Source organism: Aliiruegeria haliotis, from assembly GCF_003003255.1.
Classification (GTDB): Bacteria; Pseudomonadota; Alphaproteobacteria; order Rhodobacterales; family Rhodobacteraceae; genus Tropicimonas; species Tropicimonas haliotis.
This window is the reverse complement of the sequence record NZ_PVTD01000001.1, coordinates 913,484-969,822: the sequence shown is the minus strand read 5'-3', so window position 1 is coordinate 969,822 and position 56,339 is coordinate 913,484. Positions and strand designations below refer to the sequence as shown.

Below are 56,339 nucleotides of genomic sequence, written 5' to 3'. Positions count from 1 at the left end.
CACCTGTGCCAAGACGGCTCCGCTGAAAAGCGCAACTGCCGACAGGGACGTCGCCAGCATCAGATATCTGTTCGACATGGCTTTCATGTGACCTTCCTCGCGATCTGGAAACCTTCCCGGGACCTTAGCAGAAACCTCGGATAAAGCGACAACAAGGTCTTGCGATACCAATGGGACCCCTGATCGAACCCTGGAAGGGCTTTGCAACGCCCGTCACGGGCGCTCTGGTCGCGTCTCGTGTGCCTTGCCGTGGTGATGAGTGGGAAGAGACGTTGCACTCGGGGCGAGTTTTGGAAGTGTGCGAACAGCTGCCGCTTGTGCGGCGCGCAGTATGGGTTGCCCGGGGCTCATCGCAGCCGATCTTTTCCATTCACCCTGAATGGCTGCTTCCGTTTCCGGCAGGATACTGAACGAGCGAGGCGCAACTGCAGTGCCAAGGGAAGCCTTGCGCAGATAGCGCTCCAAAAGAATGGCACCCTGCCAGGCTGACTTCACACGCGACCGCCTAGTTTTTTTGGGGGGGGGGTAACTGCATTTGGTCGGAGCTTTCATTTGGACAACCTGCCTCTCTCCGGGCACAATCTGGGTAGCCCGCAGCTGTCCGCAGGGTGCAGCGGTGCAACCGGGCACCCTTGGCACCCGCCAACCCAAAGATCCAATAGTGCAAGTTATGCTGGTCGCCTGTTGCAGTCACATGACCTTTGTCCAGGTAGGGCGCGGCAAACCGCCGTCATGACTTCACAAAACTCCAGAAGCCGTCCTTGTGACCTCTTGTGTTCCCGGGTTATCACTTTCCCGGGACGGAATTTTGAGTGTTCGTCCGGAGGCGGGGTGTTCCGCTTGGGGTTGATAGTCAATGACTTAGGGGGCGACAACGACGTGCCCAAGGTTTACCCAAGTATAAATTGGGCACAGGTCTTCTGGCTTGGGGAGGAAGAACGAACTCCATGGTTAACTCGATGACCGGCTTTGCCGCCGGAACCGGACAGGGGCTGGAACACTCCTGGAGCTGGGAATTGCGCAGCCTGAATTCCAAGGGGCTGGATCTGCGCCTGCGGGTGCCCGACTGGGTCGAGGGGCTGGAGGCGGCGCTGCGGGCGCGGCTGGCAAAGGTCGTGAAACGCGGCAGCATCGCGCTCAACCTGCGGCTGTCCCGGGACAGCGGAGAGGCGGCCGGCGAGATTGACGCGGCGATGCTGGACCGGGCGCTGGCACAGATCGCGGAGGTGAGCCGTGCCGCGGAGGGGCAGGGGGTTTCGCTCCGGCAGCCCAGCGCCGGCGAGGTGCTGGCGATGCGTGGCGTGCTTGCACAGGCGCAGCAGACCACCGATACCACGGCTTTGCGCTCCATGTTGCTCGCGGATTTCGAGGCCGTCCTGTCGGATTTTCTCGACACCCGGGTGAAGGAGGGGCATGCCTTGGCCGACGTGCTGCACCGGCAGGTCGACGAGATTGACCGGCTGACACTGGATGCCGAGACCCGGTTGCCCGAACGCGCCGAGAAAGCGCGCGCGGCGCTCCGCAATGCATTGGCACGGGTCGTCGAAAACACCGACGGCGCCGATCCTGACCGGGTGGCACAGGAGCTTGCCGTTCTCGCGGTGAAATCCGACGTGACCGAGGAGATCGACCGCCTGCGCACGCATGTCCGGGCCGCGCGGGACCTGTTGGGAGCCGAAGGGCCGATCGGGCGCAAGCTCGACTTCCTGACGCAGGAGTTCAATCGCGAGGCGAACACGCTCTGTTCCAAGTCGCAGGATGTCGCGCTGACCGGGATCGGACTTGACCTCAAGGCGAGCATCGACCAGATGCGCGAACAGGTCCAGAATGTGGAGTAAGCGCAATGCTGGCTGAACGCCGTGGCCTTCTGATCATCCTGTCCTCGCCGTCCGGTGCCGGTAAGTCGACGCTGGCGCATCGGTTGATGGACTGGGATGCGAGCCTGTCTTTCTCGGTCTCCGCCACCACGCGGGCACCGCGAGAGGGAGAGCAGGACGGGGTGGACTACCACTTCCTCCAGATTCCTGACTTCAAGGAAATGGTGACCGAGGGGCGGATGCTCGAACATGCCCACGTTTTCGGCAACTTCTACGGCTCGCCTCAGGGGCCCGTGGAAGAGGCCATCGAGTCCGGGCGCGATGTCCTCTTTGATGTCGACTGGCAGGGCGCGCAGCAGATCCGGAACTCCGACCTCGGCAAGCACACGCTTTCGATCTTCATTCTTCCCCCGTCGATCACGGAGCTGCGGCGGCGTCTGGTCAGTCGCGGCAAGGACGCCCCGGAGGTGATCGCCAAGCGGATGCAGAAAAGCTGGGACGAGATCAGCCATTGGGGCAGCTACGACTATGTCCTGATCAACGATGACCTCGACGCGACATTCGCCCGGTTGCAGACCATCGTGACGGCGGAGCGGATGCGCCGGCCGCAGCAACCGCGGTTGCAGGACCATGTTCGGGGGCTTCAGGCAGAGTTCGAGGAGAGCAACGAATGATCTATGCGCTGGATGGTATCGCACCCGAGATCGACGCAAGCGCCTGGGTGGCGCCGGATGCGAGCGTGATCGGCAAGATCGCAGTCGAGGCCGATGTCGGGATTTGGTTCGGGGCACAGCTTCGCGGCGACAACGAACTGATCCGCGTCGGTGTGGGCAGCAACGTGCAGGAAAATGCGGTGCTGCACACGGACATGGGCTTTCCGCTCACCATCGGTCGGAACTGTACCATCGGTCACAAGGCGATGCTGCATGGCTGCACGATTGGCGACCAGACCCTCATTGGCATGGGCGCGACGGTCCTGAACGGGGCGAAGATCGGCAACAATTGCCTGATCGGCGCCTGTGCGCTGATCACCGAGGGCAAGGAGATCCCGGACAATTCGCTGGTCATGGGGGCACCGGGCAAGGTGGTCCGTCAACTTGACGAGAAGGCGATCCAGGGGTTGCTCGCTTCGGCGTTGAACTACCAGGAGAATGCGCGGCGCTTCGCGGCCGGATTGCGCGAGGTGTAGGCCAGCCCGGGTGTTCCCGGGACCGACGCCCGGTCCCGATCTTGCATGACATGTGACACCCGGGGCGAGCCGCTGCCGGGCAGGGATGGAGACGCCGATGGCGGATCGACGAAATGACGCGGATGCGGAAATCGTTCGCAGGGTTGAATGGCCGGAGGGCGTGAGCCGTCCGGTGGCAACGCCGATGCAGCCGTCGGTCGTCTACGCGGCAGAAAGCCCGGACGCGCTTGATGCGCAATACGAAGGCCGCGCAGAGGGCTATACCTATGCGCGCGAGGGCCATCCGAACGCTGATGTGCTGGCACGGAAAATCGACCAGTTGGAGGGGCTTCCCGGTGGGCTGGTGACCGGGTCCGGTATGGCCGCCATCGGCGCAGTGTTCCTTGGGATGCTGAAAAGCGGCGACCATGTGACCGGCGGCGACCAGCTCTACGGCCGGTCGATGCGTTTGTTGCAGGACGACCTTCCGCGCCAGGGGATCGCGACCAGCTTTGTTGATTGCGGCGATGAGGATGCGGTCGCGGCGGCGCTGCGGCCAGAGACGCGGATGATCCTTCTGGAGGTCGTGTCCAATCCGACGCTGCGGGTGGCCGATATCGAGGGGATCGCGCGACTGGCACGGGCGCGCGGCGTGTGCCTGGTCATCGACAACACCTTCACCACCCCGAGGGGATTTCAGGCCTTTGACTGGGGCGCGGACATCGTCATCCACTCGGTGACAAAGCTGCTCGCGGGCCATTCCGACGCCACGCTTGGATATGTGAATGCGCGCGATGCCGCCACGCAGGAGGCGATCCGGGTGGCGGCCGCGACCTGGGGCTTCACGCCCAGCCCGTTCGATTGCTGGATCGCGGAGCGCGGGCTCTACACCTTTCCGTTGCGCTACGACAGGGCGGAGGCCACGGCGGCCGCACTGGCAGATCACCTCGCGTCCCTCGATGGCGTTCGGCGGGTGCTCTATCCCGGGCGGGCCGATCACCCCGATCAGGCCCGGGCGGCGACGCTGCTGCGGGGGCGGTTCGGCAATATGGTCAGCTTCGAGCTCGACGGGGGGCGCGCGGCGGCCAATGCGCTGGTGCGGGCAATGCCGGCGGTGCCCTTCGCGCCGACGCTCGGGGATATCGGCACCACACTCAGCCATCCCGCGACCTCGTCGCATCGTGCGCTCACACCCGAACAGCGGGCGGCGCTCGGGATGTCGGAGGGGTTCTTCCGGGTGTCGGTTGGGTGCGAGGAGCCGGAGAGGTTGCTGGCGGAGTTCTCTGCCGGGGTGGCTGCGGCCGCAGGGGCAGGGGGCTAGCGGGCGGACGAACGCCCGGGTCCCCACGGAGCTGAACCTTCGGGATCCGGGACTTGCACCGGGAAGATAACCCTGCACGATGGCCGCGACTCCAGACCGGACCCTTTCATGACTGTCGAGCCCACTTCCGCTTTGCTGGCTGCCGTGCCGATGCCCATCGTTCTGATCGGGTCGGACAAGCGTATCCATGCGCTAAATGCCGGCGCCGAGGAGCTTTTTGGCGCCTCGGCGATCGGACGGCACTACATCACCGTCCTGCGGCAGCCCGCGCTCCTGAATGCGATCGAGGAAGCCCACAGCCGCCGGGTGGACAGCCACGCCAGGTATCTCGACACCAACATGGTCCGCGAGGCGGTCTATCGTGTGCTGGCCCGGCCACTGGCCCCGGATCCGGACGGATCGGTCAAGGTGCTTGTGTCGTTTCAGGATGTGACAGATCTGGAACAGGCCGGACAGATGCGGCGCGACTTCGTGGCCAATGTCAGCCATGAGTTGAAGACACCGCTGACCGCGCTTTCGGGATTTATCGAAACGTTGCGCGGGGCGGCGCGGGACGACCCTGCAGCGCGGGAACGGTTCCTCGCGATCATGGAGCGGGAGGCGGGGCGGATGAACCGGCTGGTCAGCGACCTGCTGTCGCTCAGCCGTGTGGAATCGGCGGAACGGCAGCGCCCGACTGGTCAGGTCGACATGGCCGCGCTTGTCGACTCCACGCTCGTGACATTGCGGGCATTGTCGCAGGCGGACGTCATGGAGTTCGAGGTCGAGCGTATCAACGAAGGGCCCTTCGTCGTCTCGGGCGATGCCGACCAACTTCAGCAGGTCGTCACCAACCTCGTGGAGAATGCGATCAAATACGGGGCCGATGGCGGCAAGGTCGCGATCCGTCTGGAACACAAGACTCGCGAACTCGCCATCCGTGGGCCGGGGATCAAGCTGGAGATCGAAGACTACGGGGAGGGGTTCGATCCGATCCATATCCCGCGCCTCACCGAGCGGTTCTACCGGGTCGATGGCCACCGGTCGCGGGAGATGGGCGGAACGGGGCTGGGGCTGGCCATCGTCAAACACATCATCAACCGGCATCGCGGTCGATTGAAGATCGATTCGGAGCCGGGACAGGGCGCGCGTTTCACGGTTCTGCTTCCCGCCGCCGGGCCCTGAAGGTCCGCGTTCGGTTCGCTGCGCCAGCGGCTGGCGGCTGCCTTGCCGCAGAGCCTATTCCGTCGCGTCACGTACCGGATTCCGGGCGTCTCGGCAGTCCGTGTCATGGAACTGTTACACAGGTGTCACAAAAGGCAAACGTGAGAGGTCTATCACGCCCTCAAGGTCGTCGGAGAGCGGCGGCCCACAAAACCACTGCTTGGAGAAATCCTATGTCTCTCGTGAAGCTGACCGCCTCTGCCCTGGCGATCGCTGCCGTTTCGGCCACCGCCGCCGCCGCCCGCGATAACGTCCAGATCGCCGGCTCCTCGACCGTCCTTCCCTATGCTTCGATCGTCGCCGAAGCCTTCGGCGAGAACTTCGACTTCCCGACCCCGGTCGTTGAATCCGGCGGGTCCTCCGCTGGCCTGAAGCGCTTCTGCGAAGGTGTGGGTGAAAACACCATCGACATCGCCAACGCGTCGCGCGCCATCCGCGAGAAGGAAATCCAGGCCTGCGCCGAGGCCGGTGTGAAGGACATCATCGAGGTTCGGATCGGCTATGACGGGATCGTCTTTGCCTCCCAGCTTGACGGCCCGGCCTTCACCGCGCTGGAAGCCTCCGACGTCTTCAACGCCCTGAGCGACAAGGTCCTCAAGGACGGCGAGATCGTCGACAATCCCTACGCCAAGTGGTCTGATTTCAACGCCGATCTGCCGGATGTGGAGATCGTTGCCTTCCCTCCGGGCACCAAGCACGGAACCCGTGAAGTGTTCGAGGACAAGGTCGTTCTGGTCGGGTGCGAGCAGACCGGTGCTTTCGAAAAGTTCATGGAGGCCAACGGTGGCGACAAGAAAGCTGCCGAGAAGGCCTGCATCTCGCTGCGGACCGACGGCAAGGCGGTCGATATCGACGGCGACTACACCGAGACTCTCGCCCGTATCGACGCCAACCCGAACGGTGTCGGCATCTTCGGCCTGGCCTTCTACGAGAACAACACCGACAAGCTGAAGGTCGCCACGATGGGCGGTGTCGTTCCGACCACCGAATCGATCTCCACCGGCGAATACCCGGTGTCGCGCCCGCTGTACTTCTACATCAAGAAGGCCCACATCGGCGTCATCCCCGGCCTGAAGGAATATGCGTCCTTCTTCGTGGCCGACGAGATCGCCGGCCCGGACGGCCCGCTGGCCGCCTACGGCCTGGTGGCCGACCCGGAACTGGCCGCGACCCAGTCCGCTGTCGATGCCGAGGCGGTGATGGGCGGCATGTAATCTGCCCGGGCTCGCGCCTTTGGGGAGGGTGGCTTCGCGCTGCCCTCCCTTTCTGCCGAGAGGATTTTCGCGCCCCGCCTCGTCACCGGAAACGTGATGGTCGGGGCCGTCGCTGACAGGGCCACACCGGCCTGCCCAGCGAAAACACTTGATCGAAGAGGTTGCCCGATGCCGGTGCTCTGGATCGTCCTTGTCGTCCTCGGACTCGGACTGATCGGCTATTTTGCCGGGCGCATGCGCGCACTCGGCACCGCCGGAGGTGACACCCGTCGGCTCCATTCGCTCCCGTCCTACTACGGTTGGCATGCGCTCATGCTGACCGTCGTGCCATCGCTGCTGGTGCTTGCCGCCTGGCTGCTGGTGGCGCCGAACTGGATCGAGAACACCGTGTCCGCGACACTCCCGGAGGCGACGATTGCCGAAAGCGGCAGCCGTGGACTCGCGATGGCGGAGGTGCGTCGCGCCGCGGGCGCGCTCGACAGGGCGGTCAAGCAGGGAACGATGGACGAAGCCACGGTCGCAACGCTCCATTCCGGCGTGGCAGACCTCGCCGACGTGACCGCGCGCCTGAAGGAAACCGGTGCGATCATCACCAGCGACATCACTGTGTCGGTCCTGCGGGCTGCGCAGGAATACCGTTTGATGGCAAAGGCGTCCGGTGCATACATGACCTTCGCCGTGCTGCTTCTCGCCGCGGCGGGGCTGGTTCTCGCCCTGAAACGGACCAACAAGGACTTCCGGGCGCGAAACGTGGTCGAAAGCGGGATTCGCGTGATCCTGATCCTCGCCTCCACAATCGCGATCCTCACCACCATCGGCATCGTTCTGTCGATGCTGTTCGAAACCGGCAATTTCTTCGAAAGATACCCCTGGCAGAAGTTCTTCTTCGGGACCAAGTGGGCGCCGGACTTCCGCGGTGACAGCGAACTTGGCATGCTGCCACTGCTCTGGGGCACGCTCTACATCTCGGTCGTGGCGCTGCTGGTGGCGGTCCCGATCGGGCTGTTCGCCGCGATCTACCTGTCGGAATACGCCGGGCCGAAGCTGCGCGCGGTGGCCAAACCGATGATCGAGATCCTCGCCGGCATCCCTACAATCGTCTACGGCCTCTTCGCGCTGATGACTGTCGGGCCGATGGTCCGGGACTGGATTGCCCAGCCACTGGGGCTCGGGAACTCCACCAATTCCGTGATGACCGCCGGGTTGGTCATGGGGGTCATGCTGATCCCCTTCGTTTCGTCGCTGTCCGACGACATCATCAATGCCGTGCCGCAGTCGATGCGGGATGGCTCCTTCGGCCTTGGCGCCACGCAGTCGGAGACCGTCAAGCAGGTCGTCCTGCCCGCGGCCCTTCCGGGCATTGTCGGGGCCGTTTTGCTGGCCGCCTCGCGCGCCATCGGGGAAACCATGATCGTCGTCATGGGGGCAGGGGCCGCGGCCGCGCAATTCGCGGACGGGCCGGGGGCGGTAATCAACCCATTCGAGGCGATGACCACGGTCACCGTGAAGATCGTCTCGCAGTTGACCGGCGACACCGATTTCGCCAGCCCGGAGACCCTTGTCGCATTCGCCCTGGGTCTCACACTCTTTGTCATCACGCTGGGGCTCAACGTTCTGGCGCTCTTCATCGTGCGCAAGTATCGGGAGCAGTACGAATGACCGACGCCTCCGCAAACACACCGGCCACACCACGGCCGGGCAAGCATGCGGGTTCGCTGCTGGAGCAGAACGCCCGGACACTCCGCCGCAACGCCGCCGAACGCCGCTTTCGCGCCTATGGCCTCAGCGCAATCGTCATCGGCGTTACCGCGCTCGTGGTGTTGCTTGCCTCGATCCTGAGCCAAGGCCTGCCGGCCTTCCAGCAGACCTTCATCACGCTCGAAGTCCATCTCGACGAGGCGAAACTGGACAAGAATGGCAACCGCGATATCGAAGAGATAAAGAAGGTCTCCACGTTCGGCTATGCGCCGCTGATCAAGACCGCGCTTTCGACCCGGGCCGGGGAGCTCGGCATCTCGTCCGAGGACCTCGGTGTGTCTGACAAGGAAATCGCGGCGATGATCTCCAAGGAGGCGGCCGCAGAGCTGCGCCGGTTCGTGATCGCCAACCCCGACAGGATCGGCGAAACAGTGGAGTTCGAGTTCCTCGCCACGGGCCGGATCGACGGCTACTACAAGGGCCGGGTGACCATGGAGAGCGCGGAGAAAGACAGCAATATCAGCCCCGGCCAGCTTCAGTTCGCCGATGCGCTCAAGGAGGGCGGGGCGCTGAGCACCCATTTCAACTGGGGCTTCTTCACCATGGCCGACGGCTCGGAAAACCGCCCGGAAGCGGCGGGGATCGGCGTGGCCATGCTGGGCTCGCTCTACATGATGATCATCGTCCTCGTTCTGGCCTTGCCGATCGGAGTTGCGGCATCGATCTACCTTGAGGAGTTCGCCCCGAAGAACTGGTTCACGGACCTGATCGAGGTGAATATCTCCAACCTCGCCGCGGTGCCGTCCATCGTCTTCGGCATCCTCGGCCTCGCGATCTTCATCAACTACGCCGGGTTGCCGCAATCGGCGCCCATCGTCGGCGGGCTGGTGCTGACGCTGATGACCCTGCCGACAATCATCATCGCCACCCGCGCGTCGCTCAAATCCGTGCCGCCGAGCATTCGGGATGCCGCCCTCGGGGTCGGTGCCTCAAGGATGCAATCGGTTTTCCACCACGTTCTGCCGCTGGCGATGCCCGGGATCCTGACCGGGACCATCATCGGCCTTGCGCAGGCGCTCGGAGAAACCGCGCCGCTGATGCTGATCGGCATGGTGGCCTTTGTCCGCGAGTTTCCCGCCGCGCCGCCGGAAGGGTTCTTCGATCCTGCCTCCGCGTTGCCGGTGCAGGTCTACAACTGGACAACCCGCGCCGATCCTGCCTTCGTGGAGCGGGCCTCGGGTGCGATCATCGTGCTGCTGGCATTCCTGCTGTGCATGAACTTTCTCGCCATCATCCTTCGCCGCCGCTTCGAGCGTCGCTGGTAAGAAGAGGGAAGACCCAAATGAATGACATGCGACCCCTGGAGCGTATCGTGGACACAGACACCGTGAAGATCTCTGCCCGGAATGTTCAAGTCCACTACGGAGAGACCCACGCGATCAAGGATGTGGACGTCGATCTTGAAGCCAACACGGTGACGGCCTTCATCGGCCCGTCGGGCTGTGGCAAGTCCAGCTTCCTGCGCTGCCTGAACCGGATGAATGACACGATCGACATCTGCCGGGTGCAGGGTGACATCCTGCTCGACGGCGAGGATATCTATGACAAGCGCGTCGATCCGGTGCAATTGCGGGCAAAGGTCGGGATGGTGTTCCAGAAGCCGAACCCGTTCCCGAAGTCGATCTATGACAATATCGCCTATGGTCCGCGCATCCATGGCCTTGCGAGGAACAAGTCGGAACTGGATGAAATCGTGGAGAAATCACTGCGTCGCGGTGCGATCTGGGACGAGGTGAAAGACCGTCTCGACGCACCCGGCACCGGCCTGTCCGGTGGGCAGCAGCAACGCCTGTGCATCGCTCGCGCCGTGGCCACCGAGCCGGAAGTCCTGCTGATGGACGAGCCCTGTTCCGCGCTGGATCCCATTGCGACCGCCCAGGTCGAGGAGCTGATCGACGAGCTGCGCCAGAACTTCTCCGTCGTCATCGTCACGCATTCCATGCAGCAGGCCGCACGGGTCAGCCAGAAGACCGCATTTTTTCACCTTGGCCATCTCGTGGAACACGGGGAGACGGGCGAGATTTTCACCAATCCGAGGGACCCGCGCACCGAGAGCTACATCACGGGCCGGATCGGGTAAGGGAGAGCAGGCAATGCACCACGAAGAACAGCATATTTCCAAGGCGTTCGACCGCGATCTTGAAGCGATCCAGGCCCAGATCATGAAGATGGGCGGGCTGGTGGAGGCGGCAATCGTCGATGCCGCCGAAAGCCTGGCCATGCGCGACGAGGACCTGGCGAAGAAGGTGGTGGACGGTGACAAGGTCATCGACGAGCTGGATTTCACCGTCAACGAGGAGGCCGCCCGAACACTGGCGATCCGGCAGCCTTCGGCCTTCGACCTGCGGACGGTCCTGTCGGTGATCAAGATTTCCAACAACCTCGAACGGATTGGCGATTATTCAAAGAACATGGCCAAGCGGACGGGCGTATTGGTCCAGATGTCCCCGATCGAAGAGACCGGGCCCGCGATTCGCCGTATGGCCCGGGCGGTGGAAGTGATGCTCAAGGACGCGCTGGATGCCTATGTGCAGCGCGACCCGGAACTGGCAGAGGATGTGCGTCAGCGTGATCTCGAAGTCGACCAGATGTACAACTCGCTGTTCCGCAATTTCCTGACCTACATGATGGAAGATCCCCGCAATATCACCGCCTGCATGCATCTGCACTTCATCGCGAAGAACATCGAGCGGATGGGCGACCACGTGACGGCCATCGCGGAGCAGGTCATCTACCTGTCCACCGGGCACATCCCGGAAGATCCGCGTCCCAAGGGTGACCGCACCGCGTTCGAGACCACCGGAGGTCACTGATGGCATCCACTGACCAACCAAGCGTTCTGGTCGTCGAGGACGAACCGGCACAACGCGAGGTTCTGGCCTACAACCTTGAAGCCGAAGGGTTTCAGGTTCAACGGGCGGAAGACGGTGAGGAGGCGCTGCTGCTCGTGGAGGAGGGCGCCCCCGATGTGATCGTTCTCGACTGGATGCTGCCCAGCGTCTCCGGTATCGAAGTGTGCCGGCGGCTGAAGATGCGTCCGGACACGCGCAATGTGCCGATCATCATGCTCAGTGCACGATCAGAGGAAGTGGACCGTGTCAGGGGGCTTGAGACCGGGGCCGACGACTATGTGGTGAAACCCTATTCCGTGGTCGAGCTGATGGCCCGAATCCGTGCCCAGCTGCGCCGGACACGACCTTCAAGCGTCGGCGGGCGGTTGGAGTTCGACGACATCATCCTTGATGCGGAGACACACAAGGTGTTCCGCGATGACAAGCTCCTGAAACTCGGCCCGACGGAGTTCCGCTTGCTCACGACCTTCATGGAGAAACCTGGCCGGGTGTGGAGTCGCGAGCAGTTGCTCGACCGGGTCTGGGGCCGCGATATCTACGTCGATACGCGGACTGTCGACGTCCACATTGGACGGCTGCGGAAGGCCCTATGCCAGCACGGTGGGCCGGATCCGGTGAGGACCGTGCGCGGCGCGGGCTACGCACTCGGCTAGCCGCCGGGAGCGACGCCGTCACGGGGGAGCAGGGGTCGCCTTGCCCCTGTCGGCGCGAGTGGATGCTCTGCACGGGATATTCCCTGACGCCTCCGGCCTGTAGCCGCAATCCCACTGGCGACCAGATCCTGGTGCGCCCAGCGAAGCCCGGGCACGATTCCCGCCCGATACACTGGCCGTCCGGCCTGCATGCGTCTAATGTCGGTTGGAAACGATCCATTCGGAGCACTCCATGAGCGGCGATCCCTATGAAGCGCTTGGCCTGGCGCGAACGGCAACGGCGGCGGAGATCAAGAAGGCCTACCGCCGAATTGCAAAGGAATGCCACCCGGACCTCAATCCGGGAGACGACACGGCGGAGGAACGGTTCAAGGCCGCGTCCGCCGCCTACGATCTGCTCAAGGACCCCGACACCCGCGCGCGGTTCGACAAGGGCGAGATCGACGCCAGCGGGGCAGAGCGGCCGGAGCGGCATTTCTACCGGGAATACACCGAACAGCCCGACCACAGCTATTACTCCTCCCAGGGGTTCGAGGATTTCGGCGACGCCAACGACATCTTTGCAGAGATCCTGCGGCAACGCGCCGGGCGCGGCGGGCGTGCGGGGTTCGAAGGCGGGCAGGGGCCGGGTGGTTTCACGGAACGGGGCCGGGATCTGCGGTTCACGATGGAGGTCGACTTTCTGGATGCCGTGCGCGGAAGCAAGCAACGGATTGCATTGCCTACCGGCGAGCCGCTCGAAGTGACGATCCCGGAGGGGACAAGCGACGGGCAAACCATCCGGCTGCGGGGGAAGGGCGCCGAGGGCCGGGCCGGCGGAGCCCGAGGCGATGCCCTTGTCACGTTGCATGTTCGCCCTCACAAGGTGTTTCGCCGCGAGAACGACGATATCCACGTGACCCTGCCGATCACGGTTGACGAAGCTGTGCTGGGTGGGCGTGTCTCAGCACCGACGATCGACGGGCCGGTTGGGTTGAACGTGCCGGCGGGATCGAGTGGCGGGCGGGTTCTGCGGTTGCGCGGCCGTGGCGCCAAGGGGAAAGCTGGCAAGGGAGACGCCTTCGTGGAGTTGCGCATCGTCCTGCCAGAGACCCTGGACGATGGTTTGAGGGACTTCATGCAGGAGTGGCGGCAAACGCACCAATACGATCCGCGCAAGGGGATGGGCGAATGAAACTGCTCTACACCGAGGAAGAGATCCTGAGTTCGGTTGGCCGGGTGTCCCGTCAGCAATTGTCCGTCTGGGTCGATGCGGACTTGCTCCGTCCGGTTCTGCACGAAGACGGCCCGCGCTTCAGTCGGATGGATCACGCGCGCCTGGAGCTGATCTGCGATCTGTGTGAAACCTTCGATCTGGAAGAGGATGCGCTGTCGGTCGTGCTCTCACTGCTGGATCAATTGCACGGCGTGCGGGCCGAGTTCCGCGCGCTGGCGCAGGCCGTTGCGGCGGAGCCGGAAGAGGTGCGGGAGCGCATAGCTGCGGCGCTGAAACAAGGCGACTGACGGGCGGCAGTTGAATGCAACTCGCCGCGACAGGATCGCGGTCGTCCTTCGGGAAAACCGGGCCTGCGCGCGATGTTTCTGCACGGAAGTGCGGCGACTGATGCCACTCGAAACGACGATCACAGCGGTTGCTTGCCATCACTGTCGCAGGCGGTCGTGTCGTCAGGCATCGAAAGCAGCCCGCTTCGCCGCCTAGTCGTCGCTACCCAACCCTCGCATGAACGCACGCGCGAAACCCTCGGCCTTGTTGCGCTGTGCGGCATCGAATGTCAGGCTCGACAGCGGGGACTTCTCCCGCTGATCAAAGCCGTGTTCGGCACCTGCAAGGACCTCGGTTTCGATTGCTGCCCCGCTGGTCCGAAAGACCTCCGCCATGGCGAGGCAATCGTCCACATCGGCGATCCTGTCGTTTTCGGCCAGCACCATCAGCACCGGCAGATCCGACGGCCAGTCCACATTGTCCGCCCCGTTCAGAATCCCGCAATAGGGGTAAAGCAACAGCAGCCCCCTGACCGGGGCAAGCAGCGTGTCGGGGGGCGCGGGCCAGGCGGTCAGCCCGGGTGGAACGGTGCCCGAGGTGGCATGGGCCACGAATTCTGTCGCCGTCCATCCCCCGTGAGACGCGCCAAGGACCACCACATCATCGGACACGTCGTCCATCGCTCCGAGCACCTGCAAGGCCACGGCGAGATCTCCGGCACGTTCAGCCCCGGGCAAGGCTTGGCCGGCGCAGACGAGGCGCCAACTCTCATGCTGATCGAGGCCGCGCGGCGTGTGGCTGTCGACGATCATTGCCAGACGGCCCGATTTCGCGAATTGCTCTGCCCAGTAGCCCATGTTGTCGTGGACCCCGTCGCAGCCGGACAAAAGGATCGCTGCCGGGAAGGGCCCCGAACCTTCCGGGCGCAGGATCCGCCAATGGGCGGAGAGCCGTTCCTCCCGTCGCTCGGGCGTGTCGTCGATCGTTGCGACACCGGCAGCGTGGCGGAGCGTGTTCAGCCCGAAAAGCAGCGCGATCACGACCAATCCACCGGCGATCCACCAGATCATTCTCTGCGACATCCCTGACCCCATTCCTGAGCGCACCACGCCTTCAGCCGGGTGCTGTCGTCGTCCGTCCATCCCTCCGGGTCGGTGACGGCCACCCAGGGATCGATATAATCCTCTGCGATGTAGTTGTGGCCATATCCGCCGGGCACGCCCAGGGCCAAAGCCATGTCGAGGGCCAGTTGAAGCTGTGTCACGACGGGAATGAAACGGATCGCGGGAGAGACATCCGGCGCCCTCGGTTCCTTCATCCATTCGGGCGCCCGCCAGACGGATGTGGGTTCGTAGAAAACGATCGCATCGGAGGCGTGTTGCAGATAGACGACGCGCAGACGTCCCCAGGGCCCAGACGTGCGTTCAAGCCCGCCGTATTGCGATGCAAACCGCACGAGGCGCCCGCTGCCGACCTCTGGCAGGACATAGGGCGAGCCCGGGTTGCGTGCGACCACGGCCTGATTCCACAGCCGGGAGGGGAAGGGCGGCCCGGTCCAGAGCGCGCCATCAATCGGGTCGTTCAGGATACTGAAAACGTTGAACGAATACATCGACGACCAGGCGCCGAGGCTGATGCCGTGCATGTAGAACCTTGGTCGGGCATCCGGGGGCAGGGTGGTCCAGTGTCGGTAGATCGCCTGCATCGTGGCGGTCGCCTGCTCCAGCCCGGACTGCGTTTCGAAGATCAGCGCCAGTGGGGACTGAAGATAGGAGTACTGGACCGCAACGGTGGCGACATCCCCGTCGTGCATGAACTCCATTGGCTCGTGCCCACCGGGGTCGAGCCAGCCGGTTCCGGTCGGGCTGGCCACGATCAGGACTTTGCGGTCGAATGCGCCGAGCCGAATGAGTTCCTGCAAGGCCAGTTCCGCACGGACTTGCGGCGATTCACTCTGCGCGCGGCCGACGTATACCCGGATCGGGTTCATCGCCGCGCGGCCAGTGAATGCTGAAATCGCCGCCGCGTCCGGGCCGTCGACAACGAAGTTCCGGCCCGGTTGCCCCATTGCCCCCCAATCGACATGCGATCCCGGGCTGCCCGGAAACCGCGTGTCCTGCGGGGCAGGCGGCGCATCGGCAAAGAGGTTCTGCGCCGTCGCATAGGATTTATCGGCAAGATCGAACCCCGATCGGATGACCGCATCGCGGGTGATCACGAAGCCGATCAGGATGGCGAGCGCCAGCCCGAGAACATTGGCGGTCCGCATCGGCATGATCCTGTAAAGTGCGCGCCGAATGCGGTCGAACAGAAATTGCGCGGCCCAACCCAGCGCCACCGACACGAGGAACGTGGCCGTGGCGACCCCGATGATCCCGTAGGTGCTGAATGCCTCAAGGGGCTCCATCTCGAACCGGAGCCTGATCGAGTTTTGCCATTCCGCGGCGTGCAACAAGGTCCAGACCAGGAGTCCGATCACTGGAATGGCCAGGAAGAGAGAGAGTTTGCGGACGGCGGGCATCGAGAGGGTCGGCAGTTCAAGCGCGCGCCAGACCGTGTTCAGGAACTGGCCGATGGCATAGCCGATAGCGGTCACGAGTCCCGCCAGCACCCCTTGAAGCAGCCATGGTCGAGGGATGAGCGATGGGGTCAGGGATGCCGCGAAGAACAGCAGGCCGAGCAGGAGAGGCAGGATCGCCAGCCCAAGGACCCTTGCACGTCGCGGGTCGGCTTCGTCCATCTTTCGGGGGCTTCCGGGGGCACTCATCTTCTGATCCGCCGCCTTTCTTGTTGGATCGATCGCCGGGCCCGATCCCCGAGCCCCGAGCAAACCGGTTTGTGCCAGAGGGTGGGTCCGGGAAAAGGACACTGCCTATGTCCTGTACCGTGGCCGCCAACCGCGGACAATGGGCTCGTTGCTGGTTCCCGAACGCTCAGCCCCGACATCTGGTGGATCGGATCGGCGGTCTGTCGATCTGGCTGGGATGCCCAGTTCTTTCGGAGCTACTGGTGCGTTCGAGGCCGTCGGACCACACATGTCCTGACACCGTGGAGGAACCGATAATCAAGATTATGTAAATAAATGGTTGATCGCCCGGGCTATGTCCACATCGACCGAGATTACATTTCCGACGAACGCAATCGCGGCTGATTTCAAGTTGCCCGCCTTGCCTTCTTTCGCGAACGCACGCCGCCGAGAGCCGCGAAGCCGGTCAGGACGAATGCCGCGGACAATGGCGCTGGAACAGCGGTCACATATCCCAGGTCATCAAAACTCGCCAACGTCGTGGCCGAGAGATATGTCGGCCCCTCCAGAAAGCCCGTCATCAACTCCGGGTTTGCCGAGTTTCCAAACAGGCTCAGGTGGTTCCCAAACAGGTTCTCGTCCCAATGCGCATAGGCCGTGCCAGGTCCGCCAGATTCTTCGACCGGAATGAACGTGGCGGTTGGATCGAATTCCCGTTGGTATTGCGCCAATGCGAAGGAACCGGTGTAGGAATTGTCAAACCCCGATCCATCGGTCGCCCCGACAAAATCCCAGAAGAAGTCACTGAATCCGAGCACATGCGCCATCTCGTGTCGAATGACGTCGCCCAGAGTGCCATTTGCTTCCAAGGCCGCGAGGTCGGCCGTGTCAAAGTTCATGATGCCCGCGACAGATACCATCTGGTTGCGGGTGATCGGCCCACCAGCGGTGGCGGAGACGAATGTCGTGGAACCGGCGGACCCCAGGATCCCACCCACACCATCGTTGGGCGCTAGGGTCGCGGTGATGTCCAATGTGGGGAAATTGGCGGCGATGAAGGACGCCACGAGCGGATCCTCGTAGCCAAGAATACGCTTTTCCCAGAAGGTCTCTGCCGCGTCGAATGCGGCCTGCTGCGAGGGGCTTGCGCCGGTCAGAGCGATGTTGATGTCGAACGTCCCGTAGGCTGCGCGAAGGCTGGACGGCGAAGGTGTCACACCCGGCGCGACCAGGGACGAGAGTTCCGGCGCAACACCCGAAGGCGTCACAGCCGCGCCGACGGCTATCGTGGCCGAGCTGGCTGGAAAGGCAAAACCTGCTGCCAAGAGAGTTGCCGAGATACATCCGGCGACATTTGCTTGCATGAAATTCGTTCCCATTTTCAGGCACTTGTCTGTCACGAAGACGAGCCTGTTCCAATGTCGTCAAGACAATTCCCCAAACGCTACCCGGAAGGGGTAGGTCCTGACAATACGTAGTATCGCCAAATCCTGGAATAATGCTGCGTCTGCGGAGAAACGCGCCAGTTGCAACAGTTTGAAGCCGCTCCGGTGCGGCCGGATGCCCAGTCGTTTTGCAGCTTGGCAACCTGAACACTGTCATCCCCTTTGGAGGGATGCGGATCAGCGACCGTGTACGCTGCCGACGTCATCAACAGCGCCCAAAGCTCCTAGCCGGTGCCCGGGATCAGGCGCGACGGGTCCCCACGACCTTCTGGTAGAGCCCGCCAAAGAAAGTCTCCTTGCGCCAGGTGAACTGGTCGGAATCGTCTACGTATTCCGTCAGTTCATGGCTCCAGAGCGCTTTAGCAAACGGTTCCAGCCATTTGAAAACAAGCCAGATTATTGGCCTCATTGGGTGCAGGAACGCGGGTTCGTGATAATCCACGAACATCAGCTTTCCGCCCGGCTTCACACGCGAAGCGAGGTTGTTGGCGATGTCGCGTTTGTAGTCCTCTGGCACCTCGTGCATCAGGAAGTAGCAGCAAACCGTATCATAGAGCCCCTCGCCCGTCGTTCGCGCATCCGCGATGGCCGTGCGTGTCTGCGGCAGAGTGCCGATTTTCCGGTTCACATGTTCGATCTGCACGTTCTGAATGTCGGTGACATGGTATTCGCCCTCGGGGCCGATCTTCTCCGCCAGATGGGATACCAGCTTGCCGTAGACGGCGGCAGGTTGCAGGACACGCGAGCCAGGGTCCAGTTCGTCGCGCGCGGCGCGCATCAGCTTGTTCTGCTGTCCCCAGAGGATGGTTGCGACCACGATTTCACGGTCCAGGAACTCTACATTGGGCGGCGCGACGTATGCCCAGGTGTAGACATCGACGAGGTAGTCGGGCAGCGCGGGCGCGGATGTCCCGACCGGGGCGGCAGCGACCTGGCTGGTCGGGTTCATACCGATGTTGACGCTGGCATTCATCGCAAGACCTTTCCTGTTGCGCCCGAACGACCTGCTTGTCCAGGAGGGAAACGGCTCGGCCTTGGCGCTCTCGACGTGATGCAGGCGTTCGGGCCGCCTGCCCCGGCGGAGATGAACCGTCCGGTTGCCGCTGTCTTAGCCCAGCCGGCGTTACCTCGAACATGTGACAAACCCGCGGAATCCCGCTCAAAAACGCAAGTCCGGAATGCCCGGAACGCAGGGCTGCTCAGACGATCTCACGTTCCCGCAGTGGGCGACATTCGAGCAACCTTGAAAAGCCGAGGTCCGACAGGTCGAGGCTTTTGTAGGCGCCGAACAGGATCAACTCGGCCAACCCGCGTCCCATCGCGGGCGCCTGTTGCAACCCGTGCCCGGAGAACCCGTTGACTAGGTAGAGGTTGCGGCGCTCGGGATGGCGGCCCACGATGGCGTTCTGATCGAAGGTGTTGAAGGCGTAGTGACCGACCCAGCAGCGAAGCACCTTGGCTGCTTCGAACCCCGGAATGCGGGTCCAGAGCCGGGGCCAGATCTCGGCTTCGAAATCCTCGTGAAGCGGTGTGAAATCGTCGGGTGCCACGGCAGCATCGTCATCGGGGACGATCGCGGTGATCCAGTGATCGCCTTCCGGGCGGGCGTAGTACCCCTGGTAGTCGACGATGAGCGGCGCGTCCGGATGGCGGGCGCCCGGCGCGTCGACCACGAAAACTGTTCGTTTTCTGTGTTCTACAGGCAGATTGTGACGCAATGTACGAAGCAGGTGTGGCGCTCGTGGACCTGCGGCGTTCACCACGGCGCCGCAGGTCAGTTCGGTTCCGTCGCCAAGAGTGACGCTGGTGATCCGATCCCCCTGCCCCGACAGCCCGACGACCTCCCCGGTGATCATGGTCGTGCCTTGAACACGGGCCAGGGCGCGCAGCCCCGACAGCAGACCCATGTTGTCGAACCAGCCCTCCTGATTGCCCCCGAAGGAGGCCAGCGACACGTCGGCGGTGTTCATCCACGGAAACAGCCGACCGAGGTCTTCGGTGTGCAGCAGTTCGGTGCCTGCGCCTTCCCGGCGCTGCATGGCGCAATTCTCCCTCAGAACCTCCGCGCCGTCGTCGCTCCCCGCCAGGAACAGGTACCCATTGCCCCGGAATCCGAGGTCGATGGACCCTACGCATTCCGTCAACTCGGCAAAGCCCCGGATGAACTCCAGCCCGAACCGGGAAATCCGAACATTGACCGGCACGGAGAATTGCTGGCGGATCGAGGCGACCGAAAGCGCCGTGGAGGAATGCGTGTGGCTGGGATCGCGTTCCACGACCGCGATGCTCAGCGAGGGATCGAACCTGCCAAGCCAATAGGCGGTCGACATCCCCATGACACCGCCACCGACGATCACCACGTCAAAGGTCTTCATCGCGCCTCCTGTTCGCTCCGACACCGGGTCGGGCACATCTTCTCGACAGACCGGGTGCGCGCAACTAGTATCATCGTTCAACACGGAATTGACTGAAATGAAATCGATACTCGTCCTGAATGGCCCAAATCTTAACCTTCTGGGGACACGGCAGCCGGAGGTTTATGGCTCCACGACCCTCGCGGAGGTCGAGGCCATGTGCCGCGACACCGCAGAAACGCTTGGCATCTCATTGGCCCTCGAACAATCGAACCACGAAGGTGCATTGGTGGATTTCATTCATGATGCCAAGGGGGTACATGGCGGTATTGTCCTGAATGCGGGCGCCTATACCCATACCTCCATTGCTCTGATGGATGCGATCGCCTCGGTGGAACTGCCGACGGTGGAGCTGCATCTGAGCAATGTCCACGCCCGCGAACCCTTCCGCCATGTGTCCTACATTTCCAAGGTCGCGCTTGGCGTGATCTGCGGATTCGGACCCGCCGGCTATCCGATGGCGATCCGCGCGCTGGCCGAACGACTGGAGGGCCCTGCGTGATCCTGGAGTACGTCGAACGCGTGACCTCCATGACGGAGATGCAGGACGTCTGGGAATACCACAAGAGCGTGATGGAATCTTGTGGGTTCAACCGGGTGCTGTACGGCTTCACGCGATTTCGATCCGGGAAATCCCTTGGCGATCCGCAGGACATGCTGATCCTGACCAACCACGACCGCTCCTTCATTCGCCCTTTCCTGGACGACGGGCTGTATCTGAACGCTCCGATGACGATCTGGGCGCTGAACAACGTTGGGGCAAGTTCCTGGCGCATCGCGGAGCAAGCGTCTTTGACGGGCGAGATGACGGAGCCTGCGCGTCGGATCTGGGAGTTCAACAAGTCCCGTGGGATCGGCGCTGGCTACACGATCAGTTTCCAGACGAATTCCGTTCGGGCCAAGGGCGCGCTCAGCTTGACAAATATCCCCGCCCTGAGCTTCGACGAGGCTGACGAGATTTGGGCCCGCCACGGACGGGCGCTGGAAGCGATGTGCAATGTGCTGCACCTGAGGTTGATTTCGATGCCGAACGCCGGGGCACGACGTCCGCTCACGCCGCGACAGCGCGAGGTGCTGGAATGGGTCGGCGACGGCAAGACAACAGCCGACATTGCCTCGATCATGGGGCTCACCCCGGCGACGGTGGAGAAACATCTTCGTCTTGCCCGGGAGGCGCTGGACGTCGGCACCACGGCGCAGGCCGTTCTCAAGGCGTCGTTCCAGAATCAGATTTTTGCCTTGGAACCCTGAGGGGAACCGGTGCGGGCAAGCGATCCCAAGCCTTTGACGTATGCGCTGAAGTGTACCTGGAGGGATAGTTTTTGCTGCGGTGCGGAATTATCCAAGAAACGGAAACAACAGGCAAAAATTCGGCTGGATCTGGAAAGGTCAGGGATTCCCTACTTACTTTACGGCAGGTAAATTTGGCATTGTGGCGCTGTTCCGTGAGTGGTGGCATTAGCCAAGGAACTGTGGATCGGCAGACGCCCGCGATTTCGGGAAGAGCCTTTCTGCTCCGGGAAACCGGATTGTTGGCCCGGGGGTTTATTTGAGATCCTCGGGTCAATGTCCTCCACACCCAATGGCCTACATCCCCAATCGGGTCCGGGATCAAGGTGGAAAGAAACGGCGCAGCGTGCCCGTGCTGCGCCGTTTTCTTTTGGACGAGGGCGGCGCACGCGGCACGCGCAACCCAGGTCCCGGGTTCGAGCGCGCGGATGGACGACCGCACCAGCACGCGACCGCCAAACACACATGAAAAAGGGCGCGCCTGGCAGGCACGCCCCTTGTCGTTTCGGTGAGGTTGGGCTCAGCCTTGCATCGCGGCGACTTCGGCCGCGAAATCCTCTTCCTTTTTCTCAATGCCTTCGCCGACTTCCATGCGGACAAAGCCGACGATCTCGGCACCGGCTTCCTTGGCGGCCTCGCCGACGGTCACGTCGGGGTTCACCACGAAGGCCTGACCGAGCAGGGTCACCTCGGACATGAACTTCTTCATGCGGCCGATGATCATCTTCTCGATCACCTGCTCCGGCTTGCCGGATTCACGCGCGATGTCCATCTGGACCTGCTTCTCGTGCTCGACGACGGCCGGGTCCAGATCGGCTTCGGACAGCGAGGCCGGGTTGGAGGCGGCGACGTGCATCGCAACCTGCTTGCCGAAAGCTTCATCGCCACCTTTGAGCGCGACGAGAACGCCGATCTTGCCAAGGCCCGCTGCGGCGGCATTGTGGACGTAGGCAGCAACCACGTCGCCTTCGACAGAGGCCATCCGGCGCAGCGACATGTTCTCACCGATCGTGGCGATCTTGTCGGTGATCGTGTCGGCAACGGTCTTGCCGCCGATGTCAGCGGCCTTCAGCGCGTCGAGATCCGCCGCCGAGCCGGCAGCCGTTGCGATCGCGGAGACCATTTCCTGGAATTCGGCGTTCTTGGCAACGAAGTCAGTCTCGGAGTTCACCTCGACCGCGACGCCACGGCCACCGTTCACGCTGATGCCGACAAGGCCCTCTGCGGCGGTACGGCCGGATTTCTTGGCAGCCTTCGCAAGGCCCTTTGTCCGCAGCCAGTCGACAGCGGCGTCCATGTCGCCGTCGTTCTCGACCAGGGCTTTCTTGGCGTCCATCATGCCTGCGCCGGTTGCGTCGCGCAGTTCCTTCACCAGTTTCGCGGTGATAGCCATCTTCGGCTCTCCTCGATTTGGGGGTCGTGTTGCGGCAGGCCGCTGCCCGCCGTCCGTATCAGATCCGTGACACCGCCGGAAAGGACGGTGTCACGGATGAAGAAATCAGGCTTCAGCCGGGGTTTCTTCGGCGGCCGGTGCAGCTTCGGCGGCCGGTTCGGCAGCGCCTTCGAGAGCTTCTTCGGCCAAGCCTTCTTCCATCTCGCCGAGGTCGATGCCGGCGGCGTCCATCTGGGCGGACATGCCGTCGAGGGCCGCGCGGGAAACCAGGTCGCAGTACAGCGCGATGGCGCGGGCGGCGTCATCGTTGCCCGGGATCACGTAGTCCACACCGTCCGGAGAGGCGTTGGTGTCCACGATCGCAACGACCGGGATGCCGAGCTTCTTGGCTTCGGCGATGGCCAGGTCTTCCTTGTTCACGTCGATCACGAACAGCAGGTCGGGAACGCCGCCCATCTCGCGGATACCACCGAGGGATGCGGTCAGCTTCTCCTGGTCACGCTCCATGTGGAGGCGCTCTTTCTTGGTGAGGCCTTCGGCACCCATCGCCATCTGCTCATCGATGGACTTCAGGCGCTGGATCGACTGGGAAACGGTCTTCCAGTTGGTCAGCGTGCCGCCGAGCCAACGGTGGTTCATGTAGTACTGCGCGCAGCGCTCTGCGGCATCGGCAATCGGCTTTTGAGCCTGGCGCTTGGTGCCGACAAACAAGATCCGGCCACCCTTGGCGACGGTCTCGCGCACGGCCACGAGGGCCTGCTCGAGCATCGGCATGGTCTGGGTCAGGTCCATGATGTGGATGCCGTTGCGGTCGCCATAAATGTACTCGCCCATGCGGGGATTCCACCGCTGGGTCTGGTGACCGAAGTGAACGCCAGCTTCAAGCAGCTGACGCAGAGAGAAATCAGGAAGCGCCATGTCTTTTCCTTTCCGGTTTCGCGTCCTCGATGGGGTCATACAGGGATCGCTCCCAACCGGCGGACCGTACGGGGATGTCTCCCCCGAAGGCCCAGGCCCCATCTGTGAAGTGGGGTGCCGATACTGCATCATTTGTGTGCATGCAACCCCCCTGCCCCGATTCTCCCGTCCTTCTCTCCCTTCGAAGGCAAAAAACGGCTATAGCCGGTGGCGAACCAGGAGGATTCCCATGCAACTTCCCGATTTCATCATGGCTCTGCCGGAGCTGAACGTGCCGTTTCCGAAGTCCAAGGTCGAGACCCGCGCCATTCGGTCGGAGAAGGCGTTGATGGTCTATTTCATCATCCACGAGGATTTCGATCTGCCGCCGCATGCGCACAAGGCGCAATGGGGGACGGTCCTGCAAGGTGAGATTGCGCTCACGATCAGCGGCGAGACGCGGACCTATCGGCCTGGCGACAGCTATTCCATTCCCTCCGGCGCGGAGCATTCCGCGAAAGTGAAGGCCGGCACGATCGTCATCGATGTCTTCGAGGAGCCTGATCGGTACGGGCTTGCGACGGACTGAGCCTCGCTCAGTCTTTTACCATCAGGATCCAGTAGGAGCCTGCGTTGTCCCATCCGTCCTTGACCATCGGCAGGCGCGCGCGTTCCACGTAGCCGCAGCGGGAATAGAGGCGCATTGCGCCCGGATTGCCATCGGACACGATAAGGCTCATGCCGTTCGGACCCCGGTAGCGTTCGGCATGGGCCAGCAGCGCCGTACCGACGCCGCGCCCTTGCTGGTTCGCAACCGTCGATAAAACGTAGACATAGCCGGTGCCCGGCGCAGCGTTTTCCAGTTCCGCAAGGGGGCGGAACATTGCCGGCATGTCCGGGTCGAGGGGGGGCGGACGTTCGGGCTGGGTGTATCCGAAAAGGCAGCCGGCCAGCGCGCCATCGCGCATCGCCACCCAGCCATTCCGGTGGGAGATCCCCGCCCCGGTTCCGCGCACCCTGTTTCGGCCGACCTGCCACGGATCCTCTCCCGGTTCTGCCATGTCCTGCCAGACCAGAAGCGGCATTCCCTCACCGGCCTGATTGACCAGCACGGCAAGTTGATCGGCATCCTCCGGGAGCGCCGGACGGATGAAAATTTCGGACGGTGCCATGATGCCCTCCTGTTGCACCCGGCCATACTGGCACGAAGCGCCACGTGAAGCGACCGAAGCACTTGCGCTCACAGGGTTCTCGTCCAATACCTTGAAGCATGAGCGTTCAACCCGACATCCTTTGCATCGGATCCGTCCTCTGGGATGTGATCGGGCGCACCCCGCGTCACATGTCGGTGGGCCACGACGTCCCCGGCCGGATCACGCGATTGCCCGGTGGCGTGGCAATGAACATCGCGATGGCACTGGTAAGGGAGGGTATGCGGCCTGCCCTGCTGACGGTGCTGGGGCGCGACGGCGAAGGCGTCGAGTTGGAACGCGCGGCACGGGACATGGGCATGGAGACCGGGTTCGTGACCTGGTCGGACAGCCTGCCGACCGACCAATACATGGCCATCGAAGGCGAGAACGGGCTGGTTGCGGCAATTGCCGATGCGCACTCGCTGGAAAACGCAGGCGATATAATCCTTGAGCCGCTGGCCGACGGTCGCCTCGGCTCGATCGACGCCCCCTACAGCGGCGTTGTGGCCCTCGACGGCAACCTGACCGAGGTTCTCCTCTCAAGAATAGCCGAGAACCCGTTGTTTTCAGAAGCAGATCTACGGATTGCCCCGGCGTCTCCCGGCAAAGCCGGGCGGCTGGTGCCAATCCTGCGTCACCCCGGTGCGACGCTCTATGTCAACCGGATCGAGGCTGGTTTGATCTGCGACAAGAAGTTCTCGACTGCCGTCGCCGCCGCGGAAGCCCTGGTGGAGATGGGAGCCCGCCGGGTTCTGGTGACCGATGGCGGCGGGATGATGGCGGAGGCTGGTCCGGATGGCGTCCTGTCCGCCACCCCTCCGCAGGTCGTGGTCGCACGGGTGACCGGTGCCGGCGATACCTTCATGGCCGCCCATATCGCGGCGGAAACCCGTGGTCTTTCCGGCCTCGTTGCCGTAGAGGCCGCCCTTGGCATTACCGCCGCATATATTTCGGAGCCCGGCCCGTGACAGACACCCTGCCCCTCAGTTTTTCCGCCGAAGTTGTCGCCGCCCGTGCCGAAGGCCGCCCGTTGGTGGCGCTTGAGAGCACGATCATCACGCATGGGATGCCCTGGCCGCAGAACCTCGAAACCGCGCGGCTGGTCGAACAGACCGTGCGCGACAGCGGTGCCGTGCCCGCCACGATTGCCGTGCTGAACGGTCGGTTGCACGTCGGTCTGGAGCCCGAGCAGCTGGAGGCGCTGGCGCAGGCCAAGGATGTTGCAAAGCTGAGCCGGGCCGATATCGCCGTCTGCATGGCGACCGGCGGCACCGGCGCCACGACTGTGGCCGCGACGATGATCGCCGCGAAGCTCGCGGGGATCTCGGTCTTCGCGACTGGCGGAATCGGCGGGGTTCACAAGGGCGCGGAAGCGACATTCGATATCTCGGCCGATCTTCACGAACTCGCGGCAACCCCGGTGACGGTCGTCGCAGCCGGTGCCAAGGCGATCCTTGACCTTCCCAAGACACTGGAAGTGCTGGAGACCCTCGGTGTGCCGGTGATCGCCGTCGGGCAGGACGATCTGCCGGCATTCTGGTCGCGCCGGTCCGGGCTCGCCGCGCCCCTGCGGCTCGACAACGCCGCCGAGATCGCTGCGGCACACAGGATGCGCGTGGCCATGGGGTTGCCGGGCGGCCAGCTGGTCACCAACCCGATCCCGGTGGCGGACGAGATCGACGGCGAGGATCTTGCCCCGATCATCGCACAGGCCCAGGCCGAGGCCGACGCACAGGGCGTCGCTGCCAAGGAGGTTACACCGTTCCTGTTGCAACGGATCTTCGAGTTGACCGATGGGCGGTCCCTGGTGGCCAACATCGCGCTGGTGCTCAACAACGCGCGCCTTGCAGCGGCAATTGCATCCGAAATCAGCGAGACGCCGTGAAACCCGCCAATTGCCGCAAGCGGTGCACTTGCGGCGTGTGATATGTGTACATAGCTTCCTCAAGGACATACGCGCAGCGAGACGATGGCCGAGCCCGACAAACCGAACCCTTCCCCCCTGGAGCCCCATCACCCGCGACGGCGGCCCGGGCTGCTTGCGAACCTGCGCTCGTCCTTCCTGACCGGGCTTGTCGTCATTGCCCCCGTCGGGCTGACGGTCTGGCTGATCTGGACCGTCATTGGCTGGGTGGACAACTTCGTCCTCCCTTTCGTCCCCGATCCCTACAAACCGGAAACGGTCATCAAGACGATCCTCGGGGAGGAAACGCAGGTCAACGTGCGTGGCGTCGGCGTGGTCTTCTTCCTGATGTTCACCGTGGTGATCGGCTGGATCGCCAAAGGTCTGATCGGACGGTCACTGATCGACTGGGCAGAAGGTCTGATCGACCGTATGCCGATCGTTCGCTCGATCTACAACGGCGTGAAACAGATCGCGGAGACGGTCTTTGCCCAGACGGAATCGAATTTCGACAAGGCCTGCCTGATCCAGTATCCGCGCGAAGGGCTCTGGGCGATCGCCTTCGTCTCGACCTCCGCCAAGGGAGAGATCAGCCGCCGCGTTCCGCGAGACGAGAACATCGTTTCGGTCTTCCTGCCGACAACGCCGAACCCGACGTCCGGGTTCCTGCTCTTCGTGCCGGAGAGCGACGTGATCTACCTCGACATGAGCGTCGAGGACGCCGCGAAACTGGTGATATCCGCTGGCCTTGTCTATCCGTCCGAACACGACGGAGAGCACGGCACGTCGACACCGGGTGGGATTCCGCTCGCAGTGGAAGCGGAGCGGCAGCGCGACAAGCTGGACGCCTGACGGCGGGCGCACTGCTGTCGTTTGCCGGGGCGCATTCAGCATTGCAGCCCGGCTCGACGGTGGGGTCAGTCCTCTGTTGGCTCAGTCGAACATCGCCTTGAGGTCCACCGAACCGCACTGGTTCAGATCGTCCTTGTGCGCTGCCAGAAACCCATCGGCAGCCGCGCGTCCCGCAGCCTTCAGACGTGAAATCACCACCGGAGATGGCACGATCTTGGTTGCCACGGAAAGATCGCGCATGAAGGCATCGTCGGCGATCATGTGAACCAGAACGTCCCGCATCCGGCCCTGCTCCATCCGGCCTTCGGCGATGAGTTGCTTGACGAAATGGATCGCTCGCAGCTCACGCAGTAGCGAAGAATTGAAGCTTATCTCGTTGATGCGATTGTGAATATCGCCTCCGGTGCGTGGGATCTCGGCTCGGTAGAGAGGGTTGATGTTCACCACCACCACGTCCGCCGGCAGGTCATGCCGAAAGAGCGGAAACAACGCCGGGTTGCCGGTGTAGCCGCCATCCCAGAACGCTTCGAGCCGCCCGGTTCGGGGATCGTGTTTCTCGACCGCCTGGAAGATCGACGGCAGGCAGCCGGATGCAAGAATGGCGGCAGTGTCGATTTCCTCTCCGCTGAACACCCGGATCTTGCCGGTGCGCACGTTGGTTGCAGAGATGAACAGCGCGGGCCCGGTCTCCGCGCAGACCCGGTCATAAGAGAAGGCGTCGACGATCTTCTCCAGCGGGTTGTTGTAGAACGGACCATAGGAATAGGGGCTGACAACCCTGCTGGCGGTATCGGCCCAGGCCATGAGCGGCGAGCTTTCCAGGACCGTGGAATAGAACTCGGTCGGCGGCGCCAGCGGCGCGAACCAGTGTGTCAGCCGAAGATCCCGCACACCGGCGACCTGGGTCCAGAGCCAGTCGAGATTGGCCCTTGCCGCTGCCCGATCCTTCCCCACACCGTCCGATACGAGGCCGGCCTTCACGGCGGCCCCGTTCAGCGCGCCCGCCGATGTGCCGGAGATGCCGGCGATCTCGATGTCGTCCTCTTCCAGAATCCGATCCAGAACGCCCCAGGTAAAGGCCCCATGCGCCCCGCCGCCCTGCAAAGCCAGGTTGATACGCTTCACCACGCCTGCTCTCCCTTCTTCTCCGGAAAGACCAATGGGCACCGTTGCCCCGTGTGGGGGCGAGGCCCCTGCCCCGTGCTGACCTCAGAGCGCGGTCCAGCCGCCGTCGACGCTGATCGTTGTGCCCGTGATCTGGGCAGCGGCGTCGGAGCAGAGGAACACACAGGTGCCGCCCATCTGCTCCACGGTCGCGAACTCCTTCGACGGTTGCCGCGCCAGCATCACGTTGCGGATGACCTCCTCCCGTTCCATCCCGTATTCCTTCATGGTGTTCGGGATCTGCTCTTCCACCAACGGCGTCAGGACATAGCCCGGGCAGATGGCGTTGCAGGTGATCGGCTCCTCGGCCGTTTCCAGCGCCACTGTCTTGGTCATGCCCACCACGCCATGCTTCGCGGCAATATAGGCCGACTTGTAGGGCGAGGCCGTCAGCCCGTGAGCGGAGGCGATGTTGACGACCCGGCCCCAGCCCGCCGCACGCATCATCGGCAAGGCAGCGGCCGTGGTGTGGAAGGCCGAACTCATGTTTATCGCAATGATCGCGTCCCATTTGTCGGCCGGAAACTCGTCGATTGGCGACACGAACTGGATACCGGCGTTGTTCACGAGGATATCGCAGGCGCCGGCCTGTTCGATCAGTGCCCGGCATTCGTCACCCTTCGACATGTCGGCCTTGATGTAGCGGGCGGTTGTGCCGGTGTCCCGGCTGATCTCATCCGCGATCGCGTGATCCTCGTCCCGGTCGGTGAACGAGTTGAGGACGACATTCGCGCCAGCTTTCGCCAACTCCCGCGCGATCCCCAAACCGATGCCGGAGTTCGACCCGGTGATGACTGCTGTCTTACCCTGCAATGACATGTTCGCTCTCCCTCGGAAAATATCGAGGCTCACCCTTGCATGCTGCACCCGCGAGATGAAGCCCGTGCGGTTGCGTCGATGAGAAAATGCGACGAACGGCCAGTTAACACCTGAGTCTGCGGGTTGGCCGACCGCATCGGCAAGACCCCGCCCATGCCAGCCAAAAAAAACGCCCGCACAAGGCGGGCGTTAAGTCATTGAGGCAGGTTTCATACAGGCAAGAAACCTATCGAGCAGTGCCTCTGTTATACGCAAATAGGGGAGAAAGTCCAAGGTAAAAGTTTGAAATGGTTGACTTGCAGGGGTAGGTTTCAGGCCAAATATACAAGGGCAGAGAGGGATTGTTGCCAAAATGCGACTCGAGTTTTTCCGATATGCAAGCGCATTCGCCATCGTGACATTCACGTCGTCCCTCGCGGGAATCGGCAGCGCGGAGCCCGCGCATGGCATAGCTATGTATGGCGACCCCGCCCTTCCACCGGATTTTGTGTCCCTGCCATACGTGAACCCCGACGCCCCCAAAGGTGGGCGAATCGTTCTGTCGGAAGTGGGCAGCTATGACAGCCTTAATCCGTTCATCCTGAAGGGACGATTTGTCTATGGTCAGCGCCAGTATGGCTACGAGAGCCTTCTGGGCCGCAACTACGACGAACCGTTTACACTTTACGGGCTTTTGGCCGAATCGGTCGAGACCGGCCCGAATCGCGAATGGGTCGAATTCACCCTGCATCCAGAGGCAAAATTCTCCGATGGCAGCCCCGTGACCGCGGAAGATGTGCTGTGGTCCTTCGAGACGCTCGGCACGCTCGGTCACCCTCGCTACCATGCGGCCTGGAAGAAGGTGGAGACCGCTGAGAGTGTCGGTGAACGGACCGTTCGCTTCACATTCAACACCAAGGACAACGAACTGCCGCTGATCCTCGGTCTGCGGCCGATCCTCAAGAAGTCCGAATATGACGACCGCCCCTTCGATGAAAGCTCGCTGGAGCCGCCCATCGGGTCCGGTCCCTATGTCATCGACAGTTTCGAGCCGGGGCGCTTCATGGTGCTGAAGAAGGACCCGGACTGGTGGGGGGCGGATCTGCCCTTCAATGTCGGCCTGCACAATATCGGAGAGATCCGCTACGAATGGTTCGGCGACGGCGACGTGGCCTTCGAGGCCTTCCGCGCCGGAGAGGTGTCCTCTAACCGCGAGGGCAATCTGAGCAAGTGGAAGACGGCCTACGATTTCCCTGCTGTGCAGTCGGGGGAAATCGTCCTGACCGAGATCCCGCACCAACGCCCCTCCGGCATCCGTGGCATGGTGATGAACACCCGGCGAGCGCCGTTTGACGACTGGCGCGTTCGGGACGCGCTGATCCACGCCTTCAACTTCGAGTTCATCAACAACGCCATCAACGCGGGCGAGGAGCCGCGCATCCAGTCCTATTTCTCCAACTCCGTACTCGGCATGTCCGACGGCCCGGCTGAGGGGAAGGTCCGGGAGCTTCTGGAACCCTATGCCGACGTGCTGTTGCCCGGCGCTCTGGAAGGCTACGCCCTGCCCGTCTCCGATGGGTCCGAGGCCAACCGGAAGAACACCCGCAAGGCGCTCAAGATCCTGGCCGATGCGGGATGGACCGTGCAGGACGGTGTGATGAAGGACGCGAGCGGCAAGGCGCTCGAGTTTGATATCCTGCTGCGCTCCGGTGCGACCCAGATGACGAACATCGCCGAGCTCTATGCCGAACAGCTCAAGCGGATCGGTGTCGTGGCCAATCTCGTGACCGTCGACAGCGCGCAATACAAGGAGCGCACGCAGGAATACGACTTCGACATGGCCTACTACATTCGCTACATGTCCCTGTCACCCGGCAATGAACAGCATCTCTACTGGGGTGCCGAGGGCGTCACCAAGCCCGGCACGCGCAACTGGATGGGTGTCGACAGCCCTGCGGTCGAGGCCATGATCGACGCGTTGCTGAACGGTGAAACCCAGGAGGATTTCCGGGCCGCTGCCAAGGCGCTGGACCGCGTGTTGACGACCGGCCGCTACGTAGTGCCGATCTGGTATTCCCCGGTAGGTCGGCTCGCCCACAAGGCGGAGCTCAAGTACCCGGTAGGCAAGACCCAGATGTACGGTGACTGGATTGGTTTCCAACCCGACGTCTGGTGGATCGAGGAGTGATCCGCGCGCCCCATTCGCAACATGCGTTTGCGATGCCTCGGGTGTGACACCCGCGCACGCACCATGTCCGGCCCGTGGTTTTCTTGCGGGCCGGTTTTTTTGTGTGGCGAATGGATGGCGGGTTGCAGCCTCCGGAAGCTGGACGTCGGCAGAAACAGCGCAGTTCCCTTCACGGTCCCCATTGCGCCTGACCTATCTGGCCTGCGACCGCGAGCACACGCAGGGCCTACGCGGCGACACGGCACTCCTCCGACGCAAATGTGCATGTGGTCTTGGACAAAGGTCACCCGCTTGATTGGCAGTCATCCCCTTCGCCGGGCGTGGGCTGATACGCGCGTCAAACCCGGCTGCGCCCGAGGTTCGAAACAGGGTCGATGCAATCCGCATTTCGGCTGGAGCAGGCCAAGGCGGCTATTTCAATCCCAACAAGGCATGCGCAAGTCGCCTGCCGGGAAGATTCGCGACAACCAAACGGCGGGCAGGGTTCAGACCGAATGACAAGAGAAGTTGGGCCATTTGGGGAGAGCGACGCCTTTAGGCACGAAGCGACAGGCGCACAGGGCGCACAGAATGCCGGTTCACAGGTGACGCCGTGAGGTCGACGGGCAGCCCGCACGCAAGCGTTCCGTGGGCGGCATGCTATCGACGGAAGATCTCACCGCCAATGAACCTCGCAGAGAGAAACTGCACCACGTAGGGGGACAGTTCCAACCGCCTTCAGCCCTTCGTTTCGGGATGCTCGACCGGTCCGCCCTGTTTCACCCAATCGGTAAACCCATCCTTCAGGTGAGCCGCCGGGAACCCCATGTCGTTCAGCGTCGCGACGGACAGGGCTGACCGCCATCCGGACGCACAATGAAAGACAAAGCGTTTGTCCTGCCCGAAGACTTCCTTGAAGTAGGGGCTTTGCGGATCAACCCAGAACTCCAGCATTCCACGCGGACAATGGACGCTTCCCGGGATGAACCCGGACCGCTGGCGTTCCCGCACATCCCGAAGGTCCACGATTACGAGGTCGGGATCGCCGTGCCGGGCGATCAGGTCGGCTGTCGCGACCTCCTCGATCCGTGCGCGGGCGGCGGCCACCATTTCGGCAGCGCTGGTTGTCAGTTCTGGCATGCTCTCCTCCGGACTTGGGCGGAGCGTATCGCCCTGCCCCGCGCTCCTGCAAGTCCGTAGGCTCCCGGCGCACCTCCAACCGCCTCCGTTGCCAGCAAAGGCAATGTGGTTTTGCGCGGTGGGTTCCGGATACCGGACGCAAGCGGCAACTGGATCTGTCGATTGATGCGCCTCGGCGGGCATGGTTCATCGACGACCGGAGTGCGCCAAAATGGGACTCACCGACGATCTTCAAGATGTTCCGGGCGAACATCCCGCTCGCCGGGGTGTTCATCCGCTTGCCAAAAGTCGTGGCCTCTGACGCAATGCCGACGGGCGCACCAATCCTGCTATCAGAGGCCGGATATGCCCATTGCCCCGCCAATCACAGCCATGCAAATCACCACAACCCAGACCGGCACTTTCCAGACTCGCAACGCGAAGAAACCCGTGGCCGCGAGGGCGAAATCGGCGCCGTCGCGAACGCCAGACGTGAACACCGGATCGTAGAGTGCGGCGGCAAGAATCCCGACCACGGCGGCATTCACGCCCGCCAACGCCGCACGGGCGCGCGGCACGGAGCGAAGGCTGTCCCACCAGGGCAGCATTCCCGCGACCAGCAACGCGCCCGGCAGGAAGATTGCGACCAACGCGATCGTGGCGCCGGCGAGGCCATTCGGCGCCGGGTCAAGGACGGACCCCAGATAGGCGGCGAACGTAAAGAGCGGACCGGGCACCGCTTGCGCGGCCCCATAGCCGGTCAGGAAGGTGTCGGGATCGGTCCAGCCGGGGCCGACGACGGAGTCCTGAAGGAGTGGCAGCACAACATGTCCGCCTCCGAAAACCAGCGCCCCGGCGCGATAGAACGCATCGAAGAGCGCAAGCCCCTGCCCGCCCAACCCGACCTGCAACGCCAGCGGGACAAGCACGAGGATCACAAAGGCGAGCGCGACCAGACTCAGTCCAACCCGGCGGTCGGGGAGCCGGGCGACGTCGAAGGCGCCATGCACATCCTCACCTGCCGGCGCGCCGAGCGCCATCACGAGGCCCAGTACCGCGCCCGCCAGGATCACAAGCACCTGTATTGCGGTCCCGCTGGCGGCCCCAAGTGCGGCGAGCGACAGCAGTGCGATTGCCAGTGTCTTGCGGTCCGGACAGAGCGACCGACCCATGCCATAGACCGCATCGGCCACGACAGCGACGGCAAGAACCTTGAGTCCGGCAATGACTCCGATTGAAAAGGGATCGGACAGCGCCGCCGCGCCCCAGGCGAACAGCACGAGGATCATGGCGGATGGCAATGTGAACCCGGCCCAGGCAGCGAGTGCACCCGGCCAACCGCCCCGCATCAGCCCGAGCGCGAAGCCAACTTGGCTTGACGCCGGACCCGGCAGGAACTGGCAGAGTGCCACGAGATCTGCATATGCGGCATCGCTCAGCCATTTTCGGCGCTCCACGAAGGCGGTGCGGAAGTAGCCAAGGTGGGCGACCGGGCCACCAAAGGAGGTCAACCCGAGCGCCAGGAAGGTCAGGAAAATGTCGCCCGGCGCGTGGGATGTGTCACTGTCATGCCTGTCCATGCCCATGGCCTAGCAGTCCGATGTGTCGGATTGAAGAACCATCGCCGCACAGGAGGGAAACGCGCAATCGAGGAGCGGGTCCGGAGGGCGGTTGGCCGCCCCTCCCATCTTCCGGCCCGGACACACGCCAACATCGGGTTGGTCGGCAGTACAGGTTTGGATGCGCCTGGAGCGGGGCATCCGGAAGTCAGGGTGAGGTGTTGCTATGCCGGTCTTGCAACTACTTCGCATCGGACAGGCCCCGCCGACCTTCATGCGCGCGGCGCGGCCGCGTGGGTCCGGTTCTGGACAATCCGCCAACCCAGTCGGGTCTCGTGATAGGCGGCGGTTGGCACGACGCTTTCGCGACCCCGCGTTGCAGCTCGGCGCCTTTCGGCCCTCGAAGCGACGCACGTAGCGATTGGTTGCCGCCACGCTTTTCTGCCGCCGGGAAGCAGTGCCGGAAAGCGCCCTGCTGACCACACCGGCCCGATCGTGCCTTGAGACGTCGCACAAATGTCATCCCGGCGGTTGTTGACAAACAAGTGCCCGCTTCATTTCCTTCCCTGATGCTTTCCTTTCAATGATTGGTGCTCCACATGTCCCAAAGGTACCTTCTCTCCTCCTCTCTGCTCGTTTCGCTGGTGGCATCGCCGGCCCTGTCCCAATCGGCCGATACGGTCTTTTTGAGTGAGAACATCATTACCAGCAATGCGGAGATGCCCCTTGCCCGGTCGATGGCCATTGCCGGCGACAGCATTGTCTGCGTCCGGACCGACGAATCCTGCCGTGAACTTGCCGATGACACCACGCAGATCGTCGATGCCGGCGAGAACACGATTATGGCTGGGATCGTCGACACCCATCTGCATACCCGCATTTTCGGGCAGACCCACGCGGTGATGCTCAACCTCTTCAAGTACAACGATGCGACACGCGAAGAGGTGGTCGAGGTCATTCGGGACTACGCGGCCGGCCTTGGTCCCGATGAATGGGTGATCGGTGGCGGCTATTCCGATGCGCATTTCGAGTTGCCCACCAAGGAAGAACTGGACGAGATCGTCGGCGGCCGTCCGGCGTTGATTTCGGACAATACCCAGCACAACGGCTGGTACTCCACCCGCGCGCTGGAGGCGCTTGGGATCGACGGTAGCTGGCAGCCGCCCAAGGGTGGCTACATGCCCCTCAACGATGCCGGTGAACCGGTTGGAACTCTTCAGGAGAAAGCGCACCTGTCGACCGGATTCGTGGAGCAGCACAAGCTCTATTCCAATGAACGGCAGGAAGAGGCCGTGAGGGCGGCGGCACGGATCATGAACGCGGTCGGTGTCACATCGGCCACGGAAGCCGCGGCCGGCTCAAAGGAAGGTGCCGATGATGTCTATGTGCGCCTCGCCTCGAAAGGTGAGCTGAACCTGCGTCACGAACTGGCCATGGTCTATTGGGGGGACGGCACGCCCGAAGGCGACGCCGCGATGACCGAAAACCTGCTGATGCGCAGAGACGCGATCCGGGCATCCGACGCCGATCTCGATTATCTCACTGCGAATACGGTCAAATTCGCCATCGATGGCACGCCGGGGCGCTTTGCCTTCATGGAAATGCCCTACCTCGACGGCACCCGGCCCAACATGAACTATGACCCGACCAACCTTTCGGAGATTTTCGACACTCTCACGGAGAAAGGGTTCGGAATCATGCTCCACGTCGAGGGCAACGCGGCCATCCGCAAGTCACTCGATGCGATGGAATATGCCGACACGACCGGAAACCCGTTGAGTGACGATGTCCTGAACATTTTCACGCATCTCGACCACCTCTCCATCGATTCGATCAGCCGGATGGCGGAACTCGGTATCGCCGGGCAGCTTCAGCTTCATTGGGCCGATCCGACTGAACCCTATTTCCTGAACGTCATCCGCGGAAATCTTCCCGACCAGATCCTCGACAGGATGTGGCAGTTCAAGCTGGTGACCGAGTTTCTGGAGTACGGGTTCGGTCCCGATGCGCCCACGTCGGCGGTGTTCTCCCCCTGGGAGGGCATGGAGATTGCGATGACACGTCAGGCCATGGGGTCGCCCAGCGGCCAGCGCATGCCGGGTGAGCCTCTGTCCCTTGACGAGATCATCCACGGATCAACCCTCGGCAGTGCCCGGCTGCAAGGCAAGGGCCATATGATCGGCAGCCTTGAGGAGGGCAAGAAGGCGGATGTCATCGTGCTCGACCGTGATATCCGCCAGCAGGCCGAGGCCAATATCTACGAGTTCCACAAGATCGAGGTTCTGCAGACGTATCTCGGCGGCAAGCTGGTCTATGACATCGATCGGGATGGCGAGCCGGACAAGGCCCTGACAGAGCCGGTATGGGACGAGGGCGACGACGAGAAACTGCGCCGGGGCGTTGCCATTACCAACGAGCGTTTCGACGACGAGGCGCTCTGACGGGACCCACGCTGCTGTTCGTGCGGGGGCGCCGACAGGCCGGTCGATCCGGGCTTCGTTGCAAGGTCCGGGAACCTTGCGCTAGCGGGCGCCCTCGACGTCACTGGGAAGCGTTGCACTGCGCCATTCGGGTTTGAACGCGCAGCTATCCGTTGCCGGACGGGAAGCGGTCAATGGCGCCGTCGCGCGCGCCGATCATTCCGGTGCTCAGGCCCGGATGACCCCTTTGGTGTGGTATCGACGGCGCGAGGTCATCATCACGCGAAACGGGGCACAAGCTGCCCCAAAAGGAAAAGGGCCACCCGAGGGCAGCCCTTTCCAAACCGAAGTCCAGAGCGATCAACGCTTGGAGAACTGGAAGCTCCGACGGGCCTTGCGACGGCCGAACTTCTTCCGCTCCACGACACGGGCGTCGCGGGTCAGGAAGCCGGCGGCCTTCAGCGGCGCGCGCAGGGCGGGATCGTAGAGTTGCAGGGCCTTGGAGATGCCGTGCTTCACGGCGCCGGCCTGTCCGGACAGACCGCCACCTTTCACGGTGGCAACCACATCGAACTCGCCTTCGACACCGGCAACCTGGAACGGCTGGTTCAGGATCAGCTGCTGCACAGGGCGGGCGAAGTAGACGCTGATGTCGCGTCCGTTGACGGTAACCTTGCCGGAGCCGGGCTTGATCCAGACACGGGCGACCGCGTCCTTCCGCTTGCCGGTGGCATAGGAACGACCGAGTTCGTCACGAACCGGATCTCGGGAGACGATCTCTTCAACGACCGGAACGGTGCCTTCAGCGACTTCGTTCAGCTCGGCGAGGGATTTGATTTCTTCGACCATTGTCCTCAGCTCCGGGTGTTTTTCTTGTTCATGGCTTTGACGTCGAGCACTTCGGGCTGCTGGGCCTCGTGGGGATGCTCGGTGCCGGCATAGACACGCAGGTTGGTCATCTGCTGGCGGGACAGGCGATTGCCCGGCAGCATGCGCTTGACGGCCTGCATGACCACGCGCTCGGGGTATTCACCCTCGAGGATCTGGCCGGTGGTGCGGGACTTGATGCCGCCCGGATACCCGGTGTGCCAGTAGTTCGGCTTCATGCGCTTGTTGCCGGTGATCTGCACCTTTTCGGCGTTGATCACGATGACATTGTCACCCATGTCCATATGCGGCGTGAAGGTGGCCTTGTGCTTGCCACGCAGGCGGTTGGCGACGATCGATGCAAGACGGCCCAGCACGACGCCCTCGGCGTCGATGATGATCCATTTCTTGTCGATGTCCGCCGGGGTCGCGGTATAGGTTTTCATCTGTTTGCTCTTGTTCTTTCGGGGGGCACGGTGGCCCGATCGATTGATGTAGCGGTTCTAAGGGTTTTGGCGTCACAGTCAATGCTGACTTTGGTTAACTTTAGATGTAAAATCAAATGCTTACAAATAAGGTAATATATTACCCCACAACTTGACAGGTTCCGGCCGTCACCCGCGCCCGAAAGCACAGCCTGTGGCTGCCCGAATGCCGGTGCAGCCGGATACCAGCCACAAGCGGTTGAAATCAGCCTGCCGCAATTGGCGGAATCGAATAGGTGAGCGAGGCGCGGGCGACGACCCGATCCTCGTGTCCCTCTGAAAACAGCATGGCGTCGCCGACCGCGAGAACCCGGCCGAGCTTCAGCAGGCGCGCATCGCACAGCACGTCTCTGCCCGCCTCCGGCTTGCGCATGAAATCAATGGCACAATTGGTCGTCACCGCCAGCGCTTTCGGGCCGATGCGGCTCAGAACGGCAAGATACATGGCGCAATCGGCCAGCGCGAACATCGATGGACCGGAAACCGTGCTACCCGGGCGGAGGTGCCGGTCCGTCACCTTCAACCGGACACGGATCGACGTGTCATCCAGATGATCCACGGAGAAATCCTCCGCAACCTGGGGAAATTCCTGTTGCAGGAAAAGTCCGAGGTCCCCGATATCCATTTCAAGTGCCATGCTCACTCCCCCGAAAGTGAAAAAAGCCGCCTATCCAGAACGACAGGCGGCTTTTCTCATGATGTCTGCGTACAATCAGCCAGCCGCGCGCGCAGCCTCGCGACGGTTGGACAGCTCCTCGGCCACGAGGAAGGCAAGTTCCAGCGATTGCGAGGCGTTCAGGCGCGGATCACAGGCCGTGTGATAGCGGTCGGAGAGGTCTTCGTCCGTCACCGCCCGCACGCCACCGGTGCATTCGGTCACGTCCTGGCCCGTCATCTCGAAATGCACGCCACCCGGAACCGTGCCCTGCTCACGATGGACCGCGAAGAACTCGCGAACTTCGGACAGGACCTGATCGAAGGGCCGGGTCTTGTAGCCGGTGGACGACTTGATCGTGTTGCCGTGCATCGGGTCGCAGGACCAGACCACGTTGGCGCCCTCGGCCTTCACCGTTTCCACCAGACGCGGCAGGTGCTCGCCGACCTTGCCGGCACCGAACCGGGCGATGAGGGTCAGGCGACCTTCGTCGTTTTCCGGGTTCAGCTTCTCCATCAAGACCTTGAGGTCCTCGGCGCTGGTGGTCGGGCCGCACTTGAGTCCGATCGGGTTGATCACGCCACGGCAGAACTCGACATGGGCGCCGTCCGGCTGACGGGTCCGGTCGCCGATCCAGATCATGTGACCGGAGCCGGCAATGGTCTGTCCGGTGGTCGAATCGACACGGGTCAGCGCCTCTTCGTATTCCAGCAACAGCGCCTCGTGGCTGGTGTAGAAATCCACCATGCTCATGGAGGCGATGCGGTCGGAGTTGATGCCCGCCGCGGTCATAAAGTGCAGCGCATCGGAGATCCGGTCCGACAGCGTGCGATACCGTTCCGCCTTGTCGGCCTCGGCAAAGCCGGTGGTCCAGGCGTGCACGCGATGGATATCGGCGAAACCGCCGGTGGAGAAGGCGCGCAGAAGGTTCAGCGAGGCGGCGGCCTGGGTATAGGCACGCAGCATCTTGTCGGGATCGGGGATCCGGGCGGCTTCGGTGAAGTCCAGCTCGTTGATGATGTCGCCGCGGTAGCTCGGCAGTTCCACCCCGTCCTTGACCTCCGTGGGCGCGGAGCGCGGCTTGGCGAACTGCCCGGCCATGCGGCCGACTTTCACCACCGGCACCTTGGCGCCATAGGTCAGGACCACGGCCATCTGCAACATGACCTTGAAGGTCTCGCGGATGGTGTCGGCGGAGAATTCGGCGAAACTCTCGGCGCAGTCTCCGCCCTGCAACAGGAAGGCCTCACCCCGGCCGGCCTTGGCCAGTTCGTCGCGCAACCTCCGTGCCTCGCCGGCGAAGACCAGCGGCGGATACTTCGCGAGACGGGCCTCGACGGCGTCGAGCTTATCCCGGTCGGGATAGTCGGGCATCTGTATCCGTGGCTTGGTGCGCCAGTCAGATTTGTTCCAGACCCGTGTCATGTCGTCCTCCAGACGTGTGATCGATTTCGGTTCGGCGTGTATAAACGGGAGCCGCAATGATGGAAACGGGAAATTTTCGGGCATATTCACCCGCAAATGCCTTATCTTGTTGCGCATGGAACGCCGCCACACAGAATTGCCCGGCCCCTGCGCCCAGTCTACCGCGCATCCGGCAAAGGCATGGCTTGGGCGTCGAACCGACGACCGAATCCGAATTGTCTGCAGCGAAGCGCGTCACGCCCCCTTGCGGCGCGGCGCGTTTAAGGCTTTCGATAGCGGGGACGCAATCCGCGCGAGTAGAAGATGACGACAGGTTCCAACCAGCCAGAGACTTTCGTTCCGGTCGCCGATGATGGCGCGCGGTCGCGCCGGTTCGTCTTCGTCCTTCTGGACCAGTTCACGATGCTCTGTTTCGCTTGTGCGATCGAGCCGCTCAGGATTGCCAACCGTGTCTCCGGAAAGACTTTGTATTCCTGGGTGACGGCCGGTGAAGGCGGAGAGCACGTCTCGTGCTCCAACGGCGTGGAGTTCATGGTCGACATGGATCTCGACGAGGTCGGCCGCGACGACACGATTCTTGTCTGCGGTGGCGTCGACGTACAGGCGGCGACCAGCAAGAAGCTGCTGAACTGGATGCGCCGGGAGGCACGCCGCGGCGCGGTCATGGGAGGGTTGTGCACTGCCGGATACGCATTGGCCCGCGCCGGGCTGCTCGACGGGAAACGGGCAACGATTCACTGGGAGAATCAGGACAGCTTCGCGGAGGAATTCGAGGAGGTCACCCTGACCAAATCCGTCTTCGTGCAGGACGGGAACCGGATCACCACGGCCGGAGGCACCGCCTCGATAGACCTGATGCTGAAGATCATCGCCGACGATCACGGCGAGGAGCTTGCCGGCGCGGTTGCCGACCAGCTCATCTATTCCTCGATCCGGACCGACCAGGACACGCAGCGGCTTTCGATCCCCACCCGGATCGGCGTCCGGCATCCCAAACTCAGCCAGGTCATCCAGATTATGGAGCAGAACCTGGAGGAACCGATTTCTCCCTCCCTTCTGGCCAAGGATGTCGCGCTGTCCACACGGCAGCTTGAACGGCTGTTCCGCCGCTATCTCAACCGGTCGCCAAAACGCTACTACATGGAGCTGCGGCTCCAGAAGGCGCGCAACCTGCTGATGCAGACCGACATGAGTGTGATCAACGTGGCCCTGGCCTGTGGCTTCACTTCGCCCAGCCATTTCTCCAAGTGCTACCGCGCCCACTACCAGACGACGCCCTATCGGGAGCGCGGCGCACAGGCCAGTCGCCTGACGATCTGAGTGTTGACCTGATTGGCGACGTCGCCGGAAGCTTGCTTGCCTCGCCATCGCTCTACAGGTGCGCGGGGCGGTCGCCGTTCAGAACATGCTCAGGAGCGGGCCGGGCGCACCGTGAAGCGCGAGGTTGATGACCACGATCTCGTCACCCCGGTCATGCAGGAGAACGTAGACGAAGGCATAGGTCTCCCCCACCCAGTAGACACGTCCCTCGGCCGCGAACCCACCGTCCATCTCGTCCCGCTTGATGACCTGCACCGCCTCGAAGTCCCGCGGGAACATAGCCCGGGTCTGGGACGTGATCGATTGCAGATCTGCCAGCTTGAGGTTCTGCCCGCCGCCCATCGCCTGGAACAGGACACCGAACTCGCGCGCCATGATCTTCTCGTCGATGAAGGCTTCGAAGGAGGCGTAATCCTCGAACACTGATGGGCGATCCTGCGCAGTTGCCGTTGAGCCAAACGGCAGCAGCGACAGCGACAGCAAGGTGGCGACTAGTATATTTCGCATGTGGTCCTCCGGATTCGTCGCCAGATTAGAGCAACTTCACGGCAAGGGTGACCCCAAACCCCACTGTCGGAAAACCGCCGACAGTCGTGCGGATCGCAATCGGCTTTAGGAGAACCGGGCCTTTCTGGGGTAACGTTGGGGAAGAATGCGTGCAGCGACATCAGGGGGATCCGGGATGGCAGCACCCAGGAAGCTGAAGACAATCACCTTCTCCGAGAAGCCGGTCAACACCGTCGATCCGGTCTACACCTTCAAAAATGTCTGGGAGGATGGCGACGACCTCGACGTTCGGTTCAAGGGAATTGTCTACACGGACAGCTGTGCCCCGAACACGCCGATCATCGCCGGCGACACCAGCTACATGAGCCCGGTGAAAATCACCTTTTCCCACAATGTTTCGGGGATCGCCCTGTCGGCGGGCTGCTTCGACAATGCCCGATCCACGCGCATCACCGTTTTCGGAGACAACGATTTCAAGGTGACGCACACGTTCAACCCCGCAAGCGACAAACTCTATCGCCGGTTCAAGTTCGACTACGGCGAGAACGTGATCAAGAAGGTCATCATCAAGTCGACCGCCCGGGAGGAGGCCGGGTTTTCGGTGGACGACATCAAGCTGACCATTCGTCCCGAGGCGGAGCCGGTGTCGAAGAGCAATGATGAGGGGATCGATTCGCTGATCGGTCCCGAAAAATGGGCCAGCAAACTGATCAAGTACAGCTTCGTGAAGGCAAACACCGACCGGCCCGGCTACGGCGACGGTCCGCAGACCTTCAACGGGTCGAAGAACCGCGCCGACACCCAGGCCCCGTTGACCAATGGCGAGAAGGCCATGGTCCGCAAGGCGCTGGACATGTGGGACGACTACGGACAGATGCGGTTCCGGGCGGTGCCGGACAGCAATGACGACCCCGGGCAGTTGCGCTTCGCCCGGGGCGCCATCAATGCGCCAGCGGATGCCTGGCTGCCCGGAGACCTCGCCCGGGACGGTGATGTCACGTTCAACACCGCCAACCGCGGGGCGGAGAAGCAGCCCGGGGAGTATCGCTTCACGGCGGTGACCCTGCACGAGGTCGGCCACGCCATCGGCCTGAGCCACCCGCACCAGCGTCGCGGCGAGGGCAAGGCGCTGGATCCCTCCAAGGACAGCGTGGAATACTCGGTGATGAGCTACCGCTCCTATCGGGGCGAAGATCTCGCGGCGTCGACCGGGTATACGGTGGCGCGGGGCGACTACCCTGAGACCCCGATGATCAACGATATCGCCGCGATCCAGTACCTGTATGGCCCGAGATGGAGCACCAACAAGGGCGACACCGTCTATCGCTTCGATCCGTCGGAGGCGACGATTTTCCGGACCATCTGGGACGGGGGCGGCACCGATACCTACGATGCCTCGGCCTACGGGAGCGCGGTGAAGCTCTATCTTGGGCCGGGATTCTGGTCGAGTTTCAAGAAGAGCCAACTCGCGGTGCTCGATCCCGGTGGCCGGGGGGCAGCGGACGATACGCTGGCGCGCGGCAGTGTCGCCAATGCCGAGCTTTACAACGGCAACACGCGCTCGATGATCGAGAACGCGATCGGAGGTCGTGGAAACGACAAGATCTTTGGCAACTGGATCGACAACACCCTCGAAGGACGACGGGGTATGGACACCATGGATGGGCTGGCCGGGCATGACCGGCTGATCGGTGGTGCCGGCCGGGACCGGATGGATGGTGGCACCGGCAACGACTACCTGCGTGGCGAAGGCCAGAAGGATCGCATGACGGGCAATGCCGGCCGGGACGATTTCGTGTTTCGCAAGGCCTCCGACAGCAACCCGATCAATGGCCGACGCGATGTTATCACCGATTTCAAGCGTGGTGAGGATCACATCCTGCTCGCGGCTTTCGATGCCGACGCCACACAGGCCGGCCGCCAGGATTTTACCTTCATCGGCCAGCAGCCCTTTTCCGCCGCCGGGCAGATCCGCTTTTTCAAGGTCGGCCAGAAGACCGTCGTCCAGGCCAGCACCGACGACGATGCGGCCGCCGAATGGGCGGTCGATCTCAGGGGTAGAATGACCCTGACGGCGGACGATTTCATTCTCTGAGGGCGGGCTCCGATCACATTGCGGTCAGCCCGGCGGTTCGTCGGGGGGCAGTGGCGTGACGGATGGCTTTCGAGGGCTAATGTCGACTTATGGATGAATTGCACCCCCTGCCCCGCCTTCGTCAAAGCCTGATGCACGGTCTGCTGTCGCTGGCAATCCTCTGTCTGTTCAGCCCACCCGCAACGGCCGAGCGCCACAAGTTGGCGGACTTCGAGGTCGAGGTCACGGAAGTGGCGTCCGGCTTCGACACCCCCTGGGGCCTCGCCTTCCTGCCGGGCGGCGGCGCACTGGTCACCGAGCGTGGCGGCCGGCTCTGGCGGCTGTCGGCGGACGGAACGCGGACCCGTGTTCGCGGAGTTCCAAAGGTCGCGACCACTGGCCAGGGCGGCTTGCTCGACGTCCTGCTCCCCCGTGACTTCGCCGAGACACGGCACGTGATCCTGTCCTATGCAAAGCCGATGCGGCGCGGGTCGGGAACGGCTGTCGGAATGGGGCGCCTGTCGCGGGACGGGCGCCGCCTGACCGGGTTCCGGGTGTTGGTCGAAATGGCGCCCGGCACGACGGGCGGGCGCCATTTTGGCTCCCGCCTAGTCGAGGGCCGGGACGGGGCGATCTACGTCACGGTTGGCGACCGCGGCGACCGGCCATCGGCGCAGGACCCCGGCCGGATCAACGGATCGGTCCTGCGGATCGCGCGCGACGGGCGCGCTCCGGCAGACAATCCCTTCGTGTCACAAGCCGGCGCCCGGCCGGAAATCTGGTCGCTGGGTCACCGCAATCCCCAAGGCATGGCCCTCGATCCCTCTGGGCAGCTCTGGGCGGTGGAACACGGCGCGCAGGGTGGCGATGAGATCAACCGGATCAAGCGTGGGGCGAACTACGGTTGGCCGGTGATTTCTTACGGACAGCATTATTCCGGCAACAAGATCGGCGAAGGCACTTCGAAGCCCGGAATGGAACAGCCCGCCCACTACTGGGACCCCTCGATCGCGCCCTCCGGGATGGCCATTCTCGGCAACGACCTGTTCCCGGAATGGGCGGGCGATTTCCTCGTCGGATCGCTCAAGTTCGACATGATCTCGCGCCTCGAAAACCGCGCGGGACGCCTGACGGAGGTGGAGCGCATTGCGCTTCCCGAAACCCAGCGGGTCCGGGATGTGCGCGAGGCCCCGGATGGCTCGGTCTGGTTCCTCTCGGAAGGCAACGGCGCGATCTACAGGATGACGCCAGCGCGGTGACACTCCCTGCACGGGTCCGACGGCAATGATGCGATTCCCCGCTGTGGCGCAGCATCGCGCCACGCCGCGTGTTCGGGGAGACTTCCCATTTCGCTCCGCTGCCCATAACGTGGCGCCCGGACACGAGTTCCAACTGGGAGACATATACAATGAAGAAACTTCTGCTGGCGAGCGCCGCCACCCTGCTGGCCACCGCAGCCACCGCCGAAGAGGTCAAGCTGGGCGTCCTGCTGGGCTTCACCGGTCCGATCGAATCCATGGCTGTTTCCATGGGCGATGGCGCTGAACTGGCGATCCAGGAAGTGAGCGAGTCGGGCAAACTCCTCGACGGCTCGACCGTCGTGCCGGTGCGCGCCGACTCGACCTGTATCGATTCTGCCGCCGCCACCGCGGCCGCCGAGCGCCTGATCACCTCCGACGGTGTGTCCGGCATCGTAGGGGCGGCCTGTTCCGGGGTCACCGGTGCCGTGCTTGCCAACGTGGCCCGCGCCAACGGCATGGTCATGATCTCGCCCTCCGCCACCTCGCCCGCGCTCTCGGAGGCCGAGGATGATGGGCTGTTCTTCCGCACAGCGCCGTCGGATGCCCGTCAGGGTCAAATCATGGCCGAGTTCCTCATGGAGGAAGGCGTCAAGGAAGTTGCGCTTACCTATACCAACAACGACTACGGCAAGGGCCTTGCCGACAGCTTCCAGGCCGCCTACGAGGCTGCCGGTGGTTCAATCACCATCTCCGCTGCACATGAGGACGGCAAGGCCGACTATGCTGCCGAAGTGGGGGCGCTGGCTTCTGCCGGTGGCGATCTTCTGGTGGTGGCCGGCTACGCCGATCAGGGTGGTGCCGGTATCGTGCAGGCCTCCCTGGATTCGGGCGCTTTCGACCGGTTCCATTTCCCGGATGGCATGAAGTCGGATTCGACGATCCAGAACTTTGGCTCCGATGTCGATGGTTCGACAGGTCAGCAGCCCGGCACGGACAGCCCCGGTGCCGCGAAGTATGCCGAAGTTGTCGGTGGTGCCTTCGACCCGACCGCGATCTTCTCCGGCGAAAGCTATGACGCGGCTGCACTCATCATGCTCGCAATGCAAGCGGCCGGATCATCTGATCCGAAGGTCTACAAGGACAAGGTGATGGACGTGGCCAACGCACCGGGCGAGCAGATCTTCCCCGGCGAGCTGGCCAAGGCGCTTGAGATCCTCGCCGGTGGTGGTGACGTCGACTATGTCGGCGCAACGGCAGTCGAGTTCATCGGTGGTGGCGAATCCGCCGGCAGCTATGAAATGGTCAAGGTCGAAGGCGGCGAGTGGGTCACGCTCGGCTACCGCTGAGCCATGCTGCGTCGGGGGGCACCCTTGCCGTCCGGCGACACTTGACGTAACAGCGGGCGGCCCGGGTCAATCCCCGGGCCGCTTGCGTATCCTGAGAGCGCGACGACCAGCGACAGGCCCAGGGGACAGAACATGATAAGGGTCGAGAACCTTCACAAGCACTTCGGCGGGTTCCGTGCCTGCGACGGCGCGAGCATCGAGATCGCCGAGGGCTCCATCACCGGGTTGATCGGGCCGAACGGAGCTGGAAAGACCACGCTTTTCAACGTGATCGCGGGCGTTCTTCCGCCAACCAGCGGCAAGGTCTTCATGGGTGACGAGGATGTCACCGGCCTGCCCCCGCACGAGCTCTTTCACAAGGGCGTCCTGCGAACCTTCCAGATTGCCCACGAGTTTTCCTCGATGACCGTGCGGGAAAACCTGATGATGGTTCCCGGCGGTCAGTCGGGCGAGACGCTCTGGAACACCTGGTTCAACCGCGGCCAGATCGCCCGTGAGGAAGTCGAGATCCGTCGCAAGGCGGACGAGGTTCTGGAGTTCCTGACCATCGACCACCTGGCCGACGAGAGGGCCGGCAACCTGTCCGGCGGCCAGAAGAAGCTGTTGGAACTGGGGCGGACGATGATGGTCGACGCAAAGATCGTCTTCCTCGACGAGGTCGGCGCCGGCGTCAACCGGACGTTGCTGCGCACCATCGGCGACGCCATCATCCGCCTCAACAAGGAACGTGGCTATACCTTCTGCCTGATCGAGCACGACATGGATTTCATCGCGCGCCTCTGCGATCCGGTGATCTGCATGGCGGAGGGAAAGGTGCTTGCCGTGGGCGGCGCCCGCGAGGTCATGGAAAATGACCTCGTCATCGAGGCCTATCTCGGCACCGGCCTGAAGAACAAGGTCAAGGAAGAAAAGGCCGGCACATGAGGTGGCTCCTGCAAGCATTTGTAATTGCAGCGTTACCGGCACTTTCCACCGAAGCTGCCGCACAGCAGGATCAGGGCGAGGCCGCCGAGGTGATCCTGTTCAAGTGCTTTTTCGACTGGAGATGCGACCCGAACCGGAAATGCGACCATGCCGGGCTCGACCTTCGCATCAGGCACAATACCGACACCAACAAGGCCGAGTTCCTCGGCGATCACGGCAGCCCGCTGGACACGGTCGGCGTGCATATCGGGGATCGGTCGGTGAGCTTCCTGAGCTACCAGATATCGGGCGCCGTGGATGTGACCACCATCGCGCTGATGGACGGCGAGGCCATCCACACCTCGCATCGGATCAAGGGGATCACGATGACCCCGGAACAATACCTGGGCGAGTGTATCGCCCTGCCCTCCTCGGAGTGAGCGCATGAGCGAGAAATTCCTGATCGGTGACAGGATGTCGGGCGGCTACGGCCAGGGCCCGAACATCCTGCACGGCTGCACCCTTGCCGTCGACAAGGGGGAAATCGCGGTGATCGTCGGGCCCAATGGCGCCGGCAAGTCCACCGCGATGAAGGCGGTCTTCGGCATGCTGAACGTGCGCGAGGGCGCCGTGCGGCTCGGAGGCGAGGACATCACCGCGCTGACACCGCAGAACCGGGTCGGCAAGGGCATGGCTTTCGTGCCGCAGACCAACAACATCTTCACCTCGATGACGGTCGAAGAGAACCTGGAGATGGGCGCCTTCCTGCGGGACGACGACATTTCCGAGACGATGGAGCAGGTCTACGACCTGTTCCCGATCCTGCGCGACAAGCGCCGGCAGGCTGCGGGCGAGCTTTCGGGCGGCCAGCGCCAGCAGGTCGCCGTCGGGCGGGCACTGATGACCCAGCCGACCGTACTGATGCTCGACGAGCCGACTGCCGGTGTCTCGCCCATCGTCATGGACGAGCTTTTCGACCGGATCATCGAGGTTGCGCGAACCGGCATCTCGATCCTGATGGTGGAACAGAACGCCCGCCAGGCCCTTGGAATCGCGGACACCGGCTATGTTCTGGTGCAGGGCCGCAACGCCCATACCGGGACCGGAAAGGCGCTGCTGGAAGACCCGGAGGTCCGCCGGACCTTCCTGGGAGGGACGTGATGAGGACGACGTTTCACACGGCGGTTGTCGCCGGACACGCGTCGGCCACCATGGCCCCGGCCGAGACGCCGACATGCAGGACCCTCAAGACCTTTGACGGCGCAGGAAACTGCCGGACGAACGCGGAGACCCTGTCCTTCGCCTTCGAGCCGGTCAAGGTGCGCCGCTCGGGCGAAGGCGAGTGGCGTCTGAGGTACAACGGAAGGACCGCCCGTGCCGACGGAGCGTCCGAATATGGCCCGTTTCTTTGGGCCGAGGGCACGAATGACATTCAATCGCTGATGCTGTCTGACGAAACCCACATTCTCTGGCACAGCGCCCGGTCATCCGGCGCGGTGATCCGTTTCATGAATTGCGAGGAAGGGTAACGAAAGATGGACCTTCTCAATGCCTTCGTGGCGCTTCTCAACTTCGTTATCGTTCCGGCGACGGCCTATGGCAGCCAGTTGGCGCTCGGCGCGCTCGGGGTGACGCTGATCTATGGCATCCTGCGCTTTTCGAACTTCGCCCATGGCGACACGATGGCTTTTGGGGCCATGGTGACGATCCTTTTCACATGGCTGTTCCAGGCCATCGGGATTTCGATCCAGCCGCTGCCCACGGCGCTTGTCGCGCTGCCCTTCGGCATTGCGGTGACGGCGGCGATGATGCTCTTGACCGATCGATGGATCTACCGTTTCTACCGTGAACAGAAGGCAAAGCCGATCATCCTCGTGATGGCCTCGCTTGGCGTGATGTTCGTGCTCAACGGTGTTGTTCGGGTCATCATCGGCCCCGGCGAGCAACGGTTCAACGACGGCGAGCGGTTCATCATCCGAGCCCGCGATTTCAAGGAGATGACCGGTCTGAGCGAGGGGCTTGCCTTCAAGACATCGCAGGGTATCACCATCGTGGTCACCATCCTGGCCGTGGCGGTCCTCTTCTGGTTCCTGAACCGGACCCGCACGGGCAAGTCGATGCGGGCCTATTCCGACAACGAGGACCTTGCGCTTCTCTCCGGCATCGACCCGGAGAAAGTGGTCCGTGTGACCTGGATCCTGGCCGCGATCCTCGCGACCACGGCAGGCGTTCTGTACGGGCTCGACAAGGCCTTCAAGCCCTTCACCTACTTCCAGCTACTGCTGCCGATCTTCGCCTCTGCCATCGTCGGCGGGCTGGGCAATCCGCTTGGTGCGATCGCAGGTGGCTACATCATAGCCTTTTCCGAGGTGACCCTCACCTACGCCTGGAAAAAGGTCGCCACCTACGTCTTGCCGGACAGCATGGCGCCCGACGGCCTCGTCCAGTTGCTGTCGACCGACTACAAATACGCGGTCTCGTTCACGATCCTGGTGATCGTGTTGATCTTCAAGCCCTACGGGATCTTCAGGGGGAAAGCGGTATGAACCGGAACGCTCTTCTCTTCGGCGGGGTTGCCCTGCTCTATGTGCTGACGGGCTTTTTCCAGTCCTGGAACACGGCGCTGGCGATCTTCAACATGGGCCTGATCTCCGCCGTGATGGCGCTTGGCGTGAACATCCAGTGGGGCTACGCGGGGCTCTTCAACGTCGGGATCATGGGCTTCGTTGCCCTTGGGGGACTTGCCACAGTTCTGGTCTCCGCCCCCCCGGTTGGCGAGGCCTGGGCCGCTGGCGGTCTGCGCATCCTGATCGCATTGGTGGTCGGCGCCGGAACCGTTCTGGCCGGGGTTCTGACGTTCAAACGCATGACGCCCGGACGGGCACGCAACCTTGCGGTCATCGGGATCTTCGTCGTGGGATTCGTGCTGTACCGGACGCTCTTCGATCCGGCCCGTGACGCGATCGAGGCTGTGAATCCATCGGTGTCCGGGTTCCTTGGCGGTGCGAACCTGCCGATTCTCATTGCATGGCCGGTCGGGGGCCTGATCGCGGCCGGAGCCGCGTGGCTCATTGGCAAGACCGCGCTTGGCCTCCGCTCCGACTACCTCGCGATTGCCACGCTCGGCATCGCGGAGATCATCATCGCGGTGATGAAGAACGAGGACTGGATGGCGCGCGGGGTGAAGAACGTTGTCGGCCTGCCGCGCCCGGTCCCCTACGAGGTCGATCTTCAGGAAAGCACCACCTTCGTGGAACGCGCCGTAGGCCTGGGCCTCGATCCCGCCGCGGCCTCTTCGCTTTGGGTCAAGATCCTCTACGCCGGGCTGTTCGCGGCCGTCTTGCTGGCGCTCATCTGGCTCACGCAGATGGCGCTGAACTCGCCTTGGGGGCGGATGATGCGGGCCATCCGCGACAACGAGACCGCAGCCGAGGCGATGGGCAAGGACGTGACGCGCCGCCACCTTCAGATCTTCGTCATCGGGTCCGCGATCTGCGGCATGGCCGGTGCGATGATGACGACACTTGACGGGCAGCTGACCCCCGGCACCTACCAGCCGCTCCGGTTTACCTTCCTGATCTGGGTGATGGTGATCGTTGGTGGATCGGGGAACAACTGGGGTTCGGTGCTCGGCGGATTCCTGATCTGGTGGCTCTGGATCCAGGTCGAACCGATTGGCGGCGCGATCATGAACGTGGTGACCCTGCCGCTGCCGGATGGCTCCGGCCTGAAGGAGCACCTGCTGGATTCGGTGCAGCACATCCGGTTGCTGACAATGGGTGTGGTGCTGCTGCTCGTGCTCAGGTTCAGCCCAAGGGGTTTGATCCCGGAGAAATAGCCGTCGGGCAATATCCCGATACTGGAAGGGCCTGCGGATTTCCGTGGGCTCTTTTTTTGCGTTCCCTTGCAGGGGTGTCGCGGAGACCAGGCGTGCCGTTCACCTCGACGCGTTTTCCTCAGACGAGACCGGCGAAGCTCAGCCGCGCACATGGCGATTGACATGCCCGCGCTGGCAGCGTTCCGGCAGGGTCCTGCCGCCGAACCCGCTTCAGGATCGGACGCGCCGAATCGAACCACCCGGCAGGTGCGGCAAAACCTCGCCTGCACTCGTGGCAGGGCAGCGGCCGCTCCTGCCGTGCATTGCTGTGTTTCCGAAGTGGTCGGGACGGCAAGATTCGAACTTGCGACCTACGGTACCCAAAACCGTCGCGCTACCAGGCTGCGCTACGCCCCGATCCGGTACCGCTATATGACGGGCCTTGCTGAGAACCTCAAGGGAGGATTTTCCAATCCTGGCTGTTGAGCGTTCGCGGGTCGGCAAGTAGGACTTGTGGAGCAATCAGGAAGGTTCGATGTTCGCAATCCGCTCCATATTGATCGCCGCCTGCGTCTTCATGCTCGCCGCCTGCTCCGGAGGCCGGGATGCAGGCACGTCCGGTGCACAGGCCAGCCGCTTCCTGACCGAAGACGAGTTGCCCCTATATCCCAACGAAACGCCGGAGCTTCGCCTGCTGATCAACCGCTACGCGTCGCTCTACGATGTCCCGGTGGAACTGGTGCATCGCGTGGTCATCCGCGAAAGCACGCATCGCCCGGGCGCCCGCAACGGGCCGTATTACGGGCTCATGCAGATCCTGCCGCAAACCGCGCGCACGATGGGGCACCGGGGACCTCCGGGCGAATTGCTGGATGCCGAAACCAACCTGAAATATGCGGTGAAGTACCTGCGCGGCGCGTGGTTGCTATCGGACGGCAGCCATGACAAGGCCGTCTACTGGTATTCGCGCGGTTACTACTACGAAGCCAAACGGCGCGGGATGCTGGTGGAAACGGGATTGCGACCTGGGTAGCGGTCAGCGCTGCTCGGCCGCACGCTGCGGTGTGATCCCCGCCCAGATACCCCCGAGCACAAGCCCTGCAGCGAGGACCATTTGCAGGCTGATAGCCTCTCCCAGGAAGACAAGCCCCATGGCAGCGGCGATCACCGGGACAGACAGCTGTGCCAACGCGGCCGTGCTGCTCCCCAACCGGGGCAGAATGGCGTACCAGAGCGCATATCCCAGCCCCGATGCCAGCGCGCCCGATGCACAGGCCAGCGCGATCCCGGCCGGCTGGACCTTTTGGCCGGTGCCCGTCAGCAGCCAGGCAAGCGCCACAAATGGCAACGCGTAGACAAAGTTCCAGAAGGTTGCGGGAAGGGGGTGCGCGACACGCCGTCCGACAAATGAATAAAGCCCCCAGCCGAGGGCCGCAGCGGCCATGAGCACGGCTCCCGCGATCGGCAGCCGCCCCCCTTCTCCCGGCCAGAGCAAAAGCGCCAGCCCGCACATCGAGACCCCCATGCCCAGCCAGCGTCTGCGTGGAATGCTCTCTCCTGCGGCAAGTCCGGCGAGGAACATGGTCACCTGCACGCCACCGAAGAGGATCAACGCCCCAAGGCCCGTGTCCAGCGAGGTGTACGCGAAGGAGAACCCCAACAGGTAGAGGGTCAGTCCGCTCACGGCGATCAGGTTCGGCCGTGCCAGCGTTCGTGGCCGCGACGGGCCGCAGAACAACAGAACCGCCAGCATGGCGCACCCCGATGCGACGCGGATGGCTGCGAAGCCGACGGGATCGGCCAGGTCCATCGCCAGCGCGGCCCGGTTCAGCATCGAGTTCGCCGCAAAGGCGGTCATGACTAGGGCGGTCAGCAGAAACAGGCGCATGGCGGCAGGCTCGCAGGGCTCAGGGCACTTGCCCCGGTGCAGGGTGCAACCGGGCGATGGTTGCCCGATGGTTCTGTCGGCGCAACGAAAAAGAGCGCCGCCCGAGGGCCGCGCTCTTCACGGTTGATTTGGCGTGTGATCAGCCGCGGGCCTTGCCCACCAGCTTCCAGACACTCGGCAGCAGCAGGGCAGCCAGCGCCAGCTTCAGAAGGTCGCCGACGACGAAGGGTGTGAGACCCCATGCAAGGATCGGCTGGTCCCAGCCATAGAGCTGGCCAAGCCACAGCAGGCCGGGGATGTAGATCAGTGCGTTGCCGACCAGCATGACGACGGCCATTTTCGGTGCGGAACGGTCCCAGCCAAGGCGTGCGAACCAGCCCAGGGCAGCGACGGCCATCACGTAGCCGACGAGGTAACCGCCCGTGCCACCCATCATGTAGGTAAGGCCGTTCGATTCAGCCGAAGAGCCCGCGAAGATGTCGAAGCCCAGGGCACCGATGCCCATGTAGGCGATGATGGTCGCAAGGCCGAGACGCGGGCCGTAGGCGGCGCCAATGGTCAGCACGGCAAATGTGCCGAGGTTCACCGGAACCGGCGAGCCGGGAACCGGGAACTTGATCTGCGCCGCGACGGTCAGGAGCGCGATGCCCAGAACCACCAGAACGGCCTGCTTGATGCGCAGGGCGCTGCCCTCGCTGGGGCCGAAGCCTTCTACGAGTACCTTGTCGAAAGTTGCCTGGGCCATGTCCCCGGTCTCCTCATCGGTTTTGATCGTGTCGCCCCCTGAAATGCAGCAATCGCCCGCACGACGCAAGGTCACGAGCGGGAATAGCGGCTATACATCACGTATTCCTTGCGCGGCCCGTTGACGCTCCACCGGCTGGACCAGACCGGCCATGCACTGAAGTCATAGGAAACCCGGTAATCGTCGGGATCACACCAGTGATGGGCCTTCGGCGCGGCTTCCCCGAACGTAAAGCTGTGAAAATAGCGGCCATCTTCGAACAGGACCTCCACCCGGCCGCCCTGCCTCACGCGCCACAGGTAACGTCGCGTCGCCGTCAGGTTCTGCCCGCCGGGCAAAACCAACCGACCGGTCTCGAAATAGTCCAGACCGCCGTCCCGGGCGGCAAACTCGGCGGTTCCGGTCAACCGCTGGCGCTGCCCTGTGCGGGCGTCCGCGATGTCTCGGTCCAGGATCCATGTCCCCGAAAGGTCTGCGAGTTCGAGCCTGTCGATCTGCGTCATCTGCTCTGCGACCTTCCCTTGCTTGCCGCCTTCGTTGCCCTTGGGTATGAAGCGCGCGATTTCCGGTGACAACACCAACGCAAAAGGCGCCCGCATGATCCCTCGCTATTCCCGCCCCGAAATGGTTGCAATCTGGTCGCCCGAGACCAAGTTCCGCATCTGGTACGAGATCGAGGCCCATGCCTGCGACGCCCAGGCCGGGCTGGGGGTGATCCCGAAGGAGAACGCCGAAGCCGTCTGGAAGGCGAAGGACGTGGAGTTCGACGTGGCCCGGATTGACGAGATCGAGGCCATCACCAAGCATGACGTCATTGCCTTCCTGACCCACCTGGCCGAGATCATCGGCAACGACGAGGCCCGTTTTGTGCATCAGGGGATGACCTCGTCCGACGTGCTGGACACCTGTTTCAACGTCCAGCTTACCCGCGCCGCCGACATCCTGATCGCCGATGTGGAAAAGCTGCTGGCTGCCCTGAAGCGCCGCGCCTACGAGCACAAGGACACCGTGCGCATCGGCCGGTCCCACGGCATCCACGCCGAACCCACGACCATGGGGCTGACGTTTGCGCGTTTCTACGCAGAGATGGACCGCAACCTCTCCCGCCTGCGCGACGCACGTGCCGAGATCGCGACCGGTGCCATCTCCGGCGCCGTTGGCACTTTCGCCAATATCGATCCCGCGGTGGAGGAGCATGTCTGCGCGCAGATGGGCCTTGTGCCCGAGCCGATCTCCACCCAGGTGATCCCGCGCGACCGCCACGCTGCCTTTTTTGCGACGCTCGGCGTTGTTGCATCCTCGATCGAGAACATCGCGACCGAGATCCGTCACATGCAGCGGACGGAGGTCCTGGAAGCCGAGGAGTTCTTTTCAAAGGGCCAGAAGGGCTCCTCCGCGATGCCGCACAAGCGCAACCCGGTGCTGACGGAAAACCTCACGGGGCTCGCCCGCCTCGTTCGCATGGCGGTTGTGCCGGCGATGGAGAATGTGGCGCTCTGGCACGAGCGCGATATCTCCCACTCCTCGGTGGAGCGAAACATCGGTCCGGATGCAACAATCACGCTCGATTTCGCGCTGGCACGCCTGACCACGGTGATCGACAAACTGGTCGTCTACCCCGAGAACATGCTCGCCAACATGAACAAGTTCCGTGGTCTGGTGATGTCCCAGCGGGTCCTGCTGGCGCTGACGCAGGCAGGCGTGAGCCGGGAGGACAGCTACCGGCTGGTGCAGCGCAACGCGATGAAGGTCTGGGAAGAAGGCAAGGATTTCAAGGAAGAACTGCTTGGGGATGCCGACGTTCTGGCCGTGCTATCCGCAGAGGAGATCGAAGAAAAGTTCGATCTCGGCTATCACACCAAGAACGTCGACACGATCTTCGCCCGCGTCTTCGGCGAGGAGTGACCAACAGGACGATGGGGGCGTCGCGTTTCGCGACGATCCCCATCCCGTCCTGCGGGAGTGCGAAAGGCGCATCCCGCTGGCGCCCCGGCCCCGACCGCGCCACCCGATTTTGCACCACGTCAATCCGCATGGACCACCGACGCCTTCCTGCCGCGCCGGGTGCCGGAACATTGTTTTTTGGGCCGGCGCCAATTCGTGCTACCTTTGTTACACGCACGAACAGGGAGATCCTCATGACCACGACGTTCAAGACTGCCCTGGCCGCAGTCTGCCTCGCCGCCCTGCCCTCGCTCGCCATTGCCGAAGGTTGCGGCTGGCGTCACATAGACGAG

55 protein-coding genes and 1 tRNA gene (2 of these 56 running past the window's edge) are annotated in these 56,339 nt (G+C 63.2%); 34 read left to right on the top strand and 22 right to left on the bottom strand.

The window, feature by feature from the left end; translation table 11 throughout:
* Positions 1-87, bottom strand: partial view of a DUF3604 domain-containing protein gene (locus CLV78_RS04410; protein ID WP_245924828.1) — the 5' end (the start) only. Its footprint begins 1,857 nt before the window's first position; only the first 87 of its 1,944 coding nucleotides appear in the window; its start codon is at positions 85-87; its stop codon lies off the left edge, out of view.
* A gap of 860 nt (positions 88-947) precedes the next feature.
* On the opposite strand from CLV78_RS04410, the gene CLV78_RS04405 reads away from it, so the two are divergent.
* The 13 genes from CLV78_RS04405 (at position 948) to CLV78_RS04345 (ending at position 13,489) form a co-directional block, all read left to right on the top strand.
* The gene (locus tag CLV78_RS04405) at positions 948-1,838 is read left to right on the top strand and encodes a YicC/YloC family endoribonuclease (RefSeq protein ID WP_106203514.1); all 891 of its coding nucleotides are present in this window, start codon (positions 948-950) and stop codon (positions 1,836-1,838) included.
* Positions 1,839-1,846: 8 nt separating this feature from the next.
* Positions 1,847-2,491, top strand: a complete 645-nt coding sequence (gmk, locus tag CLV78_RS04400) for a guanylate kinase (protein WP_106203769.1) — start codon at positions 1,847-1,849, stop codon at positions 2,489-2,491.
* Positions 2,488-3,006, top strand: coding sequence for a gamma carbonic anhydrase family protein (locus tag CLV78_RS04395; RefSeq protein WP_106203513.1), 519 nt, complete (start codon positions 2,488-2,490; stop codon positions 3,004-3,006). Before gmk ends, CLV78_RS04395 begins: the two co-directional genes overlap by 4 nt.
* Before the next feature lie 97 nt (positions 3,007-3,103).
* On the top strand, positions 3,104-4,306 hold the full coding sequence (locus CLV78_RS04390) for a trans-sulfuration enzyme family protein (RefSeq protein ID WP_106203512.1): 1,203 nt from the start codon (positions 3,104-3,106) through the stop codon (positions 4,304-4,306).
* 108 nt (positions 4,307-4,414) lie between these two features.
* Entirely contained in the window at positions 4,415-5,470 is a 1,056-nt protein-coding gene (locus CLV78_RS04385) for an ATP-binding protein (RefSeq protein WP_106203511.1), read from the top strand.
* A gap of 212 nt (positions 5,471-5,682) precedes the next feature.
* Positions 5,683-6,723, top strand: a complete 1,041-nt coding sequence (locus CLV78_RS04380; protein WP_106203510.1) for a substrate-binding domain-containing protein — start codon at positions 5,683-5,685, stop codon at positions 6,721-6,723.
* Between the two features lie 168 nt (positions 6,724-6,891).
* Entirely contained in the window at positions 6,892-8,382 is a 1,491-nt protein-coding gene (gene pstC, locus CLV78_RS04375; RefSeq protein WP_106203509.1) for a phosphate ABC transporter permease subunit PstC, read from the top strand.
* Positions 8,379-9,746 carry a phosphate ABC transporter permease PstA gene (gene pstA, locus CLV78_RS04370; protein ID WP_106203508.1) on the top strand — a complete coding sequence of 456 codons (1,368 nt, stop codon included), beginning with the start codon at positions 8,379-8,381 and terminating at the stop codon, positions 9,744-9,746. The genes pstC and pstA overlap by 4 nt, the downstream gene beginning before the upstream one ends.
* Positions 9,747-9,763: 17 nt before the next feature.
* Positions 9,764-10,561, top strand: a complete 798-nt coding sequence (gene pstB, locus CLV78_RS04365; RefSeq protein ID WP_106203507.1) for a phosphate ABC transporter ATP-binding protein PstB — start codon at positions 9,764-9,766, stop codon at positions 10,559-10,561.
* Between the two features lie 13 nt (positions 10,562-10,574).
* Complete coding sequence (gene phoU, locus CLV78_RS04360; protein ID WP_106203506.1) at positions 10,575-11,294, top strand: phosphate signaling complex protein PhoU; 720 nt, start codon at positions 10,575-10,577, stop codon at positions 11,292-11,294.
* The gene (gene phoB, locus CLV78_RS04355) at positions 11,294-11,986 is read left to right on the top strand and encodes a phosphate regulon transcriptional regulator PhoB (protein ID WP_106203505.1); all 693 of its coding nucleotides are present in this window, start codon (positions 11,294-11,296) and stop codon (positions 11,984-11,986) included. The genes phoU and phoB overlap by 1 nt, the downstream gene beginning before the upstream one ends.
* Positions 11,987-12,218: 232 nt before the next feature.
* Complete coding sequence (locus CLV78_RS04350) at positions 12,219-13,160, top strand: DnaJ C-terminal domain-containing protein (RefSeq protein ID WP_106203504.1); 942 nt, start codon at positions 12,219-12,221, stop codon at positions 13,158-13,160.
* Positions 13,157-13,489 (top strand): chaperone modulator CbpM, encoded by a 333-nt coding sequence (locus CLV78_RS04345; RefSeq protein WP_106203503.1) that lies wholly within the window; start codon positions 13,157-13,159, stop codon positions 13,487-13,489. The genes CLV78_RS04350 and CLV78_RS04345 overlap by 4 nt, the downstream gene beginning before the upstream one ends.
* A 192-nt stretch (positions 13,490-13,681) precedes the next feature.
* On the opposite strand, the gene CLV78_RS04340 is transcribed toward CLV78_RS04345, so the two are convergent.
* The 5 genes from CLV78_RS04340 to CLV78_RS04320 form a co-directional block, all read right to left on the bottom strand.
* Positions 13,682-14,551: a dienelactone hydrolase family protein gene (locus CLV78_RS04340; protein ID WP_106203502.1), complete on the bottom strand. Its 870-nt coding sequence runs from the start codon at positions 14,549-14,551 to the stop codon at positions 13,682-13,684.
* The gene (locus CLV78_RS04335) at positions 14,536-16,236 is read right to left on the bottom strand and encodes an alpha/beta hydrolase (RefSeq protein ID WP_245924827.1); all 1,701 of its coding nucleotides are present in this window, start codon (positions 16,234-16,236) and stop codon (positions 14,536-14,538) included. The genes CLV78_RS04340 and CLV78_RS04335 overlap by 16 nt, the downstream gene beginning before the upstream one ends.
* Positions 16,237-16,622: 386 nt before the next feature.
* Positions 16,623-17,579, bottom strand: a complete 957-nt coding sequence (locus tag CLV78_RS04330) for a leishmanolysin-related zinc metalloendopeptidase (protein WP_158263416.1) — start codon at positions 17,577-17,579, stop codon at positions 16,623-16,625.
* Positions 17,580-17,901: 322 nt separating this feature from the next.
* Positions 17,902-18,633, bottom strand: coding sequence for a rhodoquinone biosynthesis methyltransferase RquA (rquA, locus tag CLV78_RS04325; RefSeq protein ID WP_211300934.1), 732 nt, complete (start codon positions 18,631-18,633; stop codon positions 17,902-17,904).
* Between the two features lie 226 nt (positions 18,634-18,859).
* On the bottom strand, positions 18,860-20,035 hold the full coding sequence (locus tag CLV78_RS04320; RefSeq protein ID WP_106203499.1) for an NAD(P)/FAD-dependent oxidoreductase: 1,176 nt from the start codon (positions 20,033-20,035) through the stop codon (positions 18,860-18,862).
* 97 nt (positions 20,036-20,132) lie between these two features.
* Here CLV78_RS04320 and aroQ point away from each other — a divergent pair, with 97 nt between their 5' ends.
* Both aroQ and CLV78_RS04310 read left to right on the top strand, forming a co-directional pair.
* Positions 20,133-20,576 carry a type II 3-dehydroquinate dehydratase gene (gene aroQ / locus CLV78_RS04315; RefSeq protein WP_106203498.1) on the top strand — a complete coding sequence of 148 codons (444 nt, stop codon included), beginning with the start codon at positions 20,133-20,135 and terminating at the stop codon, positions 20,574-20,576.
* Entirely contained in the window at positions 20,573-21,325 is a 753-nt protein-coding gene (locus CLV78_RS04310) for a helix-turn-helix transcriptional regulator (RefSeq protein ID WP_245924826.1), read from the top strand. Before aroQ ends, CLV78_RS04310 begins: the two co-directional genes overlap by 4 nt.
* 559 nt (positions 21,326-21,884) lie before the next feature.
* On the opposite strand, the gene tsf is transcribed toward CLV78_RS04310, so the two are convergent.
* Positions 21,885-22,757 (bottom strand): translation elongation factor Ts, encoded by an 873-nt coding sequence (tsf, locus tag CLV78_RS04305; protein ID WP_106203497.1) that lies wholly within the window; start codon positions 22,755-22,757, stop codon positions 21,885-21,887.
* A 105-nt stretch (positions 22,758-22,862) separates the two neighbouring features.
* Positions 22,863-23,675, bottom strand: coding sequence for a 30S ribosomal protein S2 (gene rpsB / locus CLV78_RS04300; RefSeq protein ID WP_106203496.1), 813 nt, complete (start codon positions 23,673-23,675; stop codon positions 22,863-22,865).
* Between the two features lie 229 nt (positions 23,676-23,904).
* Here rpsB and CLV78_RS04295 point away from each other — a divergent pair, with 229 nt between their 5' ends.
* Positions 23,905-24,243: a cupin domain-containing protein gene (locus CLV78_RS04295; RefSeq protein WP_106203495.1), complete on the top strand. Its 339-nt coding sequence runs from the start codon at positions 23,905-23,907 to the stop codon at positions 24,241-24,243.
* A 7-nt stretch (positions 24,244-24,250) separates the two neighbouring features.
* On the opposite strand, the gene CLV78_RS04290 is transcribed toward CLV78_RS04295, so the two are convergent.
* Positions 24,251-24,826, bottom strand: a complete 576-nt coding sequence (locus CLV78_RS04290; RefSeq protein WP_106203494.1) for a GNAT family N-acetyltransferase — start codon at positions 24,824-24,826, stop codon at positions 24,251-24,253.
* 98 nt (positions 24,827-24,924) lie between these two features.
* On the opposite strand from CLV78_RS04290, the gene CLV78_RS04285 reads away from it, so the two are divergent.
* From CLV78_RS04285 to CLV78_RS04275, 3 genes are all read left to right on the top strand, one after another.
* Complete coding sequence (locus CLV78_RS04285; RefSeq protein ID WP_106203493.1) at positions 24,925-25,815, top strand: PfkB family carbohydrate kinase; 891 nt, start codon at positions 24,925-24,927, stop codon at positions 25,813-25,815.
* Entirely contained in the window at positions 25,812-26,732 is a 921-nt protein-coding gene (locus CLV78_RS04280) for a pseudouridine-5'-phosphate glycosidase (RefSeq protein WP_170111645.1), read from the top strand. The genes CLV78_RS04285 and CLV78_RS04280 overlap by 4 nt, the downstream gene beginning before the upstream one ends.
* Positions 26,733-26,816: 84 nt before the next feature.
* Entirely contained in the window at positions 26,817-27,602 is a 786-nt protein-coding gene (locus CLV78_RS04275; protein ID WP_106203492.1) for a DUF502 domain-containing protein, read from the top strand.
* A gap of 81 nt (positions 27,603-27,683) precedes the next feature.
* Here CLV78_RS04275 and CLV78_RS04270 read toward each other — a convergent pair whose 3' ends face one another.
* Positions 27,684-28,727, bottom strand: coding sequence for a patatin-like phospholipase family protein (locus tag CLV78_RS04270; protein WP_106203765.1), 1,044 nt, complete (start codon positions 28,725-28,727; stop codon positions 27,684-27,686).
* Between the two features lie 84 nt (positions 28,728-28,811).
* Entirely contained in the window at positions 28,812-29,585 is a 774-nt protein-coding gene (locus tag CLV78_RS04265; protein ID WP_106203491.1) for a 3-hydroxybutyrate dehydrogenase, read from the bottom strand.
* A 352-nt stretch (positions 29,586-29,937) separates the two neighbouring features.
* Between CLV78_RS04265 and CLV78_RS04260 the strand changes: the two genes are divergently transcribed.
* A complete protein-coding gene (locus CLV78_RS04260; RefSeq protein WP_106203490.1) occupies positions 29,938-31,752 on the top strand; it encodes an extracellular solute-binding protein in 1,815 nt (604 codons plus the stop codon).
* Between the two features lie 717 nt (positions 31,753-32,469).
* On the opposite strand, the gene CLV78_RS04255 is transcribed toward CLV78_RS04260, so the two are convergent.
* Positions 32,470-32,871 carry a rhodanese-like domain-containing protein gene (locus tag CLV78_RS04255; protein ID WP_106203489.1) on the bottom strand — a complete coding sequence of 134 codons (402 nt, stop codon included), beginning with the start codon at positions 32,869-32,871 and terminating at the stop codon, positions 32,470-32,472.
* 332 nt (positions 32,872-33,203) lie between these two features.
* A complete protein-coding gene (gene chrA, locus CLV78_RS04250) occupies positions 33,204-34,430 on the bottom strand; it encodes a chromate efflux transporter (protein ID WP_106203764.1) in 1,227 nt (408 codons plus the stop codon).
* Positions 34,431-35,008: 578 nt separating this feature from the next.
* Here chrA and CLV78_RS04245 point away from each other — a divergent pair.
* Positions 35,009-36,850 carry an amidohydrolase gene (locus tag CLV78_RS04245; RefSeq protein WP_106203488.1) on the top strand — a complete coding sequence of 614 codons (1,842 nt, stop codon included), beginning with the start codon at positions 35,009-35,011 and terminating at the stop codon, positions 36,848-36,850.
* Between the two features lie 339 nt (positions 36,851-37,189).
* On the opposite strand, the gene rpsI is transcribed toward CLV78_RS04245, so the two are convergent.
* The 4 genes from rpsI to CLV78_RS04225 form a co-directional block, all read right to left on the bottom strand.
* Entirely contained in the window at positions 37,190-37,678 is a 489-nt protein-coding gene (rpsI, locus tag CLV78_RS04240; RefSeq protein WP_106203487.1) for a 30S ribosomal protein S9, read from the bottom strand.
* Between the two features lie 5 nt (positions 37,679-37,683).
* Positions 37,684-38,142, bottom strand: coding sequence for a 50S ribosomal protein L13 (rplM, locus tag CLV78_RS04235; protein WP_106203486.1), 459 nt, complete (start codon positions 38,140-38,142; stop codon positions 37,684-37,686).
* Positions 38,143-38,386: 244 nt separating this feature from the next.
* Positions 38,387-38,818 (bottom strand): PaaI family thioesterase, encoded by a 432-nt coding sequence (locus CLV78_RS04230; RefSeq protein WP_106203485.1) that lies wholly within the window; start codon positions 38,816-38,818, stop codon positions 38,387-38,389.
* A gap of 75 nt (positions 38,819-38,893) precedes the next feature.
* Complete coding sequence (locus tag CLV78_RS04225; protein WP_106203484.1) at positions 38,894-40,261, bottom strand: class II 3-deoxy-7-phosphoheptulonate synthase; 1,368 nt, start codon at positions 40,259-40,261, stop codon at positions 38,894-38,896.
* Between the two features lie 303 nt (positions 40,262-40,564).
* Here CLV78_RS04225 and CLV78_RS04220 point away from each other — a divergent pair, with 303 nt between their 5' ends.
* Entirely contained in the window at positions 40,565-41,581 is a 1,017-nt protein-coding gene (locus CLV78_RS04220) for a GlxA family transcriptional regulator (protein WP_106203483.1), read from the top strand.
* Positions 41,582-41,659: 78 nt separating this feature from the next.
* On the opposite strand, the gene CLV78_RS04215 is transcribed toward CLV78_RS04220, so the two are convergent.
* Positions 41,660-42,088: a hypothetical protein gene (locus CLV78_RS04215; RefSeq protein ID WP_106203482.1), complete on the bottom strand. Its 429-nt coding sequence runs from the start codon at positions 42,086-42,088 to the stop codon at positions 41,660-41,662.
* 175 nt (positions 42,089-42,263) lie between these two features.
* On the opposite strand from CLV78_RS04215, the gene CLV78_RS04210 reads away from it, so the two are divergent.
* From CLV78_RS04210 to CLV78_RS04170, 9 genes are all read left to right on the top strand, one after another.
* Positions 42,264-44,183 carry a M10 family metallopeptidase gene (locus CLV78_RS04210; RefSeq protein ID WP_158263415.1) on the top strand — a complete coding sequence of 640 codons (1,920 nt, stop codon included), beginning with the start codon at positions 42,264-42,266 and terminating at the stop codon, positions 44,181-44,183.
* A 131-nt stretch (positions 44,184-44,314) separates the two neighbouring features.
* Positions 44,315-45,421, top strand: a complete 1,107-nt coding sequence (locus CLV78_RS04205) for a PQQ-dependent sugar dehydrogenase (protein WP_106203763.1) — start codon at positions 44,315-44,317, stop codon at positions 45,419-45,421.
* A gap of 149 nt (positions 45,422-45,570) precedes the next feature.
* A complete protein-coding gene (locus CLV78_RS04200; protein WP_106203480.1) occupies positions 45,571-46,749 on the top strand; it encodes an ABC transporter substrate-binding protein in 1,179 nt (392 codons plus the stop codon).
* A gap of 132 nt (positions 46,750-46,881) precedes the next feature.
* The gene (locus CLV78_RS04195; protein WP_106203479.1) at positions 46,882-47,673 is read left to right on the top strand and encodes an ABC transporter ATP-binding protein; all 792 of its coding nucleotides are present in this window, start codon (positions 46,882-46,884) and stop codon (positions 47,671-47,673) included.
* Positions 47,670-48,092: a hypothetical protein gene (locus CLV78_RS04190; protein ID WP_106203478.1), complete on the top strand. Its 423-nt coding sequence runs from the start codon at positions 47,670-47,672 to the stop codon at positions 48,090-48,092. The genes CLV78_RS04195 and CLV78_RS04190 overlap by 4 nt, the downstream gene beginning before the upstream one ends.
* 4 nt (positions 48,093-48,096) lie before the next feature.
* A complete protein-coding gene (locus tag CLV78_RS04185; RefSeq protein WP_106203477.1) occupies positions 48,097-48,813 on the top strand; it encodes an ABC transporter ATP-binding protein in 717 nt (238 codons plus the stop codon).
* Positions 48,813-49,181, top strand: coding sequence for a hypothetical protein (locus CLV78_RS04180; protein ID WP_106203476.1), 369 nt, complete (start codon positions 48,813-48,815; stop codon positions 49,179-49,181). Before CLV78_RS04185 ends, CLV78_RS04180 begins: the two co-directional genes overlap by 1 nt.
* A gap of 6 nt (positions 49,182-49,187) precedes the next feature.
* Complete coding sequence (locus CLV78_RS04175) at positions 49,188-50,198, top strand: branched-chain amino acid ABC transporter permease (protein WP_106203475.1); 1,011 nt, start codon at positions 49,188-49,190, stop codon at positions 50,196-50,198.
* Positions 50,195-51,490, top strand: coding sequence for a branched-chain amino acid ABC transporter permease (locus CLV78_RS04170; protein WP_106203474.1), 1,296 nt, complete (start codon positions 50,195-50,197; stop codon positions 51,488-51,490). The genes CLV78_RS04175 and CLV78_RS04170 overlap by 4 nt, the downstream gene beginning before the upstream one ends.
* Before the next feature lie 319 nt (positions 51,491-51,809).
* On the opposite strand, the gene CLV78_RS04165 is transcribed toward CLV78_RS04170, so the two are convergent.
* Positions 51,810-51,886, bottom strand: a tRNA-Pro gene (locus CLV78_RS04165).
* Between the two features lie 118 nt (positions 51,887-52,004).
* Between CLV78_RS04165 and CLV78_RS04160 the strand changes: the two genes are divergently transcribed.
* A complete protein-coding gene (locus tag CLV78_RS04160) occupies positions 52,005-52,502 on the top strand; it encodes a lytic transglycosylase domain-containing protein (protein WP_106203473.1) in 498 nt (165 codons plus the stop codon).
* Positions 52,503-52,505: 3 nt separating this feature from the next.
* Here CLV78_RS04160 and CLV78_RS04155 read toward each other — a convergent pair whose 3' ends face one another.
* From CLV78_RS04155 to CLV78_RS04145, 3 genes are all read right to left on the bottom strand, one after another.
* Positions 52,506-53,357, bottom strand: a complete 852-nt coding sequence (locus CLV78_RS04155; RefSeq protein ID WP_106203472.1) for a DMT family transporter — start codon at positions 53,355-53,357, stop codon at positions 52,506-52,508.
* 139 nt (positions 53,358-53,496) lie between these two features.
* Entirely contained in the window at positions 53,497-54,102 is a 606-nt protein-coding gene (locus CLV78_RS04150) for a biotin transporter BioY (protein ID WP_106203471.1), read from the bottom strand.
* Positions 54,103-54,173: 71 nt separating this feature from the next.
* Complete coding sequence (locus tag CLV78_RS04145; RefSeq protein ID WP_245924825.1) at positions 54,174-54,701, bottom strand: DUF6314 family protein; 528 nt, start codon at positions 54,699-54,701, stop codon at positions 54,174-54,176.
* Here CLV78_RS04145 and purB point away from each other — a divergent pair.
* The gene (gene purB / locus CLV78_RS04140; protein ID WP_106203470.1) at positions 54,700-56,007 is read left to right on the top strand and encodes an adenylosuccinate lyase; all 1,308 of its coding nucleotides are present in this window, start codon (positions 54,700-54,702) and stop codon (positions 56,005-56,007) included. The two genes, CLV78_RS04145 and purB, sit on opposite strands and share 2 nt — an antisense overlap.
* A gap of 233 nt (positions 56,008-56,240) precedes the next feature.
* Positions 56,241-56,339, top strand: the 5' portion of a protein-coding gene (locus CLV78_RS23770; RefSeq protein WP_158263414.1) for a hypothetical protein. 75 nt of this gene lie beyond the right edge of the window; 99 of the gene's 174 nt are visible here — the first part of the coding sequence; its start codon is at positions 56,241-56,243; its stop codon lies off the right edge, out of view.

Bases quoted from the DNA above. Each gene is read 5' to 3' on its own strand.
- pstC (WP_106203509.1), top strand. From the start codon at position 6,892: ATGCCGGTGCTCTGGATCGTCCTTGTCGTCCTCGGACTCGGACTGATC.
- CLV78_RS04185 (WP_106203477.1), top strand. From the start codon at position 48,097: ATGAGCGAGAAATTCCTGATCGGTGACAGGATGTCGGGCGGCTACGGC.
- CLV78_RS04175 (WP_106203475.1), top strand. From the start codon at position 49,188: ATGGACCTTCTCAATGCCTTCGTGGCGCTTCTCAACTTCGTTATCGTT.
- CLV78_RS04180 (WP_106203476.1), top strand. From the start codon at position 48,813: ATGAGGACGACGTTTCACACGGCGGTTGTCGCCGGACACGCGTCGGCC.
- CLV78_RS04155 (WP_106203472.1), bottom strand. From the start codon at position 53,357: ATGCGCCTGTTTCTGCTGACCGCCCTAGTCATGACCGCCTTTGCGGCG.
- CLV78_RS04205 (WP_106203763.1), top strand. From the start codon at position 44,315: ATGCACGGTCTGCTGTCGCTGGCAATCCTCTGTCTGTTCAGCCCACCC.
- CLV78_RS04150 (WP_106203471.1), bottom strand. From the start codon at position 54,102: ATGGCCCAGGCAACTTTCGACAAGGTACTCGTAGAAGGCTTCGGCCCC.
- rpsB (WP_106203496.1), bottom strand. From the start codon at position 23,675: ATGGCGCTTCCTGATTTCTCTCTGCGTCAGCTGCTTGAAGCTGGCGTT.
- chrA (WP_106203764.1), bottom strand. From the start codon at position 34,430: ATGGACAGGCATGACAGTGACACATCCCACGCGCCGGGCGACATTTTC.
- CLV78_RS04245 (WP_106203488.1), top strand. From the start codon at position 35,009: ATGTCCCAAAGGTACCTTCTCTCCTCCTCTCTGCTCGTTTCGCTGGTG.
- CLV78_RS04405 (WP_106203514.1), top strand. From the start codon at position 948: ATGGTTAACTCGATGACCGGCTTTGCCGCCGGAACCGGACAGGGGCTG.
- rquA (WP_211300934.1), bottom strand. From the start codon at position 18,633: ATGAATGCCAGCGTCAACATCGGTATGAACCCGACCAGCCAGGTCGCT.
- CLV78_RS04285 (WP_106203493.1), top strand. From the start codon at position 24,925: ATGAGCGTTCAACCCGACATCCTTTGCATCGGATCCGTCCTCTGGGAT.
- rpsI (WP_106203487.1), bottom strand. From the start codon at position 37,678: ATGGTCGAAGAAATCAAATCCCTCGCCGAGCTGAACGAAGTCGCTGAA.
- CLV78_RS04395 (WP_106203513.1), top strand. From the start codon at position 2,488: ATGATCTATGCGCTGGATGGTATCGCACCCGAGATCGACGCAAGCGCC.
- CLV78_RS04385 (WP_106203511.1), top strand. From the start codon at position 4,415: ATGACTGTCGAGCCCACTTCCGCTTTGCTGGCTGCCGTGCCGATGCCC.
- CLV78_RS04230 (WP_106203485.1), bottom strand. From the start codon at position 38,818: ATGGCACTTGAAATGGATATCGGGGACCTCGGACTTTTCCTGCAACAG.
- phoB (WP_106203505.1), top strand. From the start codon at position 11,294: ATGGCATCCACTGACCAACCAAGCGTTCTGGTCGTCGAGGACGAACCG.
- CLV78_RS04265 (WP_106203491.1), bottom strand. From the start codon at position 29,585: ATGTCATTGCAGGGTAAGACAGCAGTCATCACCGGGTCGAACTCCGGC.
- CLV78_RS04215 (WP_106203482.1), bottom strand. From the start codon at position 42,088: ATGCGAAATATACTAGTCGCCACCTTGCTGTCGCTGTCGCTGCTGCCG.
- phoU (WP_106203506.1), top strand. From the start codon at position 10,575: ATGCACCACGAAGAACAGCATATTTCCAAGGCGTTCGACCGCGATCTT.
- CLV78_RS04335 (WP_245924827.1), bottom strand. From the start codon at position 16,236: ATGAGTGCCCCCGGAAGCCCCCGAAAGATGGACGAAGCCGACCCGCGA.
- CLV78_RS04340 (WP_106203502.1), bottom strand. From the start codon at position 14,551: ATGTCGCAGAGAATGATCTGGTGGATCGCCGGTGGATTGGTCGTGATC.
- pstB (WP_106203507.1), top strand. From the start codon at position 9,764: ATGAATGACATGCGACCCCTGGAGCGTATCGTGGACACAGACACCGTG.
- pstA (WP_106203508.1), top strand. From the start codon at position 8,379: ATGACCGACGCCTCCGCAAACACACCGGCCACACCACGGCCGGGCAAG.
- CLV78_RS04170 (WP_106203474.1), top strand. From the start codon at position 50,195: ATGAACCGGAACGCTCTTCTCTTCGGCGGGGTTGCCCTGCTCTATGTG.
- CLV78_RS04345 (WP_106203503.1), top strand. From the start codon at position 13,157: ATGAAACTGCTCTACACCGAGGAAGAGATCCTGAGTTCGGTTGGCCGG.
- CLV78_RS04330 (WP_158263416.1), bottom strand. From the start codon at position 17,579: ATGCAAGCAAATGTCGCCGGATGTATCTCGGCAACTCTCTTGGCAGCA.
- rplM (WP_106203486.1), bottom strand. From the start codon at position 38,142: ATGAAAACCTATACCGCGACCCCGGCGGACATCGACAAGAAATGGATC.
- CLV78_RS04160 (WP_106203473.1), top strand. From the start codon at position 52,005: ATGTTCGCAATCCGCTCCATATTGATCGCCGCCTGCGTCTTCATGCTC.
- CLV78_RS04295 (WP_106203495.1), top strand. From the start codon at position 23,905: ATGCAACTTCCCGATTTCATCATGGCTCTGCCGGAGCTGAACGTGCCG.
- CLV78_RS04220 (WP_106203483.1), top strand. From the start codon at position 40,565: ATGACGACAGGTTCCAACCAGCCAGAGACTTTCGTTCCGGTCGCCGAT.
- CLV78_RS04350 (WP_106203504.1), top strand. From the start codon at position 12,219: ATGAGCGGCGATCCCTATGAAGCGCTTGGCCTGGCGCGAACGGCAACG.
- CLV78_RS04320 (WP_106203499.1), bottom strand. From the start codon at position 20,035: ATGAAGACCTTTGACGTGGTGATCGTCGGTGGCGGTGTCATGGGGATG.
- CLV78_RS04290 (WP_106203494.1), bottom strand. From the start codon at position 24,826: ATGGCACCGTCCGAAATTTTCATCCGTCCGGCGCTCCCGGAGGATGCC.
- CLV78_RS04260 (WP_106203490.1), top strand. From the start codon at position 29,938: ATGCGACTCGAGTTTTTCCGATATGCAAGCGCATTCGCCATCGTGACA.
- CLV78_RS04275 (WP_106203492.1), top strand. From the start codon at position 26,817: ATGGCCGAGCCCGACAAACCGAACCCTTCCCCCCTGGAGCCCCATCAC.
- CLV78_RS04225 (WP_106203484.1), bottom strand. From the start codon at position 40,261: ATGACACGGGTCTGGAACAAATCTGACTGGCGCACCAAGCCACGGATA.
- CLV78_RS04200 (WP_106203480.1), top strand. From the start codon at position 45,571: ATGAAGAAACTTCTGCTGGCGAGCGCCGCCACCCTGCTGGCCACCGCA.
- CLV78_RS04145 (WP_245924825.1), bottom strand. From the start codon at position 54,701: ATGCGGGCGCCTTTTGCGTTGGTGTTGTCACCGGAAATCGCGCGCTTC.
- tsf (WP_106203497.1), bottom strand. From the start codon at position 22,757: ATGGCTATCACCGCGAAACTGGTGAAGGAACTGCGCGACGCAACCGGC.
- CLV78_RS04190 (WP_106203478.1), top strand. From the start codon at position 47,670: ATGAGGTGGCTCCTGCAAGCATTTGTAATTGCAGCGTTACCGGCACTT.
- CLV78_RS04210 (WP_158263415.1), top strand. From the start codon at position 42,264: ATGGCAGCACCCAGGAAGCTGAAGACAATCACCTTCTCCGAGAAGCCG.
- CLV78_RS04195 (WP_106203479.1), top strand. From the start codon at position 46,882: ATGATAAGGGTCGAGAACCTTCACAAGCACTTCGGCGGGTTCCGTGCC.
- aroQ (WP_106203498.1), top strand. From the start codon at position 20,133: ATGAAATCGATACTCGTCCTGAATGGCCCAAATCTTAACCTTCTGGGG.
- purB (WP_106203470.1), top strand. From the start codon at position 54,700: ATGATCCCTCGCTATTCCCGCCCCGAAATGGTTGCAATCTGGTCGCCC.
- CLV78_RS04390 (WP_106203512.1), top strand. From the start codon at position 3,104: ATGGCGGATCGACGAAATGACGCGGATGCGGAAATCGTTCGCAGGGTT.
- CLV78_RS04255 (WP_106203489.1), bottom strand. From the start codon at position 32,871: ATGCCAGAACTGACAACCAGCGCTGCCGAAATGGTGGCCGCCGCCCGC.
- CLV78_RS04380 (WP_106203510.1), top strand. From the start codon at position 5,683: ATGTCTCTCGTGAAGCTGACCGCCTCTGCCCTGGCGATCGCTGCCGTT.